The organism is Spirulina major PCC 6313 (genome assembly GCF_001890765.1).
Taxonomy (GTDB): domain Bacteria; phylum Cyanobacteriota; class Cyanobacteriia; order Cyanobacteriales; family Spirulinaceae; genus Spirulina; species Spirulina major.
On sequence record NZ_KV878783.1, the window covers coordinates 1,843,344 to 1,899,349 of the forward strand.

60 protein-coding genes (2 of these 60 cut by a window edge) are annotated in these 56,006 nt (G+C 53.0%); 38 read left to right on the forward strand and 22 right to left on the reverse strand.

Going from position 1 to position 56,006, the window contains the following annotated elements:
* From SPI6313_RS07925 to ilvC, 3 genes are all read right to left on the reverse strand, one after another.
* A protein-coding gene (locus tag SPI6313_RS07925; protein WP_072620506.1) for an adenylate/guanylate cyclase domain-containing protein crosses the window boundary here: on the reverse strand, positions 1 to 276 show its 5' portion. The gene continues 1,224 nt to the left of window position 1, outside the view; the window shows 276 of its 1,500 coding nt (coding positions 1-276); its start codon is at positions 274 to 276; the stop codon falls past the left edge of the window.
* A 155-nt stretch (positions 277 to 431) separates the two neighbouring features.
* Positions 432 to 1,457: a diguanylate cyclase domain-containing protein gene (locus SPI6313_RS07930; RefSeq protein ID WP_072620507.1), complete on the reverse strand. Its 1,026-nt coding sequence runs from the start codon at positions 1,455 to 1,457 to the stop codon at positions 432 to 434.
* A gap of 212 nt (positions 1,458 to 1,669) precedes the next feature.
* A complete protein-coding gene (ilvC, locus tag SPI6313_RS07935; RefSeq protein WP_072620508.1) occupies positions 1,670 to 2,665 on the reverse strand; it encodes a ketol-acid reductoisomerase in 996 nt (331 codons plus the stop codon).
* Between the two features lie 410 nt (positions 2,666 to 3,075).
* On the opposite strand from ilvC, the gene SPI6313_RS07940 reads away from it, so the two are divergent.
* A complete protein-coding gene (locus SPI6313_RS07940) occupies positions 3,076 to 3,273 on the forward strand; it encodes a hypothetical protein (protein WP_072620509.1) in 198 nt (65 codons plus the stop codon).
* A gap of 214 nt (positions 3,274 to 3,487) precedes the next feature.
* On the opposite strand, the gene SPI6313_RS07945 is transcribed toward SPI6313_RS07940, so the two are convergent.
* Together SPI6313_RS07945 and SPI6313_RS07950 are read right to left on the reverse strand one after the other, a co-directional pair.
* The gene (locus SPI6313_RS07945) at positions 3,488 to 4,108 is read right to left on the reverse strand and encodes a PEP-CTERM sorting domain-containing protein (protein WP_072620510.1); all 621 of its coding nucleotides are present in this window, start codon (positions 4,106 to 4,108) and stop codon (positions 3,488 to 3,490) included.
* A gap of 497 nt (positions 4,109 to 4,605) precedes the next feature.
* The gene (locus tag SPI6313_RS07950) at positions 4,606 to 5,751 is read right to left on the reverse strand and encodes a class I SAM-dependent methyltransferase (protein WP_072620511.1); all 1,146 of its coding nucleotides are present in this window, start codon (positions 5,749 to 5,751) and stop codon (positions 4,606 to 4,608) included.
* 179 nt (positions 5,752 to 5,930) lie between these two features.
* On the opposite strand from SPI6313_RS07950, the gene SPI6313_RS07955 reads away from it, so the two are divergent.
* The 5 genes from SPI6313_RS07955 to SPI6313_RS07975 all read left to right on the forward strand — a co-directional run bounded on the left by SPI6313_RS07955 (position 5,931) and on the right by SPI6313_RS07975 (position 9,700).
* On the forward strand, positions 5,931 to 6,977 hold the full coding sequence (locus SPI6313_RS07955) for a tetratricopeptide repeat protein (RefSeq protein ID WP_072620512.1): 1,047 nt from the start codon (positions 5,931 to 5,933) through the stop codon (positions 6,975 to 6,977).
* An 86-nt stretch (positions 6,978 to 7,063) separates the two neighbouring features.
* A complete protein-coding gene (locus tag SPI6313_RS07960) occupies positions 7,064 to 7,660 on the forward strand; it encodes a DUF4129 domain-containing protein (protein ID WP_072620513.1) in 597 nt (198 codons plus the stop codon).
* Positions 7,661 to 7,720: 60 nt separating this feature from the next.
* On the forward strand, positions 7,721 to 8,038 hold the full coding sequence (locus SPI6313_RS07965; RefSeq protein WP_072620514.1) for a nucleotidyltransferase family protein: 318 nt from the start codon (positions 7,721 to 7,723) through the stop codon (positions 8,036 to 8,038).
* 58 nt (positions 8,039 to 8,096) lie between these two features.
* Entirely contained in the window at positions 8,097 to 8,420 is a 324-nt protein-coding gene (locus tag SPI6313_RS07970; RefSeq protein WP_217650537.1) for a HepT-like ribonuclease domain-containing protein, read from the forward strand.
* A 128-nt stretch (positions 8,421 to 8,548) separates the two neighbouring features.
* Positions 8,549 to 9,700: a DUF4350 domain-containing protein gene (locus tag SPI6313_RS07975; RefSeq protein ID WP_084668946.1), complete on the forward strand. Its 1,152-nt coding sequence runs from the start codon at positions 8,549 to 8,551 to the stop codon at positions 9,698 to 9,700.
* A 158-nt stretch (positions 9,701 to 9,858) separates the two neighbouring features.
* On the opposite strand, the gene SPI6313_RS07980 is transcribed toward SPI6313_RS07975, so the two are convergent.
* From SPI6313_RS07980 to pds, 3 genes are all read right to left on the reverse strand, one after another.
* Positions 9,859 to 10,167 carry a hypothetical protein gene (locus SPI6313_RS07980; protein WP_072620517.1) on the reverse strand — a complete coding sequence of 103 codons (309 nt, stop codon included), beginning with the start codon at positions 10,165 to 10,167 and terminating at the stop codon, positions 9,859 to 9,861.
* A gap of 46 nt (positions 10,168 to 10,213) precedes the next feature.
* A complete protein-coding gene (crtB, locus tag SPI6313_RS07985; protein ID WP_072620518.1) occupies positions 10,214 to 11,146 on the reverse strand; it encodes a 15-cis-phytoene synthase CrtB in 933 nt (310 codons plus the stop codon).
* Between the two features lie 88 nt (positions 11,147 to 11,234).
* Positions 11,235 to 12,644, reverse strand: coding sequence for a 15-cis-phytoene desaturase (gene pds, locus SPI6313_RS07990; RefSeq protein ID WP_072620519.1), 1,410 nt, complete (start codon positions 12,642 to 12,644; stop codon positions 11,235 to 11,237).
* Positions 12,645 to 12,986: 342 nt separating this feature from the next.
* Here pds and SPI6313_RS07995 point away from each other — a divergent pair, with 342 nt between their 5' ends.
* Entirely contained in the window at positions 12,987 to 13,937 is a 951-nt protein-coding gene (locus SPI6313_RS07995) for a DUF11 domain-containing protein (protein ID WP_072620520.1), read from the forward strand.
* A gap of 39 nt (positions 13,938 to 13,976) precedes the next feature.
* On the opposite strand, the gene SPI6313_RS23420 is transcribed toward SPI6313_RS07995, so the two are convergent.
* Complete coding sequence (locus SPI6313_RS23420; protein ID WP_175551098.1) at positions 13,977 to 14,468, reverse strand: hypothetical protein; 492 nt, start codon at positions 14,466 to 14,468, stop codon at positions 13,977 to 13,979.
* A gap of 65 nt (positions 14,469 to 14,533) precedes the next feature.
* Between SPI6313_RS23420 and SPI6313_RS08005 the strand changes: the two genes are divergently transcribed.
* A complete protein-coding gene (locus SPI6313_RS08005; RefSeq protein ID WP_139276583.1) occupies positions 14,534 to 18,367 on the forward strand; it encodes a hypothetical protein in 3,834 nt (1,277 codons plus the stop codon).
* Between the two features lie 49 nt (positions 18,368 to 18,416).
* Here the strand turns inward: SPI6313_RS08005 and SPI6313_RS08010 are convergent, their stop codons facing one another.
* On the reverse strand, positions 18,417 to 18,812 hold the full coding sequence (locus SPI6313_RS08010; protein WP_072623054.1) for a response regulator: 396 nt from the start codon (positions 18,810 to 18,812) through the stop codon (positions 18,417 to 18,419).
* Positions 18,813 to 19,067: 255 nt separating this feature from the next.
* Here SPI6313_RS08010 and SPI6313_RS23425 point away from each other — a divergent pair, with 255 nt between their 5' ends.
* Positions 19,068 to 19,220: a hypothetical protein gene (locus SPI6313_RS23425; protein WP_175551099.1), complete on the forward strand. Its 153-nt coding sequence runs from the start codon at positions 19,068 to 19,070 to the stop codon at positions 19,218 to 19,220.
* Here SPI6313_RS23425 and SPI6313_RS08015 read toward each other — a convergent pair.
* Positions 19,217 to 19,741: a DUF4330 domain-containing protein gene (locus tag SPI6313_RS08015; RefSeq protein WP_072620523.1), complete on the reverse strand. Its 525-nt coding sequence runs from the start codon at positions 19,739 to 19,741 to the stop codon at positions 19,217 to 19,219. The genes SPI6313_RS23425 and SPI6313_RS08015 overlap by 4 nt on opposite strands.
* A gap of 262 nt (positions 19,742 to 20,003) precedes the next feature.
* Between SPI6313_RS08015 and SPI6313_RS08020 the strand changes: the two genes are divergently transcribed.
* From SPI6313_RS08020 to SPI6313_RS08035, 4 genes are all read left to right on the forward strand, one after another.
* Positions 20,004 to 21,179: a substrate-binding domain-containing protein gene (locus SPI6313_RS08020; protein ID WP_072620524.1), complete on the forward strand. Its 1,176-nt coding sequence runs from the start codon at positions 20,004 to 20,006 to the stop codon at positions 21,177 to 21,179.
* Positions 21,180 to 21,184: 5 nt separating this feature from the next.
* Positions 21,185 to 22,252, forward strand: a complete 1,068-nt coding sequence (locus SPI6313_RS08025; RefSeq protein ID WP_072620525.1) for an Rpn family recombination-promoting nuclease/putative transposase — start codon at positions 21,185 to 21,187, stop codon at positions 22,250 to 22,252.
* A 301-nt stretch (positions 22,253 to 22,553) separates the two neighbouring features.
* Positions 22,554 to 23,582 (forward strand): sirohydrochlorin chelatase, encoded by a 1,029-nt coding sequence (locus tag SPI6313_RS08030; protein WP_072620526.1) that lies wholly within the window; start codon positions 22,554 to 22,556, stop codon positions 23,580 to 23,582.
* Between the two features lie 106 nt (positions 23,583 to 23,688).
* Positions 23,689 to 24,201 (forward strand): peroxiredoxin, encoded by a 513-nt coding sequence (locus SPI6313_RS08035; RefSeq protein ID WP_217650759.1) that lies wholly within the window; start codon positions 23,689 to 23,691, stop codon positions 24,199 to 24,201.
* A 261-nt stretch (positions 24,202 to 24,462) separates the two neighbouring features.
* On the opposite strand, the gene ppk1 is transcribed toward SPI6313_RS08035, so the two are convergent.
* Positions 24,463 to 26,628, reverse strand: coding sequence for a polyphosphate kinase 1 (gene ppk1 / locus SPI6313_RS08040; RefSeq protein WP_072620527.1), 2,166 nt, complete (start codon positions 26,626 to 26,628; stop codon positions 24,463 to 24,465).
* Between the two features lie 228 nt (positions 26,629 to 26,856).
* On the opposite strand from ppk1, the gene SPI6313_RS08045 reads away from it, so the two are divergent.
* From SPI6313_RS08045 to SPI6313_RS08055, 3 genes are read left to right on the forward strand one after another with little or no spacing between them, the layout of a single operon-like run.
* Complete coding sequence (locus tag SPI6313_RS08045) at positions 26,857 to 27,087, forward strand: hypothetical protein (RefSeq protein ID WP_072620528.1); 231 nt, start codon at positions 26,857 to 26,859, stop codon at positions 27,085 to 27,087.
* 5 nt (positions 27,088 to 27,092) lie between these two features.
* A complete protein-coding gene (locus tag SPI6313_RS08050) occupies positions 27,093 to 27,296 on the forward strand; it encodes a hypothetical protein (protein ID WP_072620529.1) in 204 nt (67 codons plus the stop codon).
* Positions 27,297 to 27,298: 2 nt separating this feature from the next.
* On the forward strand, positions 27,299 to 27,673 hold the full coding sequence (locus tag SPI6313_RS08055; RefSeq protein WP_072620530.1) for a hypothetical protein: 375 nt from the start codon (positions 27,299 to 27,301) through the stop codon (positions 27,671 to 27,673).
* Positions 27,674 to 27,846: 173 nt separating this feature from the next.
* On the opposite strand, the gene SPI6313_RS08060 is transcribed toward SPI6313_RS08055, so the two are convergent.
* Entirely contained in the window at positions 27,847 to 28,491 is a 645-nt protein-coding gene (locus SPI6313_RS08060) for a tetratricopeptide repeat protein (RefSeq protein ID WP_072620531.1), read from the reverse strand.
* A 263-nt stretch (positions 28,492 to 28,754) separates the two neighbouring features.
* Here SPI6313_RS08060 and SPI6313_RS08065 point away from each other — a divergent pair, with 263 nt between their 5' ends.
* The 4 genes from SPI6313_RS08065 (at position 28,755) to SPI6313_RS08080 (ending at position 31,519) form a co-directional block, all read left to right on the forward strand.
* Positions 28,755 to 29,216 (forward strand): hypothetical protein, encoded by a 462-nt coding sequence (locus SPI6313_RS08065; protein WP_072620532.1) that lies wholly within the window; start codon positions 28,755 to 28,757, stop codon positions 29,214 to 29,216.
* Positions 29,217 to 29,275: 59 nt separating this feature from the next.
* Positions 29,276 to 29,836, forward strand: a complete 561-nt coding sequence (locus SPI6313_RS08070; RefSeq protein ID WP_072620533.1) for a glutathione S-transferase family protein — start codon at positions 29,276 to 29,278, stop codon at positions 29,834 to 29,836.
* A 25-nt stretch (positions 29,837 to 29,861) separates the two neighbouring features.
* Positions 29,862 to 30,725, forward strand: coding sequence for an MOSC domain-containing protein (locus SPI6313_RS08075; RefSeq protein WP_245788652.1), 864 nt, complete (start codon positions 29,862 to 29,864; stop codon positions 30,723 to 30,725).
* A gap of 140 nt (positions 30,726 to 30,865) precedes the next feature.
* A complete protein-coding gene (locus SPI6313_RS08080) occupies positions 30,866 to 31,519 on the forward strand; it encodes a hypothetical protein (protein WP_072620535.1) in 654 nt (217 codons plus the stop codon).
* 3 nt (positions 31,520 to 31,522) lie between these two features.
* Here the strand turns inward: SPI6313_RS08080 and SPI6313_RS08085 are convergent, their stop codons facing one another.
* Positions 31,523 to 32,623: a glycosyltransferase family 4 protein gene (locus SPI6313_RS08085; protein ID WP_139276584.1), complete on the reverse strand. Its 1,101-nt coding sequence runs from the start codon at positions 32,621 to 32,623 to the stop codon at positions 31,523 to 31,525.
* A gap of 203 nt (positions 32,624 to 32,826) precedes the next feature.
* On the opposite strand from SPI6313_RS08085, the gene SPI6313_RS24740 reads away from it, so the two are divergent.
* From SPI6313_RS24740 to SPI6313_RS23430, 5 genes are all read left to right on the forward strand, one after another.
* On the forward strand, positions 32,827 to 32,955 hold the full coding sequence (locus SPI6313_RS24740; protein WP_281248373.1) for a hypothetical protein: 129 nt from the start codon (positions 32,827 to 32,829) through the stop codon (positions 32,953 to 32,955).
* A gap of 153 nt (positions 32,956 to 33,108) precedes the next feature.
* The gene (locus SPI6313_RS08090) at positions 33,109 to 33,297 is read left to right on the forward strand and encodes a hypothetical protein (RefSeq protein WP_072620537.1); all 189 of its coding nucleotides are present in this window, start codon (positions 33,109 to 33,111) and stop codon (positions 33,295 to 33,297) included.
* 30 nt (positions 33,298 to 33,327) lie between these two features.
* Positions 33,328 to 33,564, forward strand: coding sequence for a hypothetical protein (locus SPI6313_RS08095; RefSeq protein ID WP_072620538.1), 237 nt, complete (start codon positions 33,328 to 33,330; stop codon positions 33,562 to 33,564).
* On the forward strand, positions 33,561 to 33,821 hold the full coding sequence (locus SPI6313_RS08100; RefSeq protein ID WP_072620539.1) for a type II toxin-antitoxin system RelE family toxin: 261 nt from the start codon (positions 33,561 to 33,563) through the stop codon (positions 33,819 to 33,821). Before SPI6313_RS08095 ends, SPI6313_RS08100 begins: the two co-directional genes overlap by 4 nt.
* Positions 33,811 to 33,987, forward strand: coding sequence for a hypothetical protein (locus SPI6313_RS23430; RefSeq protein ID WP_175551100.1), 177 nt, complete (start codon positions 33,811 to 33,813; stop codon positions 33,985 to 33,987). The genes SPI6313_RS08100 and SPI6313_RS23430 overlap by 11 nt, the downstream gene beginning before the upstream one ends.
* On the opposite strand, the gene SPI6313_RS08105 is transcribed toward SPI6313_RS23430, so the two are convergent.
* From SPI6313_RS08105 to SPI6313_RS08125, 5 genes are all read right to left on the reverse strand, one after another.
* Complete coding sequence (locus SPI6313_RS08105; RefSeq protein WP_217650538.1) at positions 33,984 to 34,352, reverse strand: hypothetical protein; 369 nt, start codon at positions 34,350 to 34,352, stop codon at positions 33,984 to 33,986. The genes SPI6313_RS23430 and SPI6313_RS08105 overlap by 4 nt on opposite strands.
* A 33-nt stretch (positions 34,353 to 34,385) precedes the next feature.
* A complete protein-coding gene (locus SPI6313_RS08110; RefSeq protein WP_072620540.1) occupies positions 34,386 to 34,709 on the reverse strand; it encodes an element excision factor XisI family protein in 324 nt (107 codons plus the stop codon).
* The gene (locus SPI6313_RS08115) at positions 34,697 to 35,110 is read right to left on the reverse strand and encodes an element excision factor XisH family protein (protein WP_072620541.1); all 414 of its coding nucleotides are present in this window, start codon (positions 35,108 to 35,110) and stop codon (positions 34,697 to 34,699) included. The genes SPI6313_RS08110 and SPI6313_RS08115 overlap by 13 nt, the downstream gene beginning before the upstream one ends.
* 275 nt (positions 35,111 to 35,385) lie before the next feature.
* Positions 35,386 to 35,820, reverse strand: a complete 435-nt coding sequence (locus SPI6313_RS08120) for a XisI protein (protein ID WP_072620542.1) — start codon at positions 35,818 to 35,820, stop codon at positions 35,386 to 35,388.
* Entirely contained in the window at positions 35,808 to 36,212 is a 405-nt protein-coding gene (locus tag SPI6313_RS08125; protein WP_084668947.1) for an element excision factor XisH family protein, read from the reverse strand. Before SPI6313_RS08125 ends, SPI6313_RS08120 begins: the two co-directional genes overlap by 13 nt.
* Positions 36,213 to 36,468: 256 nt before the next feature.
* Between SPI6313_RS08125 and SPI6313_RS08130 the strand changes: the two genes are divergently transcribed.
* From SPI6313_RS08130 to SPI6313_RS08155, 6 genes are all read left to right on the forward strand, one after another.
* Complete coding sequence (locus SPI6313_RS08130; RefSeq protein ID WP_072620543.1) at positions 36,469 to 37,341, forward strand: Rpn family recombination-promoting nuclease/putative transposase; 873 nt, start codon at positions 36,469 to 36,471, stop codon at positions 37,339 to 37,341.
* 352 nt (positions 37,342 to 37,693) lie between these two features.
* Positions 37,694 to 38,503, forward strand: coding sequence for an Rpn family recombination-promoting nuclease/putative transposase (locus SPI6313_RS08135; RefSeq protein WP_072620544.1), 810 nt, complete (start codon positions 37,694 to 37,696; stop codon positions 38,501 to 38,503).
* A 127-nt stretch (positions 38,504 to 38,630) separates the two neighbouring features.
* Positions 38,631 to 38,831: a hypothetical protein gene (locus SPI6313_RS08140; protein ID WP_072620545.1), complete on the forward strand. Its 201-nt coding sequence runs from the start codon at positions 38,631 to 38,633 to the stop codon at positions 38,829 to 38,831.
* Positions 38,821 to 39,057, forward strand: a complete 237-nt coding sequence (locus tag SPI6313_RS08145; protein ID WP_217650539.1) for a type II toxin-antitoxin system PemK/MazF family toxin — start codon at positions 38,821 to 38,823, stop codon at positions 39,055 to 39,057. Before SPI6313_RS08140 ends, SPI6313_RS08145 begins: the two co-directional genes overlap by 11 nt.
* Before the next feature lie 137 nt (positions 39,058 to 39,194).
* Entirely contained in the window at positions 39,195 to 42,656 is a 3,462-nt protein-coding gene (locus SPI6313_RS08150; RefSeq protein WP_072620546.1) for a tetratricopeptide repeat protein, read from the forward strand.
* A gap of 69 nt (positions 42,657 to 42,725) precedes the next feature.
* On the forward strand, positions 42,726 to 44,294 hold the full coding sequence (locus tag SPI6313_RS08155; RefSeq protein WP_217650540.1) for an MBOAT family O-acyltransferase: 1,569 nt from the start codon (positions 42,726 to 42,728) through the stop codon (positions 44,292 to 44,294).
* 55 nt (positions 44,295 to 44,349) lie between these two features.
* Here SPI6313_RS08155 and gnd read toward each other — a convergent pair whose 3' ends face one another.
* Complete coding sequence (gene gnd, locus SPI6313_RS08160; protein WP_072620548.1) at positions 44,350 to 45,768, reverse strand: decarboxylating NADP(+)-dependent phosphogluconate dehydrogenase; 1,419 nt, start codon at positions 45,766 to 45,768, stop codon at positions 44,350 to 44,352.
* Between the two features lie 156 nt (positions 45,769 to 45,924).
* A complete protein-coding gene (locus SPI6313_RS23435; protein ID WP_175551101.1) occupies positions 45,925 to 46,068 on the reverse strand; it encodes a hypothetical protein in 144 nt (47 codons plus the stop codon).
* A 39-nt stretch (positions 46,069 to 46,107) separates the two neighbouring features.
* Here SPI6313_RS23435 and SPI6313_RS08165 point away from each other — a divergent pair, with 39 nt between their 5' ends.
* The 3 genes from SPI6313_RS08165 (at position 46,108) to SPI6313_RS08175 (ending at position 50,334) form a co-directional block, all read left to right on the forward strand.
* Positions 46,108 to 47,085: an NmrA family NAD(P)-binding protein gene (locus SPI6313_RS08165; RefSeq protein WP_072620549.1), complete on the forward strand. Its 978-nt coding sequence runs from the start codon at positions 46,108 to 46,110 to the stop codon at positions 47,083 to 47,085.
* Positions 47,086 to 47,214: 129 nt separating this feature from the next.
* A complete protein-coding gene (locus SPI6313_RS08170) occupies positions 47,215 to 48,132 on the forward strand; it encodes an NAD(+) kinase (RefSeq protein ID WP_072620550.1) in 918 nt (305 codons plus the stop codon).
* Between the two features lie 687 nt (positions 48,133 to 48,819).
* Positions 48,820 to 50,334 carry an ABC transporter ATP-binding protein gene (locus SPI6313_RS08175; RefSeq protein WP_072620551.1) on the forward strand — a complete coding sequence of 505 codons (1,515 nt, stop codon included), beginning with the start codon at positions 48,820 to 48,822 and terminating at the stop codon, positions 50,332 to 50,334.
* Positions 50,335 to 50,353: 19 nt separating this feature from the next.
* Here the strand turns inward: SPI6313_RS08175 and SPI6313_RS08180 are convergent, their stop codons facing one another.
* On the reverse strand, positions 50,354 to 51,418 hold the full coding sequence (locus SPI6313_RS08180) for a helix-turn-helix domain-containing protein (RefSeq protein ID WP_072620552.1): 1,065 nt from the start codon (positions 51,416 to 51,418) through the stop codon (positions 50,354 to 50,356).
* A 579-nt stretch (positions 51,419 to 51,997) separates the two neighbouring features.
* Between SPI6313_RS08180 and SPI6313_RS08185 the strand changes: the two genes are divergently transcribed.
* From SPI6313_RS08185 to SPI6313_RS23440, 4 genes are all read left to right on the forward strand, one after another.
* Positions 51,998 to 52,945, forward strand: coding sequence for a glycosyltransferase family 2 protein (locus SPI6313_RS08185; RefSeq protein ID WP_072623057.1), 948 nt, complete (start codon positions 51,998 to 52,000; stop codon positions 52,943 to 52,945).
* Positions 52,946 to 53,017: 72 nt separating this feature from the next.
* Positions 53,018 to 54,211, forward strand: coding sequence for a glycosyltransferase (locus tag SPI6313_RS08190; RefSeq protein ID WP_072620553.1), 1,194 nt, complete (start codon positions 53,018 to 53,020; stop codon positions 54,209 to 54,211).
* Between the two features lie 48 nt (positions 54,212 to 54,259).
* Positions 54,260 to 54,787, forward strand: a complete 528-nt coding sequence (locus SPI6313_RS08195; protein WP_072620554.1) for a class I SAM-dependent methyltransferase — start codon at positions 54,260 to 54,262, stop codon at positions 54,785 to 54,787.
* Between the two features lie 69 nt (positions 54,788 to 54,856).
* Positions 54,857 to 56,006: the 5' portion of a transposase gene (locus tag SPI6313_RS23440; RefSeq protein WP_175551102.1), read on the forward strand. The gene runs 77 nt beyond the window's last position; 1,150 of the gene's 1,227 nt are visible here — the first part of the coding sequence; the start codon lies at positions 54,857 to 54,859; the stop codon falls past the right edge of the window.

Sequence of the window (56,006 nt, forward strand, 5' to 3'; positions counted from 1 at the left end):
AATCGGAATATGCTGTGTGATCCCATTCTCCTTCAAGCGTTGGCACACCTCATAGCCATCCATCCGGGGCATATTAATATCGAGCAACACCAAATCCGGCGGTGACACTTGAGCCGCCTTCAGGGCCATTTCACCACTGAGGACACTCCGCACCTTGTATCCTTTGCGGGTCAGCAAGGACGACAGTAAACGCAAGTTGTGGGGCGTATCGTCCACCACAAGGATATCGGCCGGAAGATCAGATTCAGATAAGGGGAGCGGAGTAAGTTCAGCCATCAATGGAGATGAAAGGGACGTGTTCCTGAACAATCGTCGAGAAAAAGCATTGCGGGAAACACAGTGAAATCACACAGATCAAGATTCAGACCATCCACCCTCCTTTATTGTACGAGGTGATTTAGATCACATTCAGGATGATCTGTCTGGATTATTTAGGAATTTTTGGCGGCATCATAGTGAACGATACGATTGCGCCCAGCGGATTTGGCTAAATACAGTGCTTCATCGGCTTGGGCAATAAGTGCGGTGGGTTCCTTCGCTGCGGTGAAATCGATGCAGGCAATCCCTAAGCTAACGGTCACCGTGTCTTGAATTGTAGATTTTTGGTGGGGAATCGCGGCCATGTTGACATGGCTTTGAATCGCTTGGGCAACGGACTGCGCTAGATCACGGTCCGCCTGGGGCAAAATCACCCCAAACTCTTCCCCGCCATAGCGAGCGAGGAGGGCATGGGGAGGAGCAATGGTATCAATGGCCTTTTGGGTTGCTTGGACAAGGCGTTGGAGGCAGCGATCGCCCTCCAAATGCCCGTAATGATCATTAAACGCCTTAAAAAAATCCACATCATAGAGAATCAGTGCAATAGATCCCGCATCCGTCAACAGAATCCACCAACGCTGCAAATATTCATCAAAGTGGCGACGGTTAGACGTGCCGGTCAATCCATCTTGGTTCGCCAACCCTTGCAGCTTTTCATTGGCCATTTGCAACGCCGTTTCCACCTTGACCCGCTCTTGAATTTCCAGTTGCAATTGTTGATTGCGCATTTGCAATTGTTTTTGCAGCAGACAGATTTTAAGCTGATTTTCCACCCGCGCTAGCACCTCAGCCCATTGAAAAGGCTTGGTAATGTAGTCAACTCCCCCCACTTCAAACGCTTTAACTTTATCCGTGACCTCATTAAACGCACTAATGAAAATGACCGGGACATCTTGCGTGAGAGCATCGGATTTTAGGGATTGGCAGACTTCATACCCATTCATTTGGGGCATGCTGATATCGAGCAAAATTAAGTCGGGTATGGCGGAACGGGCAGCCCGCAAACCGATTTCACCATTAATCACACCCCGCACGTCATATCCATGATTGGTCAGCAAGGTAGAAAGTAAGCGCACATTATTGGGCGTGTCATCAATGATCAGAATATTGCCCTTTACTGGTTCTGAGGGTTGGCTCATAGGGAATTGACAGACAAGGTTTGCGTAGAAACACCATCGGGGCAATAGATGGTTACTAGACACAATATCTCAATCCATTGACTCTCAGCAGCTATCTTTAAGCAGAAACTCGCGATCGCATTCCGCCGATATAGCAAATCCCCGATCAAGATTATGATGATTGGGGATTCACTGTTTAGAGATGTGGATACAGATTGTGCAGGAAAATTGGCTTAACCTTCCTTCAGCCAGCTAAACATGGCGCGGAGATCTTTACCCACTTCCTCAATGACATGCTCGGCTTCTTGGCGACGCATGGCGGTGAAGCCAGGGCGGCCCGCTTGGTTTTCGAGGACAAATTCACGGGCAAATTGGCCGCTTTGGATTTCTTTGAGGATTTGGCGCATTTCAGCGCGGGTCTCGTCGGTGACGATGCGCGGGCCACGGGTGAGGTCGCCATATTCTGCGGTGTTGGAGATGCTGTCGCGCATATTAGCCAAGCCGCCTTCCACAATCAGATCCACAATGAGCTTCACTTCATGGAGACATTCAAAGTAGGCGAGTTCAGGCTGATAACCCGCATCAACGAGGGTTTGGAAGCCGGATTTAATTAAGGCACTCAATCCCCCGCAGAGGACCACTTGCTCACCGAAGAGGTCGGTTTCGGTTTCTTCCCGGAAGCTGGTTTCAAGGATGCCGGCGCGAGTGCCACCGATGCCTTTAGCGTAGGCCATGGCGCGATCGCGTGCTTGCCCCGACGCATCTTGATACACCGCAAACAGAGCGGGCACGCCTTCCCCTTGGGTATAGGTGCGGCGGACTAAATGCCCTGGCCCTTTCGGAGCCACCATCACCACATCCACATCGCTGGGGGGAACCACTTGACCGAAGTGAATATTAAAGCCGTGGGCGAAGAGCAACACTTTACCAGCGCTTAGGTGCGGGGCAATTTCTGTGGTGTAGACGGCCTTTTGAACTTCATCGGGCAACAGGATCATGATCAGATCGGCAGCTTTGGCAGCATCAGCCACTGAATGCACGGCCAAGCCTGCATCTTTGGCTTTGGCGGCCGAGGAACTGCCTTCGTACAGACCCACCACCACATTCACTCCACTTTCTTTGAGGTTGAGGGCATGGGCATGACCTTGGGAACCATAGCCAATGATGGCGACGGTTTTGCCGTTGAGAAGGTCTAAATTAGCGTCTTCATCATAGTACATACGAGCCATAAGGAAATCTCCTGAAGCATTAAATATAGTCAGACAGACTTGCTATTTTATCAGACGGCTGTACAGTCCTCCCCTTCTCGCGCCATGCTGAAGGGGCTAAATGGATGGGTGGAGTCGTCCGATCGCAGGGGGGAGCTTTTTTCGATGCGATCGCTATCCCCTCCCCCATGATTTCAGTGCGATCGCATCGCTCCCATCTCCCCCAACACCTCACCCAGCCCCATTCTCAAACTCTCCGGACAATTCGCCGTGACAAACATCACGCGTTGATATCACCAATATCACTAAGTATTAGTATTTAGATCAGGTTTAGGTGTGGGTAAGTTCACAGAGATCCAGAGGGCATATCACGGGATTTAGCCGCGAAACCAGTGAAGATAGAAACATCGAGAGCAAAACCGTTTAAGACCATGCCGTACGACCTTCAACTCATCCCCGGTGCAATCTTCGCCATCCTCGCAGACGTTGCCGAAACCCACACCTTAACGCTCAGCGATCGCTTCGGCTTAATGGCCGCCGTCATGGACGAACACCTCACCGAAGACGAGTGCCGTGCCATTAACCGCCTCCTCCGTGCCGTCCAACGCGGTCGCGTCTCCCTTGCCTAATTTTCGCACCTAACCCCCCATCGCTTCACAATCAAATCCCATGCTCTCACCTCAGCTCGGACCCCTCCGGGCTGATTTTTTAATTGCCCCGACTGTCCCATCAAAATACTGCCAACACCCAAAAAAATAGGGACATTCCTGAAGCGGAATATCCCTAATTCTCATTGCCAAGCGAAACGTTTTAGAGTGAGTTCACCCTAACGGTGATGAAAACCTAGGCTTTGGTGCTGCGCTTTTTCAGCCAGGTTCCCATGCCCACAGCCAAGCCTGCACCAATCATCGAGAAGGGTTCGGGCGTGCCGGTGCTGGGCTTTTCAGTTTGAGCCACTGCGATGGTCATGTGGGACAAGTCTTTACCATTTGCTGTGGCGAACTGACCGCCGAAAGAACCACCCGTCAGTTTTGCAGCATCAACCCCTTCAAAAGCGTAAGCATAGTAACCGGTGGCGGTTTTCACACTGACGACCACGTTACCGTAGAAGCTATCACCAAGAAGTGCAGACCAGGAACCACTGACGCTTTCATCAGCACTGACGCTACCACCATCATCAGATTTACCCAAGACTGACCAGTTCATGCCGCTGGTGTCGAAGCCGCTGAACAGGTCACCACTGCCGAGCTTGCTGAGGAGAGTACCTTTGTTGCCGGTATCATTACCTTCTTCCGCAGCACAGGTAGCGAAGGAGAAAATGTCGGTACTTACCGATCCAGAGGCGCAGTCGGCAAGAGCTTGTTGGGTATTATTCGGTCTAGCGGAGGCTTGGTCTGCGATCATGCCGATTGCTGCGGTACCAACCAAGGCGGAAATAGCTAGAGTAGAGATTAAGCGTTTCATTTTTTACCCTCCCACGAGTAACTAGGCGTTTTTAATGTTGTACTTGGCAGCGTTTTTAGCTTTTCCCCCGCTGCTCCTTCAGAATAACCTGATTGCCTAGGCGATTCAATAAAGTTCCCATGAAGATCTGTCGATTATTTGTAAAGAGTGGTCAAATGATTTTTAAACTGCCACGGTGAAATGTATTAAATAAATGGTCTATTTGGCTGGTGTTCTTACCAAGAGTCGAGCATTGTGAACCTTGATAAACAGGGTATTGCAGCACCATTGAAATTGAATTTCAAGCCATTTTCTAGACTGATTAAATACGTAAAAATACTTATTTTTTGTTGGGAGCAAAGTTGAGGTAGGTGCTTTTTGCGTAAAAACACGGATACATATTTTTTCATGCATTGTTTTGATTCCAGGCGATCGCTCTAGGGATCTATTGGGGAATCCGTGTTTACACGCAATCTTGAGGTTTAGGTACTCAAGATCATGGTGTGTTTTTCTAGGAATTACGGAGAAACGGGGAAGCTTGGTTCTTGAAGGCAACGGAGAGGCGTTTCGCGTTGGGTTGGGGTTAAGCCGCGCTGTTGAAGTAAGACCCCAAAGCCGCCGAGGCCGGTGGGATTGATCAGTTGATGCAGATGGCTGCGCCGTTGCAGGATTTGGGGGAGGGTGTAGCTGCCGTTGGAGAGGGCGGTGAGGCGATCGCCTAATCCCAACGCCATCAACATCATCGCCTGTGGGGTAAAGCCAAGGCGATGCAGTCCGGCAGCAGTGCCGTACTGTTCGAGGGCGGTGAAGTTGACATGGGCGGTGAGGTCTTGGCGGCCCAGGTTGACGTAGGGGTTGTTGTGGTGGCGGTGTTGGTAATAGGCTTGGAGCGTGCCTTGGTGGCGTTGGGGGTGGTAGTAGCGATCGCTGCTATAGCCGTAGTCAATGGTGAAGAGATAACCCTGATCCAGTTTTTGGCCAACGGTGTGCAGCCAACCAAGGGCGGCGAGATTCACCTCGGTACGGTAGCCGTCGGGATAGGTGGGGCCCGGTAGGGGAATCGCGAGATCTGCAAAATAGGTCTGAAGTTGCGGCGTTGAGAGCGGGCCAACGGTTTCCGTTAGACCGTCCGAGGTGGCATTAACATAGACCTCCTGAAGTTGGCCCCCTTGGATCACCACTTGATGCACGGGAAACGCATCGACCAGTTCATTAGAAAAACAACAGCCCCGAATTGAATCGGCGGGGATGTCGTCCCAAGTCTGCCAGGTGACGGGATGGGGGGCGAGTTTGGCCTGTTGGGTCTGACGTTTTTGGGGCGATCGCTCCACAATTTGATAATTCAGATGAGCGTAGAATTCCGGCTCTGATCCTTGGATCGCGTCAAGAATATGCAAGGCGGTATCGCCTTCACCGGCTCCCATTTCCAGGATGGTGAAAGGGTCGGGGCGGTGCAAAATTTCCCAACATTGGCGAAATTGCACGGCGAGGAGTTCACCAAAGTCGCGATCGCAACTGGCCGCTGTGAAAAAATCCCCCTCTGGGCCAATGGGGGCGGTGTTGTAATAGCCAAATTCGGGATGATACAGCACCGTATCCATATAATCGGCAAAGGTGAGGGGAGAGCGATCGCACAGCACCGCCAGTAGATCCGCAGTTGTCATGATGTCCTCAAGATTTTTATCCCTATCCTGATGCGGGGCGGGGCAAGTTGGCAATACGACGCGAAGCCGGGGGATGAATCGATGGGGAGCTATCAGCAGGTCATAAGGGGGTGTTAATGGCCCGGCAGGTTTAGGGGAAGGTGGATTAAACTGGGAAAAACTTTACGTCTGGAGTAGCCATGGTTAATCGCAAGGTGGTCGCGTTGGTGTTGGCGGTGTCGTTGGGCTTTGCGCCGCAGGGGGCGATGGCTCAGACGGTCAATCAACTTTTTGAGCAGGGCAATGCAGCCCAAGCGCAGGGTCGTTTTGCTGAAGCAGAGAGGGTGTTTCGGCAAGTGCTACAGGCCGAACCAAATAATACTGTCGCTCACTACAATCTCGGTCTTGCCCTGAGAAAGCAAGGAAACCTAACAGCAGCGATCGCATCCTACCGACGGGCGCTCCAAATTGACCCCAATAATGCTGCTGCTCACAACAATCTCGGTCTTGCCCTGTATCAGCAAGGGAACCTAACAGCAGCGATCGCCTCCTACCGACGGGCGCTCCAAATTGACCCTAACTATGCTTTTGCTCACTACAATCTCGGTCTTGCCCTGAAAGACCAAGGGAACCTAGAAGCAGCGATCGCCTCCTACCGACGGGCGCTCCAAATTGACCCTAACGATGCTTTTGCTCACAACAATCTCGGTAATGCCCTGAGTGACCAAGGAAAACTAGCAGAAGCGATCGCATCCTACCGACGGGCGCTCGAAATTGACCCTAACGATGCCATTGCTCACAACAATCTCGGTTTTGCCCTGAGTGACCAAGGAAAACTAGCAGAAGCGATCGCATCCTACCGACGGGCGCTCCAAATTGACCCTAACTATGCCATTGCTCACAACAATCTCGGTATTGCCCTGTCTGACCAAGGAAACCTAGAAGCAGCGATCGCCTCCTTCCAACGGGCGCTCCAAATTGACCTTAACTATACTGATGCTCACATTGGTCTCGGTAATGCCCTGTCTGAGCAAGGGAACCTAGAAGCAGCGATCGCCTCCTTCCAACGGGCGCTCCAAATTGATCCTAACTATGCCCTTGCTCACAACAATCTCGGTTTTGCCCTGTATACCCAAGGGAAACTTGATGAAGCGATCGCATCCTACCGACGGGCGCTCGAAATTGACCCTAATCACACTCGTGCTCGCAATAATCTTAGGAATGCGTTGAGAGACCAAAACAACTAGAAGCAGCGATCTCCGCCTGCTAACAGGTGATCCAACTCGACCGCACCACCTAAACTAGAGCCGAGGGATATACCACAACAGCGACGATGAGCGACTTTGCACAACAAAGCCTCAGTTGGCAATTCAGCCAATGGCAGCGGCAGATTGGGGAATGGTGGGACTGGCAAACCCGTCAGCTCAACGGCCCTGATGAAACGGACGTGGCCCAATGGCTGATGTCTCCCCCCTGGCAACTCCTGCGCCAGCTCATTTTTTGGGGAGGGTTAATCGCCCTCGGTCTTTGGAGCCTGTGGGTTGTGGGGCGAGGCCTTGCCCCCTACGTTAAATCATGGCGCACCCGCAATCAGCGCGATCGCACCACCGCCCCCTCATCCCTCCAGCACACCGCCGCCCAATGGCAAACCGAAGCCAAACAACAGTATCTCAAGGGTCACTATCGCCAAGCCTGTCTCTGTCTTTACTTGGGAATGCTCCAAATTCTCCACGATCGCCACATCGCCCCCCATCTCCCCAGCCGCACCGATGGCGAATATCGCCAGTTAATCCAAACCCTCCCCCGCCCTGACCCCTACTTCACCCTCTTGGTGATGCACCAAGGTCTAAAATTTGGGGATACACGCCCCACAGCGGCATTGTTCGATCGCTGTTGGCACGCTTATTCTGACCTCTCAACCCATTCATAAAGCAGCGTCACTTTTTCACCTGCACCCAATACACTCAAAAAAAATCTCCATTCACCCACGATGAATCATCTCCCCGATCACCTTCCCCCAGAGCGCGATCGCATCCTCGATACCCTCCGTCACTTTGCCCCCCACCTACACGAAAAATATGGTGTAACCCGCCTTGGCATTTTTGGATCAGTCGCTCGCAACGAAGCCACCGCCACCAGTGATATCGATATCGTGCTGGAATTAACAGAACCCGACCTGTTCACCATGGTGGATATCAAAACCGATCTCGAACACAGGTTTCAACGCTCTATCGACCTCATTCGCTATCGCCCCCGCATGAATCACTACCTCAAACGCAGAATCGATCGCGACGCAATTTACATCTGAATTGCCAATGTCTGACCCGACACTAATTTACGAAAAACTCCTACAAATTCATGAAGCGTTGCAACGGATCAATCGCCGATTCGCACAAATTTCACACCCTGATGACTTTCTAGACACCGATCGGGGTCAAGATTTGCTGGATGCGATCAGCATGATGTTGATTGCAATTGGTGAAAATCTAAAATGGCTGGATCGGGAAACGAATGGCAAAATTTTCGCCCCCTATCCACAAGTCAACTGGCGCGGTGCAAAGGGTGTGCGTGATGTTTTAGCGCATCGCTATTTTGATATTGATGCCGAAGAAATTTTCACACTGTGCCAAAAACAACTTCCCGAAATAATCAATGCAATTCAATCCATCCTCAACGACTATGAAGACTAACTCTGTCCGGCTAATCTCTATTTCACCCTTCTTGTCATGCACCAAGGCCTAAAATTTGGGGATACACGCCCCACAGCGGCATTGTTCGATCGCTGCTGGCATACTTACTCTGACCTCTCAACCCATTCATGATGCAGCGTTTACGACGGCACGGGCTGCGGGGGGTTTTCGGTGTGGTGGGATTGGTCTTTTTAATCAGTCTTGCGATCGCCCCCGCTCAAACCCCCCTCTATTCCGGCTCCACCTATACCCGTGGCCCCGAAGGCTACGGGGCTTGGTACGCTTGGGCCCAGGCAGAAGGCATGGATCTCCAACGCTGGCAACGGCCCGCTGCGGATTTTTCCGCTACTCACGCTGGTTCGCCCGGCCAAACCTTCCTGCAAATTTATCCCTCCCTCATCCCTGACCCTTCCCCCAGTCCAGAGCTAGCCGCCTGGATCAGCGCGGGCAATACCCTGGTGCAGGTGGGCGTTCGTCAGCCGGTCACCGCTGCCCCCTTCGAGAGTAAACCGAATACCCCGTGGGGGGCGGGTGAACTCGATACCCGCCGCCGTAAATTAGAAGCCACAGCGGGGATTTGGTCTGACCCTTATGGGGCGATCGCTTGGCGGGAATCGGTGGGTAATGGGGAAATGATTCGAGTCACAACCCCCTTTTTGGCGGCCAATGCCTACCAAGAGACGCGGGCCAATTTTCAACTGTTGGCCCATCTGGTGGTGCAGCCTCAAGATCCCCTCGGTACTGCGATTGATTTTCAGGCGCGGGCGGTGTGGGTGGATGAATATTTGCATGGTTATGAAGAGGAAGGCGCGATCGCAGCCGATCCTGACCGCGATACCCTCTGGGGTTATCTCGCCCAAACGGCCCTCGCGCCGCTAGCGATCCAAGGTGCGATCGCCACTCTGATCGCTCTCATCGCCCTCAATCGTCGCTTTGGAGCCGCCCAACCCCTCACCCCGCCCATGGAAAACAATAGCCAAGCCTATATCAACGCCCTCGCCTCAGTCCTCGCCAAAGCCGAACAGCATCACTTTGTCCTGCAACTGCTTAGTGCGGAAAAACAACGCCAATTACAACATCAGCTTGGCCTCGGCAGTACATTGCTGACCCCCGATGACCTGCGGGCGGCTTGGGTAGAACGGGGGCGATCGCTCCGTGACCTCAATCGCGTCCTCCATCTGCAAACGAAATCCCGCCTCAGCAAAGGGGAACTACAGCAATGGCTCCAACAGTGGGAGGCGATCATTACGAAAATAGTGCGGGAGTCTGAAAGGTGTTGACCAACGGTTTGCAGATCCAACCACCGCAGGGTTTCACCTAAATCTGTGAGAGTTTGAGTTTCGGGTGTAAGGTGTCCGAATCCGCACAAAACCATTCACCTCAGAACAGGTGTAGAGTTGCCCGATAGTATCTGTGATGGTTTGGCAGGGTGTGGTGTTCATAGGAACAGGTCAAGCTGGGTGGGTGGGGGAGTGTCCATCCTCCCATTATGGTGAATTTTCGCCTCTTGGCAGAATTGTTCCCAAACCCGCACCGGATCGGTGGCAGGGGCCGTGATGATGTGGTAGGAGAGAGCAACAATGATTGGGTTGTAGCTGCCTTTGAGGAACAGAGGATAACCAGCGGGGCTAAGGATTTCGACACGGAAACCTGACCGGGGCGATCGCTCTTGTGTCCAAGTAATATCACCATCGATCACTTTTTCAGGATCATTGATCAGGGTTTCAAATTCGGCTTGGGTGAGCATGATCGCCCTTTCCTATTGAACATTGAGATAGACGAATCTCAGTCAATTACAACACCTGAGCGCGGAGCCAAGCCACGGGTAAATAAAGCAACTTACGACCTTTGGGAACAAAGGCCCGCTTGTTAAATACGTCGTAATCGTTTTGCTCAATGACATTGAGAATGCCTTGGTAGAGCATCAACGCTGACCACACCGGCCACCGGGCATCGGGGTTTAAATCCCGAATGCCGTCTTCGGCACGACGATAGAATTCGCGGGCGCGGCGGATTTCAAACTTCATCAGCGATCGCCACCGCTCATCCACCACACTGTTAAACAAATCCTTTTCCGTGTAGTCAAAACGATGCAAATCCGCCAAGGGAAGATAGATCCGGCCCCGTCCAGTGTCCTCGCCCACATCCCGCAAAATATTCGTCAATTGGTTCGCAATCCCCAGATCCACCGCCGCTTCCAGGGTTTCAGAATGGTTCGCCAACTGCCACGGACTCGCCGAGGGTGGTTCTGAAAACCCCAACACCGGACTGGTCATCAACCCCACTGTCCCCGCCACGCGGTAACAGTAAAGCTTTAGCTCTTCAAAGGTGTCGTAGCGACTGCGGTAGAGATCCATCCGTTGACCTGCGATCATGTCGCGGAAGGGGTCAATGGGAATCGGAAAGCGTTCGAGGGTGTCCACCAGAGCCACATCCGCATCCTCTTGGGGATGGCCCGCAAAAACGGCTTCGAGGTGGTTTTCCCACGCATCCAAGGTTTCAGGGGTGGTGGTGTAGGCTTTAGGGCCATCGACGAGTTCATCCGTGCGGCGACACCATTCATAGATCGCCCAGATCGCTTGGCGCTTCTCTGGGGGCATCAACAACGTTCCCATATAGAACGTTTTGGAGTAGTGGGCGGTAATTTGCCGACAGTACTCATACGACTCTGCGGCAGAGACGAGGGTTTTCGGGGGGTGGTGGTGAGGTTTAGGCAGTTGCAGCATTCAATCCGGGCTGAAACGCGATGGGAGGGCAAGAATAAGCCATTAGGTTAGCATTGTCCCATTGGACTGGTGTCTTGAGTAGCCTAATTTAAGAGGTTACTAGGGCAGGGGGGGTTGGTGTGAACGAGGACGCATCGCGCTGAATGGCTTGGGCCGCTCGTTTACCGGACAAGACCGCGCCTTCCATACTGCCGAGAAACTCTTGCATGGTATAGCTTCCGGCGAGGTAGAAGTTGGCGATCGGGCTGCTTTGGTCGGGTCGGTAGGCTTGACAGCCGGGCACCGCTTTGTAAACAGAGCGGGGGGTTTTAACGACTTTGGATTTGAGCAGTTGGGCGGGGTTATCTCCCTCAAAGTGATGGGGGAAAAGCTTTTTCAGTTCAACGAGGGTGGCGGTGAGGATGTCCTCGTCGGATTTACTGATCCACTGGGCGGCGGGGGCAAGGACGAATTCGAGCATGGAGCGATCGCTCTCATACCCCCGGCAGGTGTTGCTCATATCCGCGTAGACGCTGAGGAGGTCTGAACGGGAAAAGAGCAGTTGGTCAATGTCGGTGAGTTTGCGGTCAAACCAGAGGTGAATGTTAATCACCGGCACGCCTTCGAGCTTGGCCAGTTTTTGGAAATAGTCAATTTCGCGCCAGGGTTGAGGAATTAGGGTTTTGAGGGGGTCAACGGAGAGGGCCGACACGTAGGCATCAGCGGTAATCACCCGATCCGGTGCGCCGTTGTGGCCCCGCATTACGAAGCTTTGCACCGTGTTGTCGGGGTTGAGGGTGATTTCCTTGAGGGAGGTGTTGAGGTGAACTTCTCCCCCCCGTGCGGTGATGTAGTCCACCATCGGCTGACAGAGGCGTTCGGTGGGGGAACCATCGAGGAAGGCGACTTTGGAGCCGTAGCGTTCTTGTAAGAAGCGATTGAGGGCGGTGAGGGGGACAGTGGCGGAGACTTCGTCGGGATTGATAAAGGTGAGGGCTTTGGAGGCGGCGATGAAAATATCGCTGTTTACTTTTTCATCGACCCCTTGGCGTTCGAGCCATTCGAGGAGGCTGTACTCGTCCATGTTTTCCACATATTGCTGACCCCGGACGATCGCTGGCCACAACCCCCAGGCGAAGCGGAGTTTTTGCTCCCAGGTGAGCATGTCATTGTTGCGGAGGATGGAGAGGATGACATTGATCGGGGCGGGGATGTCGGGCACGTCGAAGCGGGAATAGGTGCCGGGTTTTTCCGGTTGGTTAAAAATCAGGGTGTGGTCTTTCCATTGCAAGCGGTCTTCGATGCCGAGTTCGGCGAAGAGTTGCAGCATGTTGGGATAGGCTCCAAAAAACACATGGAGGCCGGTTTCGTACCAGTCCCCGTCTTCGTCTTGCCAGGCGGCGACGAGTCCCCCTAACACATCACGGCGTTCTAAGACGATGGGGGTATGACCCGCATCGACCAGATACTTGGCGCAGGCTAATCCTGCCAATCCGGCTCCGGCGATCGCAACTTGCATTGAAAAACTCTTAATCCTTAAGATTTGTTTACAATTTAGCTCTTTGGTTATTATACGTTGCGATTCGTTACATTATCGCGTTTTCAGCGACGATTGCGGCCGAAACCCAAATTTTAGGGTCTGGGAAGTTGGTCGGCTATAATCTCTAGCAAGCGAATATCTGTCCAGTCGCTCGCATCTACACAGTCTTAAACAGTCAGCAGTCTTGGTCTAGCGTGCTTGCTATTCCTCATGATTCAGGGATTTGAAAAATTCGAGAGGGTCAGCCAGGGTGGGAAGGAAGAGCATCTACCCATTTGGCTCAGGGTCGCATTGCATGGAATAAACGATAACGAGCAAACTATGATTCGTGACGGTGGGAGATTTTGGGCACGGCGACGCAAGGTTGCGATCGCAATCCTAACGCTGGGGTGCTGGGGGGCGATCGCTGCCCTCGCCCTCAGTGGTCTGGGCAATCGTGGGCGATGGAGTCAGGCGGCGGAAATTCAGAACACCGCCACCGCCGATGGGGATAATCTGCCCAGCGTCATCACCTCCAACTCCACCACCTTCACCGCCGAACCCGCTAAACTCGAACTGATTAAAACCGCCGATCGGGCTGCTGCTGAACCCGGTGATACTGCTGTGTATCGCTTGGTGTTGCGCAATACCGGCTCATCAACGGCGGATCAAATTGTCTTAACCGATCAACTGCCCTTGGGGATTAATTTTCTCCCGGCATCGGTGCAAACGGTTCTCACCCGTGACGGTCAAAATCAAGCTGTTACCCCCACGATCACGACCAATCAGCGGGAAGTGACGATCCGTTATCCCGAACTCAAAGCAGGCGAAACCCTGACCATCATCTACGCGGCAGTATTAACCCCCGATTCAATCCGTGGGACGGGGCGCAATGTGGCCCAAGAAGCACGGAGTAATGTGGCGAGCTATGTGATGGCGATTCGACCGGGGATTTTGTCGGACTGTGGCACGTTGATCGGGCGGGTGTTTGAGGATCTCAATTTTGATGGGGAACAGCAGCCGGGAGAACCGGGAATTCCCAATGCGGTGATTTTTCTGGACAACGGCAATCGGATTACGACTGATCCCGATGGTTTGTTTTCGATGGCGAATGTGTTGGCGGGCGATCGCATGGGAACCTTGGATGTAACCAGTGTTCCGGGCTATACGATCGCGCCGAATCGGTATTTTATTGAGCGTAATAGTTTAGCGCGGCTGGTGCGTCTTGAACCGGGTGGGTTGGCACGGATGAATTTTGGTGTGACACCTCTTGCAGAATCCGAAGGGTCATGAAGTCAACAAATCCGTCGATTAATCTCTCGCTCTTTTGCCTTACTTACACGCTGCCCGTGGTGATTCTGGGGGGTGCGATCGCACCGGCTCAGGCTCAAGACCATCCGCCTGCTGTGGAAAAATCTGCCGAGAAAACAATTTCCACGCCGCCCCCGCCCGCCCCGAAACCTCTTGCAGCACCACCTCCGCCTGCACCCGTTGCGGCCACTCCACCGCCGCCGCCGCCACCACCGGCCCCGAAACCCGTTGTGGCCACTCCACCGCCGCCGCCGCCACCCCCTGCCCCGAAACCCGTTGCGGCCACTCCACCGCCGCTACCCCCACCCCCGCCGCCACCCGTTGACCCGGTTGAAGCAACGCCCCCGCCCCCGCCTCAAGCGATCGCACCCACACCAGCGGCAAGCGTGATAAATCCGCCGCCCGTATCCATAGAAACGGCGGCAGAAGAAAGTACATCGGAGCGCGATCGCGCATCCGAAGCGATCGCCGCACCGACCCCAAGCCATGGGACTGCGACGGAGTCAACGGCACACCAGGCCCCTGATCCTCCGCCGATCACCCCTTCCTTCAACGCGGCTGCGACCGATCCGGAACCGGTGGCATCTTCTGCCCCTGATCCGGCAACGCTGCGCCCTGCCGCTGAATTAAACACGGCCCCGACGGTTGCGCCATGGGATGAAAGCCCCAGTGCTGCCGCGCTCCAATCCTCCACCCCTCAGCCTCCGGTTCCGGCCTGGATGGAGGTGAGTTTTTGGGGCGATCGCCTCATGGCAATGCCTGCTGATCTGAGTCCTAGCGAACGGCGAGAACTTGAAGCCTTGCGGGCTGAACTGGGGCCCTTGCTCAACGCTCCCGTTGCGTCAGAAGTTGCCCCAGCGTCAGAGTCAATTGCTCCGAGTGCCACGGCTTCGCGATCGCGTCTAGAGCACTCCCCGATCGCAACACAGCCAGAGCCAACGCCGGAAATGACCCCAGACTTTGAACTGATCCCCTTACAGTTTCCTTGGGCTAGGGCAAAGACCCCAGCGATTCCAGCCGCGACCCTCATGGAAGAATCCGCCCAGGAGTTAAATTCTGAAGCAGGAGAACAACCGATTGATGCGGGAGTGAGTGCGATCGCATCCGGCTTAATCGCTGCGGAAGCCTTCAGTTTCTGGCCCGCCAAAACCAAGACCAAGGAAATCACCCCCAATCCGGCAGAGGTAGATCGCGAATTTGAAATCACGATCCCCAGCCCTGATCCCGACGCGATCGACCCAAGCCCCCTAGATGGCCTTGATGCCGGTGATCCGATCCCGGTCAAGCCGTCACCGCTGAATCCTGACGCGAATGCCGATGGAGTGGGGGATCTGTTCCAGGGGTTGCAATTGGCCATTGTTGCCGTGGGCAATCCAATCATTCCCGCCGATGGTCGCTCAACCCTGCCCCTCGAAGGGACGATCACCACGGCCACAGGGGAACGCTTCACCGAGTCGCTCACGGTGACCCTGACGACGAGTGCGGGGGAATTTTTGGGCGGTGATTTTGATGAGGATGCGCCGGGGTTTCAAGTGGAAGCCGTGGACGGCAATTTTAAGGCGTTGCTGCGTTCGACCTTGGAAACGCAACGGGTGCAAATCCGGGCGGCCGTGTTGGATCTCGTCGAGCAGTTGGGCGGCGAAACGGAGCGAGATCGCACCTCGGCCGAATTACCGCTCGTGCCTGACTCAGAGTCCCCAGTCCTCGAAGCCTATACCCAAGCCCAATTCACCACGAATCTACGGCCCTCGTTGGTGTCGGGGGTGGTGAGTTTTCGCGTTGGGCCAAGGGCGACGAATTTTTGGGGCAGTCGGCGGGACTTCCTCCACCCGGATTATCTGGACGATGTGACGGTGGATGTGGATGCGTCGGTGTTTGCGATCGGGCGCAGTGGGGATTGGTTGTTTACCGGCGCGATGAATAGCGATCGCCCCCTCAACGAAACCTGTGACGGCATTTCCCGCCTCTTTCGTGGGCCGCAACATTGCGAGCAAGATTACCCCGTCTATGGCGACAGTTCCACCGTGGACTACCTTACCCCCTCGATGGATAACTATTACCTCCGGTTAGAACGCACCCCCGACACCCCCGGCGCAGAACCGGATTACCTGATGTGGGGCGATTATCACACCACCGAATTCGCCCGCAGTTCCCAAACTTTCACCGCCAACACCCGTCAACTCAACGGGTTCAAAGGCAATTACAACTTTGGGAACGTGCAAATTTCCGGCTTTTACAGCGGCAATGTCAACGGGTTTCAGCGGGACACGATCGCCCCCGACGGCACTAGCGGCTACTATTTCCTCTCCCACCGCCTCGTCATCCCCGGCAGTGAAAATATCTTTATTGAACAGGCTTCCCTCGAACAACCGGGCTTAGTACAAGAACGCCAAGCCATGCAGCGGGGCCCGGATTATGAAATCGACTACGATCGCGGCACGATCCTCTTTCGTCGTCCCATCGAACGCCTCAATAGTGACCTGTTTGGCGATGATCTATTGCAGCAAATCGTTGTTACCTACCAATACGAGGGCACAGAAGACGAAAACACGAATATTTTTGCTGGTCGTGCCCAGTACAATTTTTCCCGCGACTACAATCGCCCCAGTTGGCTAGCAACGAGCTATTGGCAAGAGGATATGGGCGATCGCGAATTTGAACTCTACGGTGCGGATCTCAATCTTCCCCTCGGCAAAGATGGCAGCCTGATCGCGGAATACGCCTACAGCGATATCACCGTCGGCACCAGCCAAGTCACCGGAGCCGCCTACCGTCTCAAACTGACGAAAAAAATTAACGACCCCCTGACGATTAACGCCCATTATCATTCCGTGGAGCGCGGTTTTGCCAACGAAGCCACCACCTCGTTTCAACCGGGCCAAACCCGCTACGGGTTGAGCTTGAATGCGCGTTTAGATGAGACCACGGGCGCGACGGTGAGCTACGACTACGAAGCCAACTTTGGCACATCCTTGGCGATCGCAGACAACCTCGACCTCTTCGACAGCAACACCGTCACCACCGTTCAACCCATCGGTAACACCCCCCTCGACAACGAAACCCGCACCTTCCGCGTCGGCCTCAGCAAAAAAATCGGCACGGTCAACACCTCCTACGAACTCGTCAACCGTAACCGCACCGACAGCCTCAACCCCGACCTCAACAGCAACGCCTCCCAATTTATCGCCAACCTCCTCGCCCCCCTCACCAACACCCTCACCTTCCGCGCCAAGCATGAACTGGCCATGGGAACCGCCGACCCCATCTACCCCAACCGCACCACCGTCGGCCTCAATTGGGCCGTTGCACCGGGGATTGATCTGCGCCTGGCCCATCAGTTTATGAATGGTGGGCTGTTTGGTGATAACTCGATTACGCGGATCGATACGGTGGCCACACGCAAGCTGTGGGGCAACACCGACATCACGAGCCGCTATTCCGTCATCGGTGGGATTAATGGCTGGATGGGGCAAGGGGCGGTGGGGCTGCGCCATCAATGGGTGATTGAGCCGGGGTTGCGTCTGAATTTGGGCTACGAACGGGTGTTAAATGATTTATTTGGAACTACCGCAGCGGGGCGACGCACCGCGCAGGCTGTGGCGATGGGCCAAACGGCGGCTTCCCTGGGATTTTTTGGGGGAGAATCCTACAACGCGGCCCTGGAATATACGGCGAATGCGAATTTTCGGGCCTCGGCGCGGGTGGAGCGGCGGGTCAGTTCCGCCGGGGAAAATCTGGTGCTGGGGGCGGCGGCGACGGGGAAAATTACCCCAGCCTTAACGACGCTGTTCCGGTTTGAACAGGCCAGTGCCGCGAACGGGTTGCTCGAAGCGTTGCCGGATACGGTGAGTTTGAAATTGGGCTTGGCCTATCGACCGCCGGAGAGCGATCGCTTTAATGCCCTCTTTAGTTATGAATATCGTCGCAATCCGTCGAGCATCCCGGAAACCCTGCTGTTTGGCACAGGAACCCAAAGCCGCGATCATACCCTCGCCATGGAAGCGATCTACGCTCCGGATTGGCGGTGGGAATTTTACGGTAAATATGCCCTCCGCCACAGTCAGACGGATCTCGCCCAAAATTTCAGCAACAGCAGCGCGATTCATTTGGGGCAGATGCGGGTGACGCGCCGCCTGGGGTATCACTATGATGCGGTGCTAGAGGGGCGGGTGATTGGTCAACCGGATGCGGGCTATACGGAATTGGGCGCGGCGGTGGAGCTGGGCTATTATCTCTCGCCGGATTTGCGGTTTGGGATTGGCTATAGTTTTGGGTCGGTGCGCGATCGCGACTTCAGCGGCTACCGTTCCGATGGGGGGCTTTATTTCGGGGTCACAATGAAGGTGAACGAACTCCTGCGGGGCTTCGGTCGTCAACGCCCAGTGGCTCGCCCCCCAGAGGAATCATCCTAATACACCAATCGACCCGCCGCAGTGCTTTCCCCGCTAGTCGCGGGGGGGGTTACTTTTTTTGGGAGGCATGGATAAAGTTATTCACTGTCGTCCGCAGATTGTCGCCGTTAAAGGGTTTCGTTAAATACTCCGTGGCTCCGGCGAGGCGGCCTTGGACTTTATCAAAAGCACCGTCACGGGCCGTCAGCATGATGATGGGGAGGGACTTGAATTGGGGCAAACTCCGCACCGTGCGGCAGAGTTCTAGTCCGTCAACCCCTGGCATGGTGACATCTAGGAGCAGGAGGTCAATGTGCTGATGATAAATTGAAGACAGCGCATCTACAGCATTATCAGCCAACAAAACGTTATAGTCCGCTTCGAGAGCTTGGTGGATCATTTTGCGCATGATCGGGCTGTCGTCAACGGCTAGAATTGTGGGGGCATGGAGGGATGGTGCAGACATAAAAAAGGTTTCTCCGCCTTGCAAATGAGTCTCAAGGGATTAGGCTTGAGGGCAGGAACATCATTAGAACAGCTTGCACGATCGCAGTGCTGAATCTAGGCTCCACTTCTATTGTTTCCGACAGTTGCAGATGTTGACAAACTTTAGGGGTACTTCAGAACAATACTTTAACTCTGACTCCCGCATTATAAACCCATGTAACAAATTCACGAAAATAGTGCGGGAGTCTGAAAGCCCCGTCAATTGATTGCGGGGATGAAAGACGACGTAATGAGTGGGCGGATTGCTTACTGCGTCATCCAATCTAACGATTTGGTCGCCTCGGAAGACTTGAAGGTGAACGGGTTAGTCTGCGATCGGCATCGGGTTGAGTCGGAAGAAATCGAGGGCGAGGGGGCGATCGCTTAATTCTCTGCAACATTACGGACTTCAATAATGCTGCCTTTGAAGTTGTAGGTTGTGCCATCGAGTTCAATGGGAGTCCCGATCTTAATTTGACTTTGGTTGACCACGGGTACACCAGCGGTGATTTGGGCATCCGCTTGGAGCGTGATCAGAAAATCGGTGCTGAAGCTTTCGACGGTGCGGGGTTCGGGCATGGATTTGACGCTGCCATCCGGTTGAGGGACAAGGACTTGGCGTTCGAGGAGTTCGACCCCTTCAATCGCGATCGCATCACTGGGTTGATTGCGGACAACAATACTCGTGCTGGGATTCTCGGCTAACTGTTCCATCAAGGCTTGGGGGTTGCGAATACTTAAGCCCCGCACTAAGACATCAAACTCAATGGTTTCGGTATTGATTTGGGCCATTGACCCGGTGGTTCCAGGGAAAAAGAAAATGCCGATGACCACCAGCACCATAATCAAGGCTGCGCCCAGATCTAAGATACTGAGTTTGCCAAATAAGCGTCCTTTGGAATCCAACATTGCCGTTACCTACTCTTGAACATGAGGAATGTTTACTGCGATTTGATTGTACTGGTTTAGGGTAATCGTGAGCCAATGGCGACAGCAAAGAACGGTGTATGCTCTTGAGGGAGTGATGGGTGAATGACACCGTTCAAATGGCTCAAATGGCTGAGGCCGGAAGGTCAAGCTTGCCGAGAGTGGATCGCGCCACGGTCTAGCGGCTATCGTTTGATAGGGATGCAAGGCGAATCATTGCTTGAAGGATGTGAGTACAAAGATTATGGTAAGTCGTCGATCATTTCTATGGGGGAGTGGGGCTGTGGCGTTGGCTCCGTTGTTGGGTGGGTGTCAGGCTAGGCCGGGAGCGTTGCAGGTTCGGGCGTTGAATCAGTCGATTCCACCGCAGGTGATCCGTGAGTTTCGCCAAGCGATCGCCCAAGACGCGATCGCCCTGCAACCGGAGGCGACTCTCGCCGATCTGCTGGCCCTATTGCAACGGTGGCAGACTGAAACAGAACCCGTGTCCGATCGCTGGGATTGGTTGCCCTTTGTGAATCGCGGCACACCCGCGATCGCTGAACTCGTCACCCTCGGCGATGCTTGGCTGGCGACGGCAATCCGGGCGGGCTTAATCCAACCCTTGGATCTGACCACTGTGCCCAGTTGGGCCCAATTACCCCCCCGCTGGCAGGGGTTGGTACGGCGCGATCGCGAGGGCTTCGTCAGTCAAGATTCCGCCGCGCCGCTCTGGGGTGCGCCCTATCGCTGGGGCACGACGATGATCGTCTATCACCACGATGTTTTTAAACACCAGGGCCTCGCCCCCCCGACGGATTGGGCAGATCTGTGGCGACCGGAATTGCGCGATCGCATCTCCGCCATCGACCAACCCCGCGAAATCATCGGCCTCACCCTCAAAAAACTCGGAGCCTCCTACAACACCTGGAACCTGACCCCCCTCCTCCCCAGCCTCGCAGCCGAACTCAACAGCCTCGCCCCCCAAATCCGCTACTACAGCAACAATAAATATCTCCATCCCCTCGCCATCAAAGAAACCTGGCTCGCCGTCGGCTGGTCTACGGACATCATCCCCGCCCTCACCAACTACCCCCAACTCCGCGCCATCATTCCCACCTCCGGCACCGCCCTCTGGAGCGACCTCTGGGTGCAACCCGCCACCGCTACCCCCACCGCCCTCTCTCAACGGTGGCTTGACTTCTGTTGGCAGATGCGATCGGCCCAAAACATCTCCCTCTTCACCGACGGACTCTCCCCCATCCTCTCCACCCTCCCCCTCGACCAATGGCCCAAAGACCTCCAAAACGCCAGTCCCTTCATCCCCAATGCCGAGCTTTTCAACCGGAGCGAATTCCTCCAACCTCTCCCGATTTCCACACAGTTGCAATATGATACATTGTGGCGAAAGCTGCGTTCCCCCAGCCCATCTAGCACCTGAAACCCATGGCCTTCATCGATCCCCGCACAGAATTTGCCTTTAAACGCATCTTCGGTTCTGCTCAGAGCGCCGACCTTCTCGTCAGCTTTCTCAATGCCCTGCTGTACGACAGTCAGCCCGTCATTGAAGCCACCACCCTCCGCGATCCCTATCTCACCGTCCAATTACCCGGCGTGCAGCATTCACCCCTCACCACCCGCGCCCAACTGAACGGGAACAACACCTGCGTGGTTGAATTACAGGTGCTGAACCTGCCCACCTTGGGGAAACGGGTGTTGTATAACGCGGCGAAAAGTTATGGGTTTCAAATTAGCCGCGAAGAGGTGCAGCGGGATGTGAATCCGTTGCTGTCATTAACGGTGGCAGATTTCACAATGTTTGAGCAAAGCGCGGATGTTTTGTCACGGTTTGCCCTGCAAGAGGTGGAAAAAGGGTTTGACTATCCCAATAATGAATTGGGCTTAGTGTTTGTGGAATTGCCGAAGTTTCAAAAAGAATTACATCAGTTAGAAACCCTGGCGGATTTTTGGATTTATTTCCTGAAAAATGCCGAAAAACTCGACACCCCGCCCGACCCCTTGCGCCAAGTGCCGGAAATTCGCCAAGCCTTTGAACTGGCACGGGAAGATCTCCTCAATCGTGAAGAGTTTGATGTGTATCAACAGCAACTCTTTTTCATTGCGGATCAGCGGCGATCGCTCTCCTTCGGTCGGGAAGAAGGTCTCAAAGAAGGGGTGGAAATGGGCAAAGTCCAAGGGATTCGCGAAGGGGTGCAACAGGGCCGCACCGAAGGGGTACAAGAAGGCATTCAACAGGGTCGCGAAGAGGGCTACAAAGAAGGGGTGCGCCAAGGGAAAAACCAAGGGATGCAGTTGGGTCGCCAAGAAGGGGTACAACTGGGTCAACAGGGAATTGTGATGCGCCTCCTCAGTCGTCGGTTTGGCAAGTTAGAGCCAGAGGTGCAAAAAAGTATTAAAGCCCTCTCCAGTGACAAGTTAGAAGCCTTGGCCGAAGCGGCTTGGGACTTCATCACGGATCTTGAATTGCGCGAATGGTTGGACGCAAACGGCTAACGCCCAGTATTTATCGGCTCCGGTGGAGTGTAGATTCAGATCTAGGAGTGGAGTGTAGATCAGATTTAGGATTAGTGAGCCAGAGGCTCACACTGCCTTTAAATTAGGCCTCTGTCGTGCGAGCGTCTCGCTCGCTGCCTGCTTCTCGCTGCTCTGACTTCACGGTTTGGGGGTCTACCGTTCAGATTGGGGCAGCAATTTCCCGGAGACAAACCGCACCCCCATCCCCTGCATCGGCATTTATTCTCGATCGGGGGAATCGCTATGATATCAAGGCACATATTACCGATTACCAAAGTTAATGCCTGAGTCTGTTGTGGATACCCTGGGGGAGGCGCTGACCTTACCGCCGTTGCCGATTCATCGTCCTCTGCTCCTGATTGGCCACGGCACGAAAGATCCGGCTGGCCGTCAGACGTTTATTGATTTTGCCAAGGCTTACGAAGCCCTTGATCCGGTGCGTCCGGTGATTCCGTGCTTTCTGGAATTGACGACACCGACGATTCTCGAAGGGGTGGAACGCTGCGTGGCGGAAGGGTTTACGGAGTTATCTGCCCTGCCGATTTTGCTGTTTGCAGCCCGCCATAATAAGTTTGATGTGACAAATGAACTCGATCGCGCCCGTGGACTCTATCCCCAGGTGACGTTTAATTATGGTCGTCATTTTGGGATTACGCCGCCGATTCTTGACCTGTGGCGCGATCGCCTCGCCCAACTCGATACCCCTAAGCATAATCCCCACCAAATCCCCCGCGAAGAAACGGTGTTATTGTTTGTGGGCCGGGGTTCGAGTGATCCCGATGCCAATGGGGATGTGTGTAAGTTAGCGCGGATGGTGTGGGAAGGTAGTGGCTACAAAACCGTTGAAGTGTGTTTTATTGGCATTACCCATCCCCGCCTGGAAGAAGGGTTTGCCCGCGCTCGGTATTACAACCCGAAGCGGATTATCGTTTTGCCCTATTTCATGTTTACCGGGGTGTTGATGCAGAAGATTTTCCGGATTGCCGATGAACAGCAGGTCCAATTCCCCGGCATTGAGGTGACCTCGTTGCCGGAAATGGGGATTCATCCGCAATTGTTGCGGGTGTTGCGCGATCGCGAAATCGAAACCCAAACCGGCCAAGTCAACATGAACTGCGAAATGTGCAAGTTTCGCCTCGCTGCCCTCAACGGCGCAGAACCCGGCCATCACCATGGCCATGATCACGGCCACGGTCACGATCACGGCCATCACCACGATCACGCCCACGGCCACGATCACAACCACAGTGCGCCCGACCCCTACGCCGAACCCCAGGCCTACCACGATCGCATCTGGCAAGTCCCCTAGCCCCCCTCACCCGGAGGAATCCGGTACAATGCCAACGGCAAACCCAATCTATCCTCTTGATCAACCCATCATGATCACCCGTCGTCATCTCATTACCGGATTCCTCATGTTCTGCCTCAGCCTCCTTGGCTGCGGCTTCACCGCTCCCAGCGCCTACGCCCTCGGCGGCAAACAGCCCCCCATCGGCCAACCCGCTCCCGACTTCACCCTACCCACCAATACCGGCGACGGCGAAATCAGCCTCTCTGACTATCGCGGTCAATGGGTGGTTCTGTACTTCTATCCCAAAGACTTCACCGCTGGCTGCACCCTCGAAGCCAAACGCTTTCAGCAAGACTTGTCGCAATACAGCGATCGCAACACCCAAATTCTGGGCGTGAGTGCCGATGACCTGGAATCACACCAAGAATTCTGCGACAGCGAAGGGCTAAAATTCCCCCTCCTCGCCGATCAAGGCGGCAACGTCAGCAAAACCTACGGCTCTTGGCTCGGCTTCGTCTCCCTGCGCCATACCTACCTCATCGATCCCGACGGTATCCTGCGCGAAACCTATCTCGGTGTCCGTCCCGCCGTTCACAGCGCCGAAGTCCTCGCCCGCCTCGATGAATTGCAAGCCTAAGCAAACCCCAAACCTCCCAGGGCAAACATCATCACTATGACTTTTTCCCCTGGAGTCATTGACAATCCCCGCGCCCCATGAAACTTAAGGAAATAATCCGGTAATTCCGTCATGCGAGCATCTTGCTCGCTAGAGGTTTAGAGCCTTTTTCAATGACCGGATTGAATCGTTAACCTCCATAAGGCGTGGGGATTGTCACGTTGAGCGAAGGCAGATGTGATATGGGCAAACGGGCAAAGGATGGGCTTGTTTTAGGTCTGTCTAAAAACCACCTTGATGGAGGGTCATTTCCATCAGTAGTTTTTGGGAACTGCGACTTTGGTCGGGGGCAGGGGGATGGCGTTGCACATAGGAGCCATCGGGCTGGAGTTCCCAGGCTTGGCGGTTGTCGGCGAGCATGATGCCGAGGATTTCCTGGAGGTCGGCGCGAAGAGTGGGATCATCAATGGGGGTGACGGCTTCGACGCGGCGATCGAGGTTGCGGCGCATCCAATCGGCAGACCCGATGTAGATTTCTTCTGTGCCTTGGTTGTGGAAGTAAAAAATCCGGGAATGTTCCAGGAGGTTGCCGACGATGCTGATCACGTTGATGTTGTCGCTCACACCAGGGAGGCCGGGACGCAGGCAGCAAATGCCCCGGATAATCAGGTCAATCTGGACACCGGCTTGGGAGGCGGCATAGAGTTTGGCGATGATTTTCGGATCGACGAGGGAGTTCATTTTGGCGACGATGCGACCGGAGGCTCCGGCTTGGCTGTGGGCGATTTCGCGGTCAATCAGGGCGGTCATGCGATCGCGCAAATTCACCGGCGACACCAACAACCGCCGATAGGACTTCTGCCGCGAATAGCCCGTCAAATAATTAAACAAATCCGTCAGATCCGCCCCCAAATCATCCCGCCGACTCAACAGCCCCAAATCGGTATAGAGGCGGGCGGTTTTCGGGTTGTAGTTCCCCGTGCCGATGTGGACATAGCGGCGAATATGTTCTTCCTCTTGGCGAACAACGAGGGTGATTTTTGTATGGGTTTTCAAGCCCACTAGACCATAGACAACGTGAACCCCGGCTCGCTCCAATTGTTTCGCCCATTGAATATTGTTTTCCTCATCAAACCGGGCTTTTAACTCCACCAGCGCCACCACCTGTTTCCCATTTTCAGCGGCGGAAATGAGGGCATTCACAATCGGAGAATCCCCAGAGGTGCGATACAGCGTCATCTTGATCGCTAGGACTTGGGGATCTTCGGCGGCTTGGGTGATGAATTCCTGAACCGTAGCGCGAAAAGAATGGTAGGGATGATGAACGAGTAAATCCCCATGGGTAATCAGGTCGAAAATATTTTCGCCATCGTCGCGGTCGAGTTTATGTTTGGCTTCGGCGGCTTCGAGCATCCGCTGAATCCGCAGGGGGACGATGGGAGTCCAACCGGGTTCTTTGAGGTGGGGTAAGGGCAGCGCGGCGAGGGACATTAAATCATTTAAGCCGAGCAAACTTTCAAAGGCAAACACATCATCATCTTCGAGTTCCAACGCTCGCATTAAGGTGGAGCGAACGCTGTCGGGCATGGAGGCTTGGATTTCCATGCGCACGGCAGACCCACCAAAGCGACGTTTGCGCAGTTCTTGTTCAATGGCGAGTAGTAAATCGTCGGCTTCGTCTTCTTCGACGGAGAGGTCGGCGTTGCGGGTAATGCGGAAAGGGTAGCACTCCTGAACGTGCATCCCAGGGAAGAGGGTGTCGAGGTTGTGGGCGATCACCTGTTCGATGGGAATGCCCGTCCAGACGGCGGGGACTTCTCCGGCTTGGCGGAGGTGTTTGGGGAGTTTGACGAAGCGGGAGAGGACGCGGGGGACTTTGATCCGGGCGAAGAGTTCTTCGTTGGTGTCGGGGTCTTTGACGAGGACGGCGAGGTTGAGGCTGAGGTTGGAAATGTAGGGGAAGGGGTGGCTAGGGTCAACGGCGAGGGGGGTGAGGACGGGGGAAATATGTTCGTCGAAGTAGTCGTGGAGGTATTGGCGTTGTTCTTGGTTGAGGTCTACGTGGTTGACGAGGTAGACTCCTTCGCTGGCGAGTTGGGTGCGGAGGTGGTTTTCAAAGGTTTGGTCTTGTTGTTGGAGGAGGGGGCGGAGGCGTTGGGTGATCGATTCGAGTTGGTCGCTGGGGCTGTGGCCGTCGGGGGTGAGTTTGTGAACGTCGGCGGCCACTTGTTGCTTGAGTCCGGCGACGCGCACCATGAAGAATTCATCCAAGTTGGAACTGAAGATGGCGAGGAATTTGAGGCGATCGAGGAGGAGGGTGCGATCGTCAAGGCCTTCAGCTAAGACGCGGGCGTTAAATTCCAGCCAACTGAGTTCACGGTTGAAGTAGTATTGCGGGTCGGTGAAGTCGATGGTGCTGGGGGATTGACGGGAGGAGGTTTTAGCCATGACCGCTGGGCGAACGACAAGATTGTTCTTTAGATCCTAACTTGAGTGGCGACGATGCTAAATTATGATCCCGTTAAGACGAGCGATCGCACCCCAGTATCATGACATATTTTAATTTGTTGAATAGCTAGAGGTGTTAAGCATTTATCTCCGGTGCGTTACGCTGCGCTAACACACCCTGCGAGATTCGCGATCGCACTGAAACAAAGCAAACGAGTCAGGTGCATAATGCCAGAACCCCAATGGGATACTGATGAAGACCGCAAGATTTACAGCCTACAGGTCCACAAGCACTTGATCGGCTGGCTAATCGAGGCAATGGCAGCACAGGGTATCACAGCCCAACGAACGGTTGGGGATGATGTTCGAGGTGACATTCTGGTGGTGAATGCGGCAGATATTCCTGCGGTGCAGCAGTTGGTGCGGGACTTGAATGCTCGGTACAATAAGCAGGAGTAAGCATCATGCAATATGTTGAGGTTAAAACCCGTAAATTCATTTATCCAGGGTTGGCACGAACACTGATCGCCAAGGGGTCAATTGCGGCGGTAGTGACAACGGGGCAAATCTCCCAGACGGCTAAAATGTTGTTTGATGAGGCGGGCATTGCCTGGGCTGAACGAATCCCGGAAGCTGAGTTTATGACTGTTGAAGCTGAGGAGGAGTAACAATGCTGGATATTACGTTCTACGGCGATGCTGCGACTGAGCCTCGTGTTATTGAGTGTTCCACATCTTTTTTTGAGCGTCTGGCTCAGTCGGATTTTGCTGAGATTGGCTCTTCTCAGGCGATGGTACTTTCAGTGGAGGGGGATGATTATCCGTTACAGGTTGTGCCATTAGAGAAGGGTTTAATTCCCAATCGGCAACGGTTTCGGGAGTTTTTTAAAGAGTGGATTACCCAAGAAAGTGCGACGATGTTGTCACGATTAGGGGATGCCCCCACAAAGGGAGAGTATCTAGCCGCCAGTTATGGGCTACGGAAGCTCCATGAAATTTTGAACTGTGTGGAAGATCGAAGTTACTTATATTTAGAGCGGGTTTGAGAGTTGTGAAATATGAAACAACAACTAATTACGAATATTTATCAATCCTGGGATAGCAGCCACGATCAAACAGGCCGACTCGTGCATCGTTAGAGCTTTAAAAGCAAAAATGTTGAGTAGATACTGTGTTAGTGGCTAGGTGACAAGCGGTTCTAGATCCCTTGAGGGGAGCGTTAGGCGGTGAGGGTGGGGTTGAGGAGTTCGCTGCGCCACTGTTCGACTTGTTTGCCGTAGCGGCGGGAGGAGAAGGAGTTGGAGAGGTGGTCGAGGGCGCGTTGGTAGTCGGCGATCGCAGAATTCCAGTCCCCCCGCAGATGGTAGGTGCGTCCACGTTCGCCGTAGACTCGGCCTTTGAGGCGTTTGCCCAGAATCAGCACGAGGTCAAAGTTTTCGAGGGCGAGGTCATAGAGGCCCATATCGCGGTAGGTGATGCCTTGGTTGATCCAGGCGTGGAGATTACCGGGGTTGAAGTCGAGGGCGATTTGATAGTCAGCGATCGCATCGGCCAGTTGGCCCTGAGCCACGGCGCAGTTGGCCCGGTTATTGTAGGCACTGTCGAGGCGCGGATTGAGGTCAAGGGCGCGGCAATAGTCGGCCTGGGCTTCGCTGTAGCGTCCCAGTCGAAAATACATCAAGCCCCGATTGTTATAGTCGATCGCATTTTCGGGGTAGTGGGTGATGAGGTGATCGAGTAAGGCGATCGCTTCTTGATAGTCACCACCATTCACCGCCCTCAGCACTAAATCGCGATATTCACGCTCAGAAGTTTCTGCCCAACCCGCCTGCATCCCTTGACTTGCTCGCGATTGCCAACCCATAACGACCTACCTCCACGGAACGATGACTTTAGCCTAGGCTGTTGAGAGTATGGCTGGGGTATCGGGTGTGTCACTCTTTCAGACTGTCTGCCCTGAAGCCTGCCAAACTCACTTAGACTTACCTACATCACCTCGTCCACCGATTTCGCAAACCACTGCACTGTTGAGTGATGTTTAGGAATTGAGTTCAGCCGAGCGAGACTTGGTACGATCCATTGAGATGGAAATTCGTGAACCTTAACGCCAAATTACAGATTAATTTTATGACGACCTCTTTATTTCCCAATGCCCCTGATGTGAGCGACAGCGATTATTGCGTCTTTGGGCTAGCCACCTGTTTTATCCGCGATGAAGGGGAAGTGCGCGAGATCCATGTGGTTGAACCCATTCCCTCAGCCGCCCTCGAAGCCCTCTACAAAGGGATTCCCACTTCCTATCAAGTGGCCTACGGTAAAACCCTGGCGGAGTTTTTTGAAGGGGACAACCTCCGGATGCCGTCGGAATTTCCGGGTGAGGCGCAGTTTTGCGATGAATTTGCCACCCGTGCCGTCGCTGCGTCCCGTACCTATAAGCGATCGCAAGCGGCGCAAGCACTCTTGCCCGTGGGGGAAAAAAAGGATGATTTTAACTACTCCACCGAACGCAAACGGGTGTTAAATACTGAAAATGTCGTGAGCACGGAAGACAACGTCAAACAGCACAGCTACACCCACCAAGTGCTGTAGACTGCGAGCACCACGCGCCCAGGGCAGAGTTGTTTAGGTTCTAATCTTTTGCGAATTTCATGCTGAAACTTTACGGTAGCGAGCGAAGCCGAGCGTCTATTATTCAATGGTATTTAGACGAATTTGCCATTCCTTACGAGTTCGTGACAGTGGATCTAGCGGCGGGGGAACACCGCCAGCCGGAATTCTTGGCAATTAACCCTGTGGGCAAAGTGCCAGCGATCGCCGATGGTGACTTTATCCTTTGGGAATCCGGCGCGATCTTGCTCTACCTCGCCGAAAAATATCGCCATCTCCCCAACAGCCCCGAAGCCCGCGCCGAAATTCTGCAATGGGTCTTCTACGGCAACACCACCCTGAGCACCGGCATCCTCAACGAAGCCACCCGCGCCGAACAACTGCCGCGCCTCCTCAGCCCGCTAGAAGACCGGCTCACACCGCGCCCCTACTTCATGGGGGAAAGTCTGTCGGTGGTGGATGTGGCCGTGGGGTCAATTTTGGCCTTTTTGCCGATCATGTTTCAGGTGGACTATCGCCCTTATCCTCAAATTCAGGCTTATTTAGAGCGACTGGGGGAGCGACCGGCCTTTCGATCCGCGATCTTGAAACAGAAGGATTAGGGCAACGGGCACGATGGATCGAGGCATGAGAAACCAGGGGGAGCCGATGCAAGTGAGTGAGCTATGGATTTATCCGGTGAAATCCTGTCGGGGGATAGCGGTGGAGCAGATCGAGGTGACACCGACGGGACTATCTCAGGATCGCCATTGGATGATCGTGGATGTTCAGGGTCAATTTCTCAGTCAGCGCACCCATCCCCAGATGGCGCAGATTGGGGTGGCACTGGATGCTGAACAGTTGGTGTTGTCGGATGGTCGTGGGGCGCTCGACCCGATCGCTGTGCCGCGTTTTGGGACGGGAACCGAGCGGGCGGTGCAGGTGTGGAAAACTCGGACGATGGCGTTAGATCAAGGGGATGCGATCGCGGCTTGGTTGACGGCATTAATCGATACCCCCTGTCGATTGGTGCGCCAATTGCCGACTTACCCCCGCCCCACCAATCCGGACTATGCACCAGGGGCAACGGTGAGTTTTGCCGATGGCTATCCACTGTTGCTGACGACGACGGCCTCGTTAGGGGAGTTGAATCGCCGCATTCAAGCCGCTGATCCGGCGGCTGCTCCGATTTCCATGGGTCAGTTTCGCCCCAATGTGGTGATTGACCTCGACCCCGATCGCGCCTTTGCTGAGGATGATTGGCGATCGCTGCAAATCGGTGCGGTGCGGTTTGACTCGGTCAAGCCCTGCGATCGCTGCATCATCACCACTACGGATCAAACCAGCGGCGATCGCAATCCCCACCAAGAACCCCTCAAAACCCTTGCCACCTTCCGCCGCCAGCAGAGCAAACTCCTCTTTGGCGAAAACCTTGTCCCCCAAACCCTGGGATATCTGCAACGGGGCAATCGCCTCGAAATTCTCACCACCGGCCCCCGGCCGCGTCTTTAATCCCAAACCCCACGCCTTGGCCAGGTGAAGGTTGCAGGGGAGTGCCCTCCATACTTGAGATTTCCGTGCATTTTTCTGGTTTAAAATGCAGAGGGTTTTGTTGTCCCCTGATAAGCTTAGGGTGTTTTGAGAGGTGAACCATGGCTGCCCAAAAAAAACATGTTGGTTGTAACTTGGATCTTGAACTGATCGAACAGCTTCAACACCGCGCCCAGCAAACAGGATGTACAAGGGCTGATGTGGTGCGCGACGTGCTAGAGCAGTGGATCAAAACCCCAAACGCGACACAATCGACAACGGAACACCCGTCTCAAGCACCCGCTTCAGATCTAGCCCTCAATACTGATGTACTGCTCGCACAGATTACCACCGCCCTGCAAACCCAACTCGACACCTTCGCCGCTCAATTGCCCCCTGTGCCCGCTACTGATAGCCACGCCATCCTCAGCGAATTAGAATATCTCGGCGATCGCATCGCGAACCTCGAAGCTCTGTTCCAAACAATGATCCATCCTGACCCGGAACCCTCCCCACCCCTCACCCCCACCGCCCCCCGATCGATTGCTGCCACCGTATTAGACTTTCCCCCCCCTCCCCCGCCCAATATGCCCCCAGAACCCTCTCAACCCCAAGAATCGGGCGGCTTAACCCTCGCCGAACTCTACGAGCAAACCTTTCTCAACCCTGATCTGATTCGGCCCATGGCGGACTATCTGGAGATCACCGAGGCGGAATTTATCGAAATGCGCACCGGGTGGCGGTATGACTACATCTCGCAGCGGTGGTATTTGTAGGGTTTAGGGTTGCAGTTCTGAGTGCCAGTGGCGATAGGTTTGGTCAAGGGTGGCGATCGCTGTCTCCCAAGCCAAGCCCTGCACCACACGATAGCCCCGCTGGGCCAGCCGCCGCCGCAAGGGATCATCATGGAGCAATGCCGCCAAGGCCCGATAGAGATGGGGCGACCCCGGCGAGGGCAACAGCCACACCATATCTTGATCACATTGGGCAATAATCCCCACCGCCGTCGCCACCACCGTACAGCCGCAGGCCATGGCCTCCGCCGCCACGAGGCCGAAACTTTCATAAATGGACGGCATGATTAAAATTGAAATCCCGTGGTAATAGTCCGCCAATTTTGCTTTATCGAGAACGAAGGGAATCACCTCAATTTGCCCAAGGGTCGCCGCTGGAAAATACGCGGCAAGGTCAACCTCTCTCCCCACGCCGATCAACTGTAACCGCACCCCCGGAAAATCCAGCAGGATTTGTCCCACATCCCGCCCGATGGTGGTGATCCCTTTGCGGGGAATCCACGACCCACAGAAGCCGATCACGGGGTCGCGATCATAATTCACAGCACGGCCGAGGTAGTGGGGCAGGAGGCCGGAGGAAATCGTGCGCACATGGTCGGGGTCTTGATAGCGGTGTTGGATTGCATAGGTGCGATCGTAGTCGGATTGGGTGACGACTCCGTGAACGGCGCTGAAGGCATAGCGAAACCAGCCGTTTTGGTTGAGTTGATACCAGCGGCGCGGGGTTTGTAACAGAGTTTGATGGGCCTGCATCACCTCATAAAACTGGGGTTCAAGGCCGTTGGAATGGCTGACGAGGAGCATGCGATCGCGCCACCACCAGCGCACCAACAGCACCGCTAACCACGCTTCCGCCCCATAAAACTCAACCATGTCGTACCGCCGCCGCCCCAATTGCCGCAATGTCCACACCGCCATTCCCAACGCCACCCGATAATGCTTCGCCCGTCCGCCCCACCGCTGCCACCATTCAAACTCTCGCGGCTCAAACGCCTCCACCTCATGCCCCAACCCTTGCAACCCCCGCATGAAGTTGACAATCACATACCCCGATCCCTGAGACTCCAGCAAAGGGCAATTACTCATCAATAAAATCCGCATCGCTTTTTCTGAATCTCAACCCTGATTACTGTGCCACAATCCCTGACCAAAACGCCGAATACCGGGTTTAACCGTGGGCGTTGTAAACAGTCTGATGGGATGCCCAAGCCTGGATTGAAGAATTCCCAGCCTGAGTCCGCACCAGTAATTCGCCCCTGGTACACTAAACTCAATTTCAATCCCAAGGCATGACCCATCGCTTTGAGGTGGTGCGGTTGTGGGAACAGGCGCGATCGCTGTTTTGGGATCTGCCGGGTTTGTTGCCCTTGGCAATTCTGTCCCAAGCGGCGGAGGTGGATGCAGTGGGAACACTCTAACAGATGCAGAACCGGATCGCGCAAATGATGCCGGATGGGGGAATGCGGGAATTCCCATCGCCCCTGTTTTAAATCTGGCGGGGGTGACGTGGTCGGAGTTGGAGGGTCAGGAGGAGGAAGACTCAGAACCGCAGGAATCCCCTAATCCGTAGGGTGGTTCAAGTTCAGAAACAGGAGCGATCGCGCCTCAACCTCTGGGCTAGACTGGGGGCGGCGTTTTGGCAGCGGAGTAGGGTGATGCAGCAATTAACAGGGCTAATTGCGCTATTGCTGGTGTTGAGCCTCGCGACGATGGGAATGGCTCAGGTCGCCAATACTGACAATGTGCTAATGCTAGCCTAGAAGAGTCCGCTTCTTTTCTCGTGAATTGCAATGACAACTTTGCCCCGCACTGAACCGATTACCCTGGCGTTACCCGCCTTAAATCGCGCCGCGACCGATGAAATTTATCATTTTTTACAGTATCTACAATTCAAATACGGCTTAGATTTGGAGCAATGTCTTGAAGTTTTAGAGGATGAAATCGATAGTTTTGATGCCGCAGTTGCGTTGGCAGAACCGGGAGAAATGTCTTTGGCTAGCTTCAAGCAAACACTCGGTCTAGAATGAGCTATCAAATTGTCATCCAGTCAGCGGCACAGCGGCAATTGAAGAAACTGACCCCTGAAGTCCAAAAAGCATTGATCGCGGTAATCGAAAATCTCGCAATTGATCCGAGACCTGCGGGGTGCAAAAAGTTAAAGGGACAAGCGGATGAGTATCGTGTGCGTTGGGGCAATTATCGCATTATCTATCGGGTGGAAGATCGCGCCTTGATCATCCGGGTGATCAAGGTGGGGCATCGTCGAGATATTTATGAGGGTTAGTCCGCTCGCTACCGTTTCTGAAACGGTGCGATCGCGCCTCAACCTCTGGGCTAGACTGGGGGCGGCGTTTTTGGAGTGCGATCGCGCCTCTCTGGTGTGGAGTTCTGCTTCTCAGAGTTGGGGATCATCATCGGGAGGATGCCAACCCCCGCGAATCCAAAGCTAACGAGCTTGAATGCTTAAACCCTCATCGTGGCGATCGTCATTCATATCAATGCGTTCAATCGTGGCGCGACCTATTGACGTTTGACCGATAATTGTTGTCTTTTCCTTTGACCAAATAAAATGATCAAACCATTGATGTTTTCTCGGATTGAAGAGTGGAACGAGGGTTTGGGTGAGTGGGTCAATGGCATCGGTGAAGTTATCGCGTCTGCCATTGCAACGATGGCAGGCGAGAGCTAAATTTACTTCTGTATCGTCTTGCTGCGACTTTGAGGATGCCGACCACGCCAGTGACTCGAAAACGATAGCTGAGGGGCGTGAGAATTGCCCGGCAGATTGGGTTTCAATTTCGGTAACATTCTGCACATCCCTCGGTAAATTTGGCTCGACTGGCGGTATTTACGCAGAGGCGATCGCCGTTTTTTGTGGCGTTTCTGAGCGCAGATCAGGATGACGAAAGGCAGGAACGAAGATTGATTCTGGAATACCTGCTTCGATTAATTCATTAATGATGTTTTCGGTGCCATTCCATTCAATGTGTATCTCATCATCCATAATGCGTAAATGAAAGAATATGCCGTACTGTCTTTGATAACCTTGCCACCCAAGGTTCATCAAGAGATAATTGTCGGTTTTTTGATCACAAATTGCGATGGTATCTTGAGTTTCATATCTTGCAAATACAGCACAAATATGCTGCCGATATTGTTTTAATCGATCCATTGTTCAATCTCCTTAGATGTAGGATTAAATGTCATGAGATGAATATTTAATTCAGAAATATAGTCTGCAATTTCAGCTTCTGTGAGTAGAGATGAGAAGGCATCAACAGAAAGGGCGAGAATGACTTTTCGGTCTGGTTCTTGCTTGGCTAGCAAAGAGCGATACAGCAAATATTGACCTACTGATTTTTGCAGTTCTGTGAGGGGAGATACACTGTCAAAAACTTTGATTTCAACGGCAATTTTTTCAGTACCACGGTCAGCGATTAAGAGTTTTTCTGCGCCCAGATCTACATATAAACGAACTTTTTGACCAATCCTGAGGGGATCGTGGGTAATTATCCAGCTATCTTTGATTAAGGCTTCTTTAACAATATCGTGATAGCGATCGCGCCTTGGCATAGGTTCAGTTGATATAAATGCCATGTTGGCTAAGGTAGCACAGTTATTGAGTGTGTTGTTGGGTTGGGGCGGGTGCAACGCTTGCGCCCCAACGATTTTTGGGTTTGGGGGCGATCGTTACCATTTCGGTAACATTCTGCACATCCCTCGGTAAATTTGGCTCGACTGGCGATATTGATGCGGGGGTATAGGGTGATGCGGGGCTTAAGCGGTTTTCTGGGTGTGTTGCTGTGGTCGGGTTTGGTGGCGGCGGAGGAGTTGGCGGCTTCTGCACCTCAGCAGCCGTTGGCGGATTTCTCCCAGCCCATCGAGTTGCCGTTAGGGTCTGAATTGCCCCGTTTGACCGGAGTTAGACGCTGCTCACCTCTTGTAGAATGAGGGACACCATAGGCAGTGAATTGACGAATTTCTGGCGGTTGCAGTCCGAGGACAATATCTGTTGCTTTAACACCTTGAGCCACGAGTCCTTCCGCAACTAATTGGTCTGTATTGTTGACTTGAATCCAGATTTGCTCATCGATAATATCAAGGTGCAATAAACAGTGGTGAATCCGTTTGCCGTTTGACCAACCAAGGGTTAGCACCATGTAGTGGTCATGTTCTTTGTCAAACAATGGCACGGTTACAAGGTTCGGGTCTGGGTTTGGCAGAGTGGCATAACTGTTGAAGAGGTCTTGCACCTGCTGACGATATTGGGTCAAGGTAGCCATTTCACAATCTCCGGAGCCTGTGGTTTAAACACCAATAGTTTTAGTCTACGATTTGTTAATAAAATTTGCCCAAAGCCATCGTTTTCAAAGAGGTCAGTAAAGGCGTACTGCGGCAGAGCCAGATAAAGTTCGCGTTCAGGTTCTACGTTTTTCAGAATGTCTTGATACAGGGTGTATTGTCCGAGGGCTTGTTGGAGGTCGGCAACTCTGGAGTCGCGCAGAAAGCTCTTGACTTCGACAGCAATTTTGCGTTGAGCTTGTTCAGCGGCAAGGAGTTGTTCTGGTCTTAGGTCAATTTGGAGGTTACGTTTAGCCCAAGGAAGGGGGTATGGGTCATGGGTAATTGTCCAATTCGCCTTGAGGAGAGCTTGGCATACACAGTTTGATGGCAAAGGTCTTTAGCTGGCACGGTTCCGATACATAAATAGTGTATTTGTATTTTGCATGGTTGATTGTAGCTGTGGGAACGTTACCATTTTTGAAACCCAGTCTAGTCCAACCGGGAATGCTGGGTTAGGCTGGGGGCGTATTTTTATCGGTTGGGGAGTGGATGGTGATGGGGGGATTAAGGGGGTTGCTGGGTGGGATGGTGTTGGCAAGCCGTATCCTTGCGTTACGATATTTTTCTACAAATGACCTGTCCGGCTTGTGTACGATAACTCTTGCAAATACCTCATTGAAACCTATCCCGCAGACTTTGCCGCGTGGCTGATTGGCAAACCTGTCAATCTTACTGAACTCAAGCCCACAGAATTGGTCAGTGAACCGATTCGTGCTGATTCCCTACTTTTGCAAGGGGGCGATGTGGTCTTACAGGTCGAGTTCCAAACCCAACCAGACCCCACCATGCCCCGTCGGATGGCTGATTATTTTCTGCGTATTCACAAGAAATTCCCCGAAAAACAGGTCAAGCAAGTGGTGATTTACCTCCGTTCGAGCCGATCGCCCCTGGTGCGCCAAACTCAATTTCAATCCCAAGGTATGACCCATTGTTTTGAGGTGGTGCGGTTGTGGGAACAGCCGCGATCGCTGTTTTGGGAAATGCCGGGTTTGTTGCCGTTGGCAATTTTGTCCCAAGCGGCGGAGGTGGATGCGGTGGCAACACTCCAAGCGATTCAGAACCGGATCGAGGAAATCGTGCCGGATGGGGGCATGCAACGCAATTTGGCAGCAGCGACGGCCATATTGGCGGGGTTAAAATTAGAGTCAGATGTGATTCAACAAGTCATGAGGAGCCGAACGATGCGGGAGTCAACATTTTATCAAGCCATTCTTGAAGAGGGTCGTCAGGAAGGTCGTCAGGAGGGTCTTCAGGAGGGTCTTCAGGAGGGTGAAAAACGGGGCATTAAGAAGGGAATGCAGAAGGGCTATGTCAGACTGCTTCGGAAGATTGTGCCGTTTTTGCAAAGTGCGGGAATGCCGATCGCCCCTGTTTTAAATCTGGCGGGGGTAACGCTGGAGGAGTTGGAGGGTCAGGAGGAGGATGATGACTCGGAGATGGGGGAGTCAGCTAATCCGTAGGGGGGTGGGTTACGGTTTTTGTAACGGGGTGAATCGCCCCCCAACATCTGGGCTAGTGGACTGTCTAGCCTCAGATGGCAAGTAACTTGAAGACTGAGCGAAGTCGAAGTCTGGTGCTCCGGGGTTCGACTCCGCTCACCCCTCTGGATAACAACTCACCTTTTTAAGCTAGACAAGACACTAGACTGGGGGCGGTGTTTTTGGAGTGCGATCGCGCCTCTCTGGTGTGGAGTTCTGCTTCTCAGAGTTGGGGATCATCATCGGGAGGATGCCAACCTCCACTCTTGTGGTGGAGGGGGTGGTGGCAGCCCCATTCAGCTAAGATAAGTTGTACAACTAAACTACAGAATAGGTGTACGATAACTCTTGCAAATACCTCATTGAAACCTATTCCGCAGATTTTGCCACTTGGCTGATTGGCAAACCTGTCAATCTTACTGAACTCAAACCTACGGAATTGGTCAGTGAACCGATTCGTGCTGATTCCCTACTTTTGCAAGGGGGTGATGTGGTCTTACAGGTGGAGTTCCAAACCCAACCAGACCCCACCATGCCCCGTCGCATGGCTGATTATTTTCTGCGCATCCAGAAGAAATTCCCCGAAAAACAGGTCAAGCAAGTGGTGATTTACCTCCGTTCGAGCCGATCGCCCCTGGTGCGCCAAACTCAATTCCAATCCCAAGGTATGACCCACTGTTTTGAGGTGGTGCGGTTGTGGGAGCAACCGCAAGCCTTGTTCTGGAATGCACCGGGTTTATTGCCTTTGGCGATTCTATCCCAGGGGGCAGAAACCGATGCGCTGGGTTTGCTGCAACAGATTCAACGTCGGTTAAGGGAAATCGTGACGGATGGGGGAATGCGCAGCAATCTAGAAGCGGCAACAGCGATATTGGCCGGGTTAAAATTAGAGGTAGAGATGATTCAACAAGTCATGAGGAGCGGAGCGATGCGGGAATCAACGTTTTATCAAGCGATCCTTGAAGAGGGTCGTCAAGAGGGTCTTCAGGTGGGTCGTCAAGAGGGGCGAAAAGAGGAGCGATTTAGCCTGCTCCGCAAAATTGTGCCGTTTTTGCAAAGCTGTCGAGTTCCTGTTGAGCCGATCTTGAAGATTGCGGGGGTGACGCTGGAGGAGTTGGAACTGGGTGAAGGGTCTTCGGAGTAGGTTGGTGGGGGCGCAAGTGGGGGCGCAATGCTTGCGCCCGGAATGGTTGCAATTTCGGCAACGGGTGATGCCTAGCTGGGAATGCTGGGCTAGACTGGGGGCGTATTTTCAGCGGTTTTGAGATGCTATGGAACAGACCACCGCCACATTGTTGGAAAAAATTCAAAGTCTCCCCTCTGAGCAGTTATTAGCGGTTGAGCATTTCGTTGATCGCCTTCTCGCTCAATCGGAGCAGCAGCAACTGGTGAGGAGTATGCAGCAAGCGGCTGAACCTGTATTTGCCGCAATCTGGGACAACCCGGAGGATGCCGTATACGATGAACTCTAGTTTTGCTGATGTGTTGCTTGTGCCATTCCCGTTCACCAATCAAGCCGCCGTCAAAAAACGTCCGGCAGTGGTGGTCAGTTCAGCACCTTACAACGATACCCATCGTGATGTCATTGTGATGGCAGTGGTCGCATCACATCGCCGCTGGGGTTTGGAGAAATTGTCATCAACGAATGGCAAGCCGCAGGTTTACTCAAACCATCTTGTCTCAAGCCTTGTTTGGTGACAATTGAGCAATGTTTGGTGTTGCGGAAATTAGGTCGATTGCAGAGAGAAGATATTGAGAGTTTAAAGCAGGTTCTCGCGTTGATTCTGGGTTAAATAGATGTGTCGTGAATCAATTTGAGGAGAGGGGGTAGAGCAATGGTGAAGTCTTGGGGGTTGCTGGGTGGGATGGTGGTGGCGGGTTTGGTGGCGGGGGAGGGGTTGGCGGTTGCTGCACCCCAGCAGCGGCTGACGTTGGCGGATTTTTCCCAGCCCATTGGGTTGCCGTTAGGGTCTGAATTGCCCCGTGAATGGTTGATGGCGCAAGGTGCGCAAGGGGATGAGGCGTTACGGCTTTATCAAGAAGGGCGGGAACTGTTCGACCAAGGGACAGCGGAATCGTTACGAGGGGCAATAGAAAAGCTTGAAGCTGCGATTCCTCTCTATCAAGCGGCTAATAATCCCTTTGGGGAAGCCTTGGCGCAATTAGTTTTAGGGCGAGCTTATGATCTTTTAGGCTTCAAATCTGAGGCGTTATCATCTTATGAAAAGTCTTTAGCAATTTGGCAAGAACTTGCCCAACAAACCACAGGCGAAAATCTCCAAACCGTGCAGCGATGGCAAGCCACCACTCTCAATAATATCGGTTGGGTCTACGATTCGTTAGGAGAAAAGAGCCGGGCGCTGGAGTATTACAACCAAGCCTTGCCCCTGAGTCGTGCTGTGGGCGATCGCAGCGGGGAAGCCAGCACCCTCAATAATATCGGTCTGGTCTACGATTCATTAGGAGAAAAGAGCAGGGCGCTGGAGTATTACAACCAAGCCTTGCCCCTGAGTCGTGCTGTGGGCGATCGCAGCGGGGAAGCCAGCACCCTCAATAATATCGGTGCGGTCTACGATTCATTAGGAGAAAAGAGCAGGGCGCTGGAGTATTACAACCAAGCCTTGCCCCTGAGTCGTGCTGTGGGCGATCGCAGCGGGGAAGCCAGCACCCTCAATAATATCGGTCTGGTCTACGATTCATTAGGAGAAAAGAGCAGGGCGCTGGAGTATTACAACCAAGCCTTGCCCCTGAGACGGGCGGTGGGCGATCGCAGCGGTGAAGCCACCACCCTCAATAATATCGGTATGGTCTACGATTCCTTAGGAGAAAAAAGTCGGGCGCTGGAGTATTACAACCAAGCCTTGCCCCTGAGTCGGGCGGTGGGCGATCGCAGTGGGGAAGCTACCACCCTCAATAATATCGGTCTGGTCTACGATTCGTTAGGAGAAAAGAGCCGGGCGCTGGAGTATTACAACCAAGCCTTGCCCCTGTTACGGGCGGTGGGCGATCGCAGCAGTGAAGCCAACACCCTCAATAATATTGGTGCGGTCTACTCCTCATTAGGAGAAAAAAGCCGGGCGATGGAGTATTACAACCAAGCCTTGCCCCTTTGGCAAGTGGTGGGCGATCGCAGCGGGGAAGCCAGCACCCTCAATAATATCGGTGCGGTCTACGATTCATTAGGAGAAAAGAGCAGGGCGCTGGAGTATTACAACCAGGCTTTACCTCTGTACCAGGCGGTGGGCGATCGCGGCGGGGAAGCCACGAGTCTCGTTAGTATCGGTGCGGTCTACTCATCGCTAGGCGAAAAGAGCCGTGCGCTGGAATATTTCAACCAAGCCTTGCCCCTGAGACGGGCGGTGGGCGATCGCAACGGGGAAGCAGATACCCTCAACAACATCGGCTCTGTCTACTTAGCCCTAGGAGAAAAGCAACAAGCATTGGACTATTTCAACCAATCCTTACCCCTCTATCGTGCCGTGGGCGATCGCAGAGGGGAAGCCGGAACCCTCAATAATATCGGATTAGTTTACTCATCAATAGGAGAAAAGAGCAGGGCGTTGGAGTATTACAACCAGGCTTTGCCCCTAATGCAAGCCACAGGTAGCCGTGAAAACCTCAGTATTACCCTCAATAATATCGGCAGAATCTTCGCCGATCAAAACCAACCCGAAGTCGCCATCATCTTCCTCAAAGAATCCGTCCGCATCCGCGAAACCATCCGCACCGATAACCACCAACTCGACGAACAACTCCGCCAAAGCTACGTCACCACCATCGAGCACACTTACCGCTTCCTTGCCGACCTCCTCCTTACCCAAGCCCGCATCCCCGAAGCCCAACAAGTCCTCGACCTTCTCAAACTCCAAGAACTGCGCGACTTCACCAACACCCGCGCCACCTTCACCAGCAACGGCGAAATCCGCTACACCGACCCCGAACAAGCCGTCCTCAACGACCACAACAGCCTCATCGCCCTCGGCACCACAATCCTCACCTGTCAAGACCAAAACTGCAACGAAATCGATCGCCTCCACGCACAACGCGAAAGCCTCAAACGCCAATACAACGCCCAAGTTGCCGAATTTACTGCAACCATTCGCGCCAACCGTGCCAATGATGAAGAGTTTCAAGACCCCGAAAGACTCAGCGGCGACGCGAACAAACTCCTCCGTGCCTACAACCAAGCCGGACAAAACACCGTTTTAATTTATCCCTTCGTCCTCGAAGATAAACTGTGGCTCGTCTGGGCAGCCGCTGGCGGCGTAATTGGCAGCATCGAAATCCCCGTCACCCAAGCCGAAATCGCCCAAACCGTTCAACGCCTCGGTCAGGAACTCACACGAGACAGTAGCCTGAGTCGCCTGCAAAGTACCAGTCAACAACTCTACGACTGGATTATTCAACCCCTCGAACGTGAACTGGAAGCCAACGACATCGATCATTTAGTGTTCGTCAACGATCGCGTCACCCGCTACATTCCCATGGGTGCATTATTCGATGGCGAACAATACTTACTCGAAAAATACACCATTTCCAGCGTCCTTGCCCCCAGCCTCACCGACACCGATAGCACCTTCAACCACAGCGACAGCAGAATTTTGGGCATGGGACTCACCGAGGCGATCAGAGGCTTTAACCCCCTCCCCGCCGTACAAGATGAATTAGAGGGCATCATCAGCCAGGGCAACAACCCCGGCGTTTATCCCGGTCAGGTGCTGCTCAACCAAGATTTCACCTTCAATAGTCTCAAAACCAACGTCTTTCGCCATAACGTTTTGCACCTAGCGACTCACGCCGTCTTCGTGCCCGGTCGCGCTAACGAGTCCTACATTCTTTTGGGCGATGGTAACGCCCTCAGAGCCGACGATATCAACGCCATCGAAGACCTCCTCGAAAACTTACAACTCGTGATCCTCTCGGCTTGTCAGACCGCTCTGGGTGGCGAAGCGGGAGACGGTACGGAAATCGCCGGCATTAGTTCTTACTTTCTGCGTACCAACCGGGCCAAAACGGTGATCGCCTCCCTGTGGTCAGTGAATGACCGCAGCACCAGCGTATTGATGCAGCGGTTTTATACCCTCCTCGCCACCGGAGAACTCAGCCAAGCCGAGGCCCTGCGTCAAGCACAGTTGAGTTTGTTATACCGGGAAGAGACCGCCGATTTTGAAACGCGGGTGGCTGATAGTCGCTCTTTAATATCTGTGCGACCCCGCAACGGTGCAGTGGCAACGGCTCCTGGTTTCAGCCATCCCTACCATTGGTCGCCCTTTATTTTGATCGGCAACGGGTTGTAGACGATCGCACCCCCAACGCCCCAAATTCAGCGATAGCGATCGCGCCTAATTTCGCTATGCTACATCCTGATGCTGATCACGGCTTACCCCAACGCACCGATGACCTTTCTTGATCCGTTTTACGCCCTGTTTTTGCTTGCTCTCACCCTGCTGTACTGGTGGCCACGGCCACGGGCGGCTCGGATTCGCCTCTGGTTGGTGTTGCTGGCCAGTTTAGCGGTCTATACCTCGTTGCAAGTACAGTATTTGCCGCTGCTATTACTGCTGACGGGGCTGAATTTTTGGATTGGTAAAAGCATGGCGAGCAAGGCCCGCCAAGGGGTGCAGTCGGATCATGCCCATCTCTCAAATGAGGATTGGGAGGCGATGCAAAAACTGTGGGGCAAACGGGCGACCCAATTTTTGATTGGGGGGATTATGCTCAATGTGGCTTGTTTATTTGGGTTTAAATATTTGCTGCTGGTGTTGAATGGCTGGGCAGCGATCGCGCCGAGTCCCGCCGTTGAAGTGGGGCGATCGTGGTTGCAAAACCATATTCTCGTGCCCTTGGGGATTTCATTTTTTACCTTTGAAAATTTAGCCTATCTGATTGATGTCTATCGCGGCGCACCGGCCAGTCGTGATTTTCTGGATTTCGCCAGTTATAAATTCTTCTTTCCGAAACTCATTTCGGGGCCGATCACCCGGTATCACCCCTTCATCGCCCAATTTAACGACCAAACCCGCACCCCAAAATTGGAGCATTTCACCGAGGGTTTATGGTTGTTTGCGGCGGGAGCCGTGAAAAAGGCCCTGATCGCTGACCCGCTGGGGATGTTTGTGGACTTGTGCTTGGGGAATTTGGAGCGGGCGGGAAGTGTGGATCTGTGGTTGGTGGTGTTGGCCTATGGGTTGCAGTTGTATTTTGACTTTAGCGGCTATGTGGATATGGCGCGGGGCAGTGCGATGTTTCTGGGGTTCACCCTGCCGGATAATTTCAATTTTCCCTATTTCACCACGAGCATCGCTCAGTTTTGGCGGCGCTGGCATATCACCCTGGGGGATTGGCTGCGCAATTATCTCTATTTTCCCTTGGGCGGGTCGCGGCGGGGCTTGGTGCGCACCTGTATTAACCTGTGGCTGATTCTGTTCATCGCGGGGATTTGGCATATTGATACGCGGGGGACGGCCTGGGGGTTCTTGGTGTGGGGCGGTCTCCATGGGGTGGCGTTGGTGGTGCATCGATTGTGCGATCGCGCCAGTCAAAACCATGCACGCCTCAGCCAATGGTGGGAGTCCGTGCCGGGGATGGTGACGGCGTGGGCAGTGACCCAGGGGTTTGTGTTTTTAGCGTGGATTTTCTTCCGGTTGCCGGATTTGCGCCAATCGGGGTTGATGGTGCGGCATCTCTTCGGCGTGGCGGGGGATGTGCAATTTACCCAGAAGGTCTATTTTGAGGCGTTGGGGTTGGGGCGGTTTGACCTGTTGTGGTGGATGGGGGTGTTGGTGGTGGTGATGGCGTTGACCTATGGGGTGCAGGGGGGGTTAAAGTTGCAATTGAATTGGCATTTAAAATTACTGTTGGTTCCCCTCTGTTTCTTTGCGGTGTGGATGCTTGCCCCAGAGGGAGGAACGCGCTACATCTATTTTGATTTTTAAGCCACCAACGGGAGAAGCGATCGCACCTGCGATCGCTTCTCCATACTCTAAAACCCTATTCCATCCATTGGGTATGGAAAAATTCACCCTTGGGTTTATCCGTGCGCTCATAGGTATGAGCGCCGAAATAATCCCGTTGAGCTTGGGTGAGGTTTTGGGGGAGTCGTTCCCGTCGGTAGCTGTCGAAATAATCCAACGACGAACTAAACGCCGGCACCGCAATCCCCAATTGATTCGCCATCACCAACACCTCACGCCAGGCCGATTGGCGATCGAGAATGCTCTGTTTAAACTCCGGCGCGAGGAGCAAATTCGGCAGATCCGGATTTTCCGTGAACGCCGCCTTAATTTTGTCAAGGAAACCCGCCCGGATAATACAACCGCCCTTCCAAATCCGAGCATCTTCACCCAGATCCAAGCCGTAGTTATATTCCTGGGAGGCCTTGCGCAGCAACGCCATCCCCTGAGCATAGGAACACATTTTCGAGCAATAGAGCGCGTCCCGCACTTGGTTGATAAAGGTCTGCTTGTCGCCGCTGAATGTGCCTACCTCGGCGGTAATTTCCTGGGCTGCCGCGACTCGCTCATCCTTATAGGACGACATAATCCGTGCATTCACCGCTGCATACATCGTCGGCACGGGTACACCCAATTCCAACGCAGACATCACCGTCCAGCGCCCCGTTCCCTTTTGTCCGGCAGTATCCATAATCAGATCCACCAGGTGCTGATCCGTTTCGGTGTCCATCTTGGTGAAGATGTCGGCGGTGATTTCAATCAAAAACGAGTTCAACTCCTCGGTTTTGTTCCATTCGGCAAACACTGCGTGGAGTTCGGGGTTGGTCAAGCCTGCGCCCAGTTTGAGCAGGTCGTAGGCTTCGGCGATTAGTTGCATATCGCCGTATTCAATGCCGTTGTGAACCATCTTGACGTAGTGACCCGCGCCACCGCGACCGATATAGGCCACACAGGGGCCATCGTCCACTTGGGCGGCGATTTTGACGAGAATGGGTTCCAGTTCTTGGTAGGCGCTGGCGGTTCCGCCGGGCATCAGGCTGGGGCCTTTTAACGCGCCTTCTTCGCCGCCGCTGACTCCCATGCCCACAAAGCCGAGGCCGGTGGCTTCGAGGTCTTGGGTGCGGCGTTCGGTGTCTTCGTAGAGGGAGTTGCCGCCGTCGATGATCATGTCGCCGGGTTCGAGCAGGGGTTTCAGTTGCTCGATCACTTTATCCACGGGGCCACCGGCTTTGACCATCACCAAGACTTTGCGGGGACGTTCTAGGAGTTGCACAAATTCTTCGAGGGAGTAGGCGGCTTTGACATCTTTGCCTTGGGCCCGTTCCGCCATAAATTGTTCGGTTTTGGCGCTGGTGCGGTTGTAGACGGCGATGGGAAAGCCGCGACTTTCCACGTTGAGGGCGAGGTTTTCACCCATGACGGCTAGACCGATTACACCAAAGGTTCGCTTTGTCATATCTTGCTCTATATCCTCATCTATAGCAGTGCGGGCGCTTCAAAACAATGCAGCCCTTCGATCGTTCAGCCTAGCCTGAACATTTCCGATCTACGCTAAAGAAGAGCTTAAGAACGGAGCGATCGCCCCTCCTTGGGGCAGTCCTCCCAAACCGCCCTAGGGGACAGTGGGACGGGGGCGATCGCGCCTTAACTGGACGGGGGCGATCGCTCCGCTTCGATCAACAATTCCGGACAATTCCCCATCCACACCACGCCGCGAGAGAATACCGTGGGGCCCGCCATCATCTGATAAGATCATGTAGATATATTACAAATCCTTTAAGAATCTTAAAATCCTATGGAGCTACTGGTCGTTGGTGGAACAGGCACGTTAGGTCGGCAAATTGTACGACGTGCCATTGATGCAGGTCATTCGGTACGGTGCTTAGTCCGGAACCCTCGTAAAGCATCGTTTCTTCAGGAATGGGGAGCCAAACTCATTCAAGGCGATCTCTGTGACCCTGAGACCCTAGCTCCGGCCCTTGATGGGGTGGAGACTCTGATCGACGCAGCGACCACACGGGCAACGGATTCCCTCCGGATTCGCCAAGTGGATTGGGATGGCAAAGTGGCCCTCATCCAAGCTGCTAAAGCCGCCAAGATCAAACGCTACATTTTCTTCTCGATTCTCAATGCGGAGCACTTTCCGAATGTGCCCTTAATGGAGATGAAGCACTGTACCGAGAAGTATCTCGCCGAAGTGGGGATGGACTACACGATCCTTCGGCCCTGCGGGTTTATGCAGGGGTTGATCGGGCAGTATGCTGTGCCGATTTTGGATAATCAAGTGGTGTGGATTACGGGGTTGGGGTCGGCGATCGCCTACATGGACACCCTTGATATCGCCAAATTTGCGATCCGTGCCGCCGAAACCCCCGCCGCCGCCAATCGCACCCTTCCCGTCGTGGGCCCCCGCGCTTGGGGGGCATACGAAATCATCCGCCTCTGCGAACGCCTCGCCGGCCAAACCGCCAAAACCGCCCGCCTCGAACTCCCTATCCTCCGCATCATTCGCGCCATCGTCCGCAGCTTCCAATGGGGCTACAATGTCAGCGATCGCCTCGCCTTTGCCGAAGTCCTCGCCAGCGAAACCCCCCTCGATGCTCCCATGGCAGAAACCTATCAACTCCTCGACCTCGACCCCGCCGAAACTACCACCCTCGAAGCCTATCTTCAAGAGTATTTCTCCCGCATCATGAGCAAACTCAAGGAAATCGGCTACGAAAAAGAAAAAGAGAAAAAACGTCGCAAGAAAAAAAATATTAAAGCAAAATAGGCACGAGAAAGAAAACCTCCCTTCTCCTTGTGCCAACTGTGTAGTTTTAGGGTCAATCCCGCCCCTAACGACACAGGTAAAACCGCTATCCCTTAAAATTGCTGTACTCCATTCTTTACATAAAGCACCGTGCCGAAAATAGGCATCCTGTTCAATGACATTAAGCCCACCGCCTGCCGCATTGCCCAAGAGCTAGAAGAATCCCTCACCGCGGCCGGTCATGAAGTCTGCGTACGTTCTAGCCAAGGGGGCCTCCTGGGCTACCATCAAGGCGATCAACTGCCCTGCCCCGTTCCCACTGAATCTCTGATTCCCGACGGTTTCGACAACACCATGAGCTTTGGGATTGTCCTCGGTGGCGATGGCACGGTTTTGGCTGCCTGTCGGCAAGTGGCGGCGTTAGAACTCCCGCTGCTTGCGGTTAATACCGGTCACATGGGGTTTTTAACCGAAACCTACGTCAACCAATTGCCTCTGGCGTTAGAAGCCGTCCAAGCGGGGAACTATCAGCTTGAAACCCGCTCCATGCTCAATGTCCAGGTGTATCGCCAAGATACCCTCCTCTGGGAAGCCCTCTGTTTAAATGAAACGGTTTTACACCGGGAACCCCTCACCAGCATGTGCCATTTTGAAATCAAAATTGGCCACCATGCCCCCGTCGATATTGCCGCCGATGGGGTGATCATCTCCACCCCCACCGGCTCCACGGCCTATTCCCTCAGCACGGGCGGGCCGGTGTTAACCCCCGATGTGCCCGTGTTGCAACTTGTTCCCATTTGTCCCCATTCCCTCGCCTCGCGGGCTTTGGTGTTTTCCGAGACTAATCCGGTGCAGATTTTCCCGGCTACGCCCAATCCGATGGTGATGGTGGTGGATGGCAATGGTGGCTGTCCGGTGCTGCCCCAGGATCGACTGTTGGTGCAGCGATCGCAATACTCCGCCCACTTCATTCGCCTCCAATCCCCCGAATTCTTCCGCATCCTCCGCGAAAAACTCGGCTGGGGACTGCCCCACATCGCCAAACCCACCTCCGTCGAACTTCCCTAACCCCGTCGTATTCTGCAAGGCAGCAACCACCAAGGGTCGGGCCGGTCGTTCGGGTCCCATCTCCCTCGGAGATCACCCGCCCGTCTTTACCGAAAAAATGGGTTTAAAGCCTCGTCCTTCTAGGACGGCTTCAGACGTGTGATGTATAATCCGAAGTATAGCGGATAGGGTAATCAACCGCTCTAAAAACCCAGTTGCCGAAAGGTACAACGCTGAACCTTGAAAATTGAATCTATGCGGTTCTACTGCATTTTTCTAAGCTCTACCTCGCAGTAGGTAAAAGATTCAGAGGAGCTAGACAAACAGTTTTTTTGAAACCTATTGTTTCAAATCAAAAAGAACTTGGAGCAATCTAACTCCAACTAGGGTAGGGCATACCCGAAGTCGCTTGGGGAGAGTCCCACCTCTGAGCTAGACACTGCAAGGTATCTAGTTTAAGTGGTCTCGTTGAACCAAGAATCCCCACGCCTTATGAACCTTAAGCAAATAATCCGGTAATTTCGTAGTGCGAGCATCTTGCTCGCTAGAGGTTTAGAGCCTTTTTCAATTACCGGATTTAATATTTAACCTCCATTAGGCTGGGGAGTGTCAATCCGTTCCCCTCCCAACTGTGGAACTGTAGCTGAGACTACCTCAAATCAGCCCTGATCATGGGACGCTACTGTCGATCTGTGGTGAGATGACCCCATGAAAACCCCGCCCGAACTGGAAGTCTATAACCTGACCAAACGGTTTGGTTCCCTCGTTGCTCTTGACCAAGTTTCGATGAAAGTGCGCCCCGGTACAATCCACGCGCTGCTCGGTGAAAATGGGGCGGGAAAAAGCACCCTCGTGAAATGTGTGATGGGGTTTTATCACCCTGATCATGGTGATGTGATGATCGGCAAACAAGCCCGCCAGATTGACAATCCCCGCGACGCGCACCATTTTGGCGTTGGCATGGTCTATCAACATTTCACCTCTGTCCCCGCCATGACCGTTGCGGAAAATCTCGTCCTGGCCCGCAACGAATCCCAACACCTGATCAATTGGGCCCAGGAACGGGAACAATTAGCGGCGTTTATGGATACTTCTCCTTTTCAAATTCCCCTCGATGTTCCGGTCGCACAACTGGCCGCCGGTCAAAAACAAAAACTCGAAATCCTCAAACAGATCTACCTCAAAAGCACCGTCCTGATCCTTGATGAACCGACCTCAGTCCTCACCCCTAACGAAGCCGATGAAGTGCTGGGACTGTTGCGCGAAGAGGTGACAGCGGGCAAACTGAGCATCCTCCTGATTACCCACAAATTCCGCGAAGTCTCTGCCTTTACCGATGAGGTGACGGTGTTGCGGAAGGGCAAATGGGCCGGGAGTGGGCTGGTGGCGGATCTTTCCGTGGCGGAGATGTCGGCGATGATGCTTGGTGAAAGTAAGGAGCGCAAAGAGGTGGCCAAAGAAGGCGACCCGACGCAGTTACCCATGTTGGCGGTGCAGGGGTTGGGGGCGGATAAGGATAATGGCTTACCGGCGATCGCAAATCTTTCCCTCACGGTCCATCGCGGCGAAATTGTCGGAATTGCGGGCGTATCGGGCAATGGCCAAAAGGAATTTGTCGAGGTTTTGGCAGGACAGCGATCGCCCACCGCCGGCACGATCACCGTCAACGGCGAACCCTACCGCGCCACCCGCGCAGAAATGACCCGCCATCGCATCTTCGCCCTCCCCGAAGAACCCTTAAAAAATGCCTGCGTTCCCCATATGTCCGTCGCGGAAAACATGGCCCTACGCACCTTCGATCGCCCCCCCCAAGCCAAATGGAGCATTTGGCTGATCTGGTCAGCGATTCGCCACATGGCCACGGGCCTGATCGCCTCCTTTAAAGTGAAAACCCCCTCCCCCGATACCCCCATCGAAAACCTCTCCGGGGGCAATGTCCAGCGGGCCGTCCTGGCGCGGGAACTGTCCGAGGAGGGGATTCAACTCCTGATCGCGGCTAACCCCTGTTTTGGTCTGGACTTTGCCGCTGTGGATGATATTCACAGCCAAATCGTAGCGGCCCGCAATCGCGGTGTGGCGGTGTTGTTGGTCAGTGAAGATTTAGACGAGTTATTGGTGTTAAGCGATCGCCTCATCGTCATGAGCGAGGGCAAATTTGTCTACGAAAGTGCGATCGCTGATGCCGACCTCGCCACCATCGGCCCCGCCATGGCCGGTCACTAACCGTTATTCCTCCCTGCAATCACACAATTTGCTCTAACCAATACTGCCAGCGTTCAACCTCGCTCAAAGCAGTAGCGTTTTGGAGGGCATTGAAATCAGTGGCAAAGGGAGATAACTGTTTTAATGCTCTGGGGTTGATGCCAAACCGCTGTTTAAAGAGGCGACTAAAATTTGCATAGTTGGTGAATCCCCATGCGTCAGCAACATCTTGCACGCGCTGGGAGTCCGTCGCTTGGAGGCGTTTCAGAACTTGATAGCAACCCAGGAGTCGCTGCTCTCGAATATAAGACATAACCCCTCCCAAGGGTTGGAACAAACGATAGACCGTGGCTCGCGAACAATGATGGGCTTTGCAAAGATGCTCAACACCTAGATCAGATCGGTGTAGATTCGCCTGAATATAGCGTTGCAGCACTTGCAGCGTAGTTAACTGCAGTTGTCGACGAGCAATGTCATTCCATTGGTTAGACAATAGGCCATTCAAGAGGCCCATGATGCCAGCACTAACAATGGGAGCATCCGTTTGCGTCATGCAGGGAAGTTGTTGCCAGATGGTATGCATCGCCGTCAGAACTAAGCGACCTTGGGGCGAATTGAGGGCCCAAGACAACGAGGGAGCATCCGTATAGATCTTGTCATGATCGACTAGGAGATGGCGGGGAATAATGAGGCCGATAAGATGGTCAGTCTGGCCACAGACTTGATAGGAATGAGCCGAGTCCAAGATCCAGATCCGATCGGATTTCAGTAAAAGGGGTGTGCCATTATCTAAGCTTCCTTGCATTTGCCCTTTGCCGTAGTGCTGCAACGTCAGAAAATCGGAATCGCTATCAGAGAGTTTTCGCGATGGCCGAATCATCTGAACCGTGTCAAATGTGGTTTTGGTAACAATCAGTTGATCGAGGAGATAGCTATTTAGCGTGTATGAAAAACTGGTGGTCTCTTGCATCGGTTCAACATCGAATGACGGGGCGAGGAACTGTCGCCAAGCATCAAATTGATGTTCCGTCGGAAGATTTGCGCTATTGAACTGAATCTGAGCAAGCTGGTCAGGGTAATTTGTTCGTTCTGAGTTTGAGGACATTCTTGCCTAATCTGAAATGTGAAACAAAATGGGTTTTCCGAGTTTAGGGTGGGAAAAAAATGAGTCCAACGAGATATAAAGGATTTCAGCGATCAAGATTCTGACATTCTGTATCAAATTGCACATTTGATACCTCAAACTCCGAAGACCCCAAAATATTAGGTTTCAGAGCTTGAAAATAGTTGAACCTTATTCATATAGGAATCAAACAAGATCCATATATATCAGGGGTTTCAGGCATTCCTCTTGAGTTGAGTCACTCACAATCAAATGAATGCTTATCCCCCCTTTGTATCACAACTTCAAAATCTTGAGACAAATTTGTAAGAAAAGATGGGACAAATCAATACATCCCTAGTCATTATTCGGATTTTTTCAACCTATGATGTGAGACAAAGGACGGTGTAGCCATCAGTATAATCATGATTTAAACTCTAATTCACAAATCCTGAGGCAACAATTTGGACAGCTTTAAATTACCAAAATAGAGTACGGGTTTCAGTCCCCATCTCAAAAAGTGTCCGGAGTATTTTCCTTTATGACTTGACTGGTATAACTGATGATTTTGGAGCACAGAAAATGCGAAACAGTCCATTGGTCAGCATTATCATCAATAACTATAATTATCAAAATTTTATTGAGCAATCTATCTCAAGTGCATTGAATCAGTGTTATCAAAATATTGAAGTTATTGTTGTTGATGATGGTTCGACTGATAATTCAAGAGAGCGTATAGCAAACTTCAACGATAGTATTACGACAGTTTTCAAGGAAAATGCAGGGCAAGCTTCGACATTTAATATTGGCTTCAAAAAAAGCCGAGGAGAGATTATTTGTTTTCTTGATGCCGATGATTTATGTTTTCCAAACAAAGCATCAAGTGTGGTAGAGATCTTGTGTGGAGTGGAAAATCAAAATCTTGCATGGTGTTATCATTACCTTCTTCAAGTTCAAGAAGATGGAATTATTGATCCTCAAAGATATCAACCTCAACAACCCAATCAAGAAACAAAAAAAGTTCATGTAATGGATTTTAGAAAGCATATTAAAAACGGAGTGCGCCCTAACTTTGTACCTTCCACCTCTGGACTTTGTTTTAAAAGAAATGTGCTAGAAAAAATCCTTCCCATGCCCACAAAAGATGGCATATTGATTAGTGACATGTACTTGAAGTATGTTGCCGTATTTTTAGGCAAAGGTGCTGTTTTCGATGAGATGTTGGGAATCTATAGAAGGCATTCTAATAATTTATATGCCACAGACATTAAGGATAAACAAAAAATTGGCGCAGGCATTGACACTTATACATCTTATGCATTTCTAGAGAATTTCCCTGGATTAAAAAAACTATCCATCAAGATGTCTTCAAAAGCATTAGCTTATTACCTTCACCACACTTCCGAGCTTCAAAAAAACAAACATATTATTGCTGATTTTTTTAAGAAAATCGATTCTTTCTCTGTGATTCAAATTTTAATATCAACACTTTATTATTATTTCAAGTATTATTTTTGCAATCTCTATTGATATTTTCTTGAACGTACTGTAACACTTAATTTCTCATTGCAATAACTAGAGTTTACACCTTAAAACGCTCCCATGATTCTTGATTCTTTACTGTATCTTTCCGATGGGAAACTGCCCTCTCCCCTGGCAGACTCTATTCAAATCACGAAGATGTCAGAGGTGTTCGGTCAGCAACTTCACCATTTTGAACTTGTGGCGAGTGGGGATTGGCGATCGCTGTTCATCGCTCCGATGGATCAACCCTTTGCAACGTGGTACGGTGTGCAAACCCCTTTCACGCTCAGACGTCTCCCCATTCTCAGACATGCACCAGCCGTCTTTGATCCGGAGGCTTACGCACCCAGAGGCTATATCAAAGCCGCCTTAGCCTACGCACAGTGGCTGAAACAGTATGCAAAATTGCGGCGCTGGACTCAAGTCGTTTATACCCGAACGCCATTTTTCGTGCCGTTTCTGCTGCAACAGCGGCATCCTATCATCCTGGAATATCATGAACCGCTCGGCTCAAGGGCCTTTGAACGATCCTGGTGGCATCATCCGAACTTTTTGGGTGTGGTCACGACGGGGCCAGAACTAGCCCAGGGCTACCAAGCCTTGGGGGCCCGGCCCCACCAAATTTATATTCAACCCAATGCTGCGGCCACGGGACTGTTTCAACCCGCTCAAACCCAAACCGAGGCCCGCCATACCCTCAATTGGTCGTGCGATCGCCCCATTCTCATGTACGCGGGTCAACTGTTCGACTATAAAGGCATTCCGCTAATTTTGAATCTGGCCGCTCGACTTCCCCACTGTCAGTTTGTCCTCGTGGGGGGAACCCCGGAAGATGTCGAGCGGGTTCGGGCGATCGCCGCCGCCCGACATCTCACCAACGTGCAACTCACCGGCCATATTTCTCAGCAGCAGTTACCCACCTATTTATATGCAGCCGATATCCTCTTACTCACCACTAGTAAACATTGGGATCAAGCCCCGGTCACCTCACCGTTAAAGTTGTTTGACTATATGTCTGTACAGCAGCCCATCGTGGCATCCAATCTTCCAAATATTGCCACCATTTTAAAAGATGGGTACAACGGGCGTTTGGCTCAACCGGATGATGTTGAATCATTTGCTGAGGCTATTCTTGATTTATTAGCTCAACCCAAGCAAGCGCAGGTACTAGCTCAGCAAGCCTATCTCACCGTACAGCAAAAGACTTGGACAATCCGTGCTCAACGCATCATTCAATTCATCGAACAACGACTATGGGCTGTGATGACATAAACAGTAAAAATCGCCCAAATTGCCAAGCTTATTGATAAATGAGACCAGATGCAACAGATAATTCGAGAACTAATTCCACCTCTACTTCTCAAGATCACGACAAACATTCATCATCGACTATTCAAGGTACACCCTCAACCGCCGTCACCGTTTGCCTATGGTGTTGAACAACCACCCGAATTTTATGATCACACCTATCAATCTAAAGCACATTGGAAAAAACATTACACCGCCTCTCATTATTACCCCCTCTGGACGGTGATTGCTGACCGCATTCGTCACCTCCGAGTTAATAAAGTTGTTGATATTGGGTGTGGTCCGGGTCAGGTGGCTTGTTTGCTGCGTGATATCCAAGTTCCTGACTATATCGGACTAGATTTTAGTCCGGCTCGGATTGCGAAAGCTCGCTCTGTTTGTCCTGAATATGAGTTTAGGGTGGCTGATATTTTCAAAAATAATCTTCTTGCACTGGGTGATTATGATTGTGTTTTAATCATGGAATTTTTGGAACATATTGAACAAGATCTAACCGTGCTCAATCAAGTTTTTCCATCGACAATAGTATTAGGCACCTGATTGACTGACAAAAGAAGTGGTAGGGATAGCTAAAGAGGTTGCCCTGACTGAAATACAGAGAATTAAGAAATGGGAGTCAGTCCTCTAGAATTGAGTTACCACAACAAAACTCTGGAGAACTGTGAAAAAAACTCCCAAATTTACAATGCCCTGAAAACCTGGTTGGGTCAAGACATCCCCTGGGCGCATCTGAGCCACCTGACTACCTGCATCTGGATGGTCATCGCCGTCATCCAAACCGGAGCAGTCAACCTCACGAAATGGCTGCCGTATCTGCCCTGTCGAGGATTGTTTGCCCAAAGTAAACAGCGGCGAGTCCGACGCTGGCTGGGCAATAGCCGCATCAATATTCATCGACTCTACAAACCCATCATCAAAGCCGCCTTAGCCGATTGGCAGGATGAGGTGATGTACCTGAGCTTAGACACCTCACTATTTTGGGATGAGTATTGTCTGATTCGGGTGGCTGTGGTGCATCGCGGTCGTGCTTTACCCCTAGGCTGGCGTGTGTTGGCTCATCCCAGTGCCTCGGTTGCCGCCAACACCTACCGAGAACTGCTCCAAGATGTCGCTCGACTCCTACCGCAAGGGGTGAAGGTGGTGCTGCTGGCTGACCGTGGCTTTGTGCAGACGGAGACTATGACGCTGGTGCGCACCTTCGGCTGGCATTATCGCATCCGCATCAAAAGCAATACCTGGCTTTGGCACTCTGCCAAGGGCTGGAGCCAACCAAAAGCGTTTCATCTCAAACCCGGTGAAGCCCTCTGCTGGCACAACGTCAAACTTCACAAAGGTGAATGGTATGGTCCGGTTCATGTCATTTTCGGTCGCAACAATGTCAATGGCGAGTTTTGGGCGGTTGTCAGTGATGAACCGACCCACCTCCAGACTTTTGCTGAGTATGGTCTCCGGTTTGATATCGAGGAGGCGTTTCTCGATGACCAGTCTGGGGGTTGGCACCTCCAATCTTCCCAACTTCGCTCAGTTTGTGTTCTTTCCCGTCTCTGCTTCATTCTGGCTCTGGCGACTCTCTATGTCTCAGCTCAGGGTCTTGAGGTTGTCCAATCGGGCAAGCGTCGCTGGGTTGACCCCCATTGGTTTCGCGGCAATAGCTATTTTCGTATCGGTCTTGAGTGGATTCGTACTGCTCTCCTTGAGGGCTGGCGCTTGATTCGGCTTGTTGCTTTCTTTTCTAATTCTGACCCTGAACCGGCTATGG

Bases quoted from the DNA above. Each gene is read 5' to 3' on its own strand.
- SPI6313_RS07930 (WP_072620507.1), bottom strand. From the start codon at position 1,457: ATGAGCCAACCCTCAGAACCAGTAAAGGGCAATATTCTGATCATTGAT.
- ilvC (WP_072620508.1), bottom strand. From the start codon at position 2,665: ATGGCTCGTATGTACTATGATGAAGACGCTAATTTAGACCTTCTCAAC.
- SPI6313_RS07940 (WP_072620509.1), top strand. From the start codon at position 3,076: ATGCCGTACGACCTTCAACTCATCCCCGGTGCAATCTTCGCCATCCTC.
- SPI6313_RS07945 (WP_072620510.1), bottom strand. From the start codon at position 4,108: ATGAAACGCTTAATCTCTACTCTAGCTATTTCCGCCTTGGTTGGTACC.
- SPI6313_RS07950 (WP_072620511.1), bottom strand. From the start codon at position 5,751: ATGACAACTGCGGATCTACTGGCGGTGCTGTGCGATCGCTCTCCCCTC.
- SPI6313_RS07955 (WP_072620512.1), top strand. From the start codon at position 5,931: ATGGTTAATCGCAAGGTGGTCGCGTTGGTGTTGGCGGTGTCGTTGGGC.
- SPI6313_RS07960 (WP_072620513.1), top strand. From the start codon at position 7,064: ATGAGCGACTTTGCACAACAAAGCCTCAGTTGGCAATTCAGCCAATGG.
- SPI6313_RS07965 (WP_072620514.1), top strand. From the start codon at position 7,721: ATGAATCATCTCCCCGATCACCTTCCCCCAGAGCGCGATCGCATCCTC.
- SPI6313_RS07975 (WP_084668946.1), top strand. From the start codon at position 8,549: ATGATGCAGCGTTTACGACGGCACGGGCTGCGGGGGGTTTTCGGTGTG.
- SPI6313_RS07980 (WP_072620517.1), bottom strand. From the start codon at position 10,167: ATGCTCACCCAAGCCGAATTTGAAACCCTGATCAATGATCCTGAAAAA.
- crtB (WP_072620518.1), bottom strand. From the start codon at position 11,146: ATGCTGCAACTGCCTAAACCTCACCACCACCCCCCGAAAACCCTCGTC.
- pds (WP_072620519.1), bottom strand. From the start codon at position 12,644: ATGCAAGTTGCGATCGCCGGAGCCGGATTGGCAGGATTAGCCTGCGCC.
- SPI6313_RS07995 (WP_072620520.1), top strand. From the start codon at position 12,987: ATGATTCGTGACGGTGGGAGATTTTGGGCACGGCGACGCAAGGTTGCG.
- SPI6313_RS08010 (WP_072623054.1), bottom strand. From the start codon at position 18,812: ATGTCTGCACCATCCCTCCATGCCCCCACAATTCTAGCCGTTGACGAC.
- SPI6313_RS23425 (WP_175551099.1), top strand. From the start codon at position 19,068: ATGAAAGACGACGTAATGAGTGGGCGGATTGCTTACTGCGTCATCCAA.
- SPI6313_RS08015 (WP_072620523.1), bottom strand. From the start codon at position 19,741: ATGTTGGATTCCAAAGGACGCTTATTTGGCAAACTCAGTATCTTAGAT.
- SPI6313_RS08020 (WP_072620524.1), top strand. From the start codon at position 20,004: ATGGTAAGTCGTCGATCATTTCTATGGGGGAGTGGGGCTGTGGCGTTG.
- SPI6313_RS08025 (WP_072620525.1), top strand. From the start codon at position 21,185: ATGGCCTTCATCGATCCCCGCACAGAATTTGCCTTTAAACGCATCTTC.
- SPI6313_RS08030 (WP_072620526.1), top strand. From the start codon at position 22,554: ATGCCTGAGTCTGTTGTGGATACCCTGGGGGAGGCGCTGACCTTACCG.
- SPI6313_RS08035 (WP_217650759.1), top strand. From the start codon at position 23,689: ATGTTCTGCCTCAGCCTCCTTGGCTGCGGCTTCACCGCTCCCAGCGCC.
- ppk1 (WP_072620527.1), bottom strand. From the start codon at position 26,628: ATGGCTAAAACCTCCTCCCGTCAATCCCCCAGCACCATCGACTTCACC.
- SPI6313_RS08045 (WP_072620528.1), top strand. From the start codon at position 26,857: ATGCCAGAACCCCAATGGGATACTGATGAAGACCGCAAGATTTACAGC.
- SPI6313_RS08050 (WP_072620529.1), top strand. From the start codon at position 27,093: ATGCAATATGTTGAGGTTAAAACCCGTAAATTCATTTATCCAGGGTTG.
- SPI6313_RS08055 (WP_072620530.1), top strand. From the start codon at position 27,299: ATGCTGGATATTACGTTCTACGGCGATGCTGCGACTGAGCCTCGTGTT.
- SPI6313_RS08060 (WP_072620531.1), bottom strand. From the start codon at position 28,491: ATGGGTTGGCAATCGCGAGCAAGTCAAGGGATGCAGGCGGGTTGGGCA.
- SPI6313_RS08065 (WP_072620532.1), top strand. From the start codon at position 28,755: ATGACGACCTCTTTATTTCCCAATGCCCCTGATGTGAGCGACAGCGAT.
- SPI6313_RS08070 (WP_072620533.1), top strand. From the start codon at position 29,276: ATGCTGAAACTTTACGGTAGCGAGCGAAGCCGAGCGTCTATTATTCAA.
- SPI6313_RS08075 (WP_245788652.1), top strand. From the start codon at position 29,862: ATGAGAAACCAGGGGGAGCCGATGCAAGTGAGTGAGCTATGGATTTAT.
- SPI6313_RS08080 (WP_072620535.1), top strand. From the start codon at position 30,866: ATGGCTGCCCAAAAAAAACATGTTGGTTGTAACTTGGATCTTGAACTG.
- SPI6313_RS08085 (WP_139276584.1), bottom strand. From the start codon at position 32,623: ATGAGTAATTGCCCTTTGCTGGAGTCTCAGGGATCGGGGTATGTGATT.
- SPI6313_RS24740 (WP_281248373.1), top strand. From the start codon at position 32,827: ATGACCCATCGCTTTGAGGTGGTGCGGTTGTGGGAACAGGCGCGATCG.
- SPI6313_RS08095 (WP_072620538.1), top strand. From the start codon at position 33,328: ATGACAACTTTGCCCCGCACTGAACCGATTACCCTGGCGTTACCCGCC.
- SPI6313_RS08100 (WP_072620539.1), top strand. From the start codon at position 33,561: ATGAGCTATCAAATTGTCATCCAGTCAGCGGCACAGCGGCAATTGAAG.
- SPI6313_RS23430 (WP_175551100.1), top strand. From the start codon at position 33,811: ATGAGGGTTAGTCCGCTCGCTACCGTTTCTGAAACGGTGCGATCGCGC.
- SPI6313_RS08110 (WP_072620540.1), bottom strand. From the start codon at position 34,709: ATGGATCGATTAAAACAATATCGGCAGCATATTTGTGCTGTATTTGCA.
- SPI6313_RS08115 (WP_072620541.1), bottom strand. From the start codon at position 35,110: ATGCCAAGGCGCGATCGCTATCACGATATTGTTAAAGAAGCCTTAATC.
- SPI6313_RS08120 (WP_072620542.1), bottom strand. From the start codon at position 35,820: ATGGCTACCTTGACCCAATATCGTCAGCAGGTGCAAGACCTCTTCAAC.
- SPI6313_RS08140 (WP_072620545.1), top strand. From the start codon at position 38,631: ATGGAACAGACCACCGCCACATTGTTGGAAAAAATTCAAAGTCTCCCC.
- SPI6313_RS08145 (WP_217650539.1), top strand. From the start codon at position 38,821: ATGAACTCTAGTTTTGCTGATGTGTTGCTTGTGCCATTCCCGTTCACC.
- SPI6313_RS08150 (WP_072620546.1), top strand. From the start codon at position 39,195: ATGGTGAAGTCTTGGGGGTTGCTGGGTGGGATGGTGGTGGCGGGTTTG.
- SPI6313_RS08155 (WP_217650540.1), top strand. From the start codon at position 42,726: ATGCTGATCACGGCTTACCCCAACGCACCGATGACCTTTCTTGATCCG.
- gnd (WP_072620548.1), bottom strand. From the start codon at position 45,768: ATGACAAAGCGAACCTTTGGTGTAATCGGTCTAGCCGTCATGGGTGAA.
- SPI6313_RS23435 (WP_175551101.1), bottom strand. From the start codon at position 46,068: ATGATCTTATCAGATGATGGCGGGCCCCACGGTATTCTCTCGCGGCGT.
- SPI6313_RS08165 (WP_072620549.1), top strand. From the start codon at position 46,108: ATGGAGCTACTGGTCGTTGGTGGAACAGGCACGTTAGGTCGGCAAATT.
- SPI6313_RS08175 (WP_072620551.1), top strand. From the start codon at position 48,820: ATGAAAACCCCGCCCGAACTGGAAGTCTATAACCTGACCAAACGGTTT.
- SPI6313_RS08180 (WP_072620552.1), bottom strand. From the start codon at position 51,418: ATGTCCTCAAACTCAGAACGAACAAATTACCCTGACCAGCTTGCTCAG.
- SPI6313_RS08185 (WP_072623057.1), top strand. From the start codon at position 51,998: ATGCGAAACAGTCCATTGGTCAGCATTATCATCAATAACTATAATTAT.
- SPI6313_RS08190 (WP_072620553.1), top strand. From the start codon at position 53,018: ATGATTCTTGATTCTTTACTGTATCTTTCCGATGGGAAACTGCCCTCT.
- SPI6313_RS08195 (WP_072620554.1), top strand. From the start codon at position 54,260: ATGCAACAGATAATTCGAGAACTAATTCCACCTCTACTTCTCAAGATC.